Origin of the sequence: Streptomyces sp. NPDC087440 (assembly GCF_044744005.1) — a bacterium.
In the GTDB taxonomy this organism is placed as follows: Bacteria; Actinomycetota; Actinomycetes; order Streptomycetales; family Streptomycetaceae; genus Streptomyces.
Map to the genome: position 1 here is coordinate 408,991 of NZ_JBIUXN010000002.1, position 54,796 is coordinate 463,786.

Sequence of the window (54,796 nt, forward strand, 5' to 3'; positions counted from 1 at the left end):
GAGGTTCTCGGCGGGACCGAAGGCGTGGAGGCGGATGGCGCGCATGACAACTCCCCTGTCTCATAAGGCCGTTGGCACGCGCCTCGGCCTCTTGGAGATCATCCTGGGACCTCAAGCACGGTTGAGGTCAAGGGGGCGGGCGGCGCGGAGGGCGAGGGAGGCGGCCTCCAGGGCGCTGTTGAAGGAGACCTCGGCGAGGAGGCCGGGGGCGGCGACCTGGTCACCGGCGAGGTAGATGCCGTCGCCCCGGTCGACGGCGGGCCGGTCGCGCCAGGTGGTGCCGGGCAGGTCGACGGCTCCGGTGCGCCCGGCGGCCAGCGCCTCGCAGCGGTGGGTGACGCGCTCGCGCCAGCCGGGGAACCCGAGGTCGAGCAGCCGCTCGGCCCTGGCGATGCCGACCGCCCTCGACTCCCCGTCCCCCACCGGGAGTTGAGCCTGCACGAGCTGCTCCCCCCGCGGGCGCCAACGTCGCGTCCTGGGCGGTGAACCGCTCGATCCACCCGGGCGCGTCCAGGTCCGACACGATGAACGCGTCGCCGCGCCGGGTGCGCAGCCCGAGGTCGAGCAGGGCGGTCCGCCCGCTCTCCCAGGTCAGGGAGTCGTCACCGAGGAGAGTGCGGGCGGCGGCCAGCGAGGTGGCGACGACGACGGGCCCGCGCGCGGCGGCCTCCGCGAGGCCGGAGGGACCGACACGGGACGACGTCTCGATACGTACGCCCAACGACCGCGCCCTGCCTTCGAGCCGCTCCACCACCGAACTCCACCCACCCACCGGGTACTTGGCCTCCGGCGGCATCGCCAGCACGCGCCGCAGCCGCTCCTGCACGAAGCGGGCCGAGAGGGCACCGGGGTCGTGGTGGAAGACGGCGACGGCGACCGCGTTGGCGGCGTACCGGGCGTGCTGCTCGCCGACGAGGGCGGCCGCCCAGGAGTGGAAGTCCCGGTCGACGGGGGCCTGTTGGGGGTCGCGGCGCCCGAGGCGCAGCACCGGGAGCGGGGGCATGCGGCGCAGGGCGCCGTCGCGGTGGAAGCGGGTGCGGGCGGCGGCGGCCAGGGGCACGGCCGCGGCGGGCCCGATGAGGTCGCGCTGCTGGAGCCAGGTCCACAGGGGGCCGCGCGAGTAGAGGGCGTGCGGTCCTTCGTTGGTCTTGTACGGGCTCCCCTCGGCGGTACGGGCCCGGCCGCCGGGGCTGCGGTGGGACTCGTGGAGGGTGACGCGGGCCCCGGACTCGGCGGCGGTCACGGCGGTGACGAGCCCGGCGAGACCGCCGCCGACGACGGTGAGGGGGGCGGGGGTGGTCGTAGGCATGGTCGGTGCTCCTGTTCCGCTGGTGTCATCAGGCGTTCGGGAGTGGGACGGACGGGCCCCGCCGGAATGTGACATCGGCGGGGGAAATCCTTCCCCCGGGGCGTTGTCAGTGGCGTGGGGCAGCATGGGTGCCATGGCACGCGAGGCGAAGAAGAACCAGGTCCCGGCGGTACGACGCCCTCAACTGCGGCTTCCGGAGCTGGAGCCCTTCGTGGGCGGGGAGCTGGAGTCGGAGGGGGACTACGACGGCCTGGAGTTCCGCGACCTGGACTTCGCGGGGCAGGAGGGCCGGGGCTCCCGCTTCATGGACTGCGGGCTGTTCGGGGTGGCGCTGGACGAGACGCGGCTCGGGCGGGTCCGGCTGATGGACTGCGTGCTGGAGCAGGTGCGCGGGGTGGGCACGCAGCTCGCGGAGGCGTCACTGCGGGACGTGGAGGTGGTGGACGCGCGGCTGGGCGGGACGCAGCTGCACGGGTCGGTGTGGGAGCGGGTGGTGGTGCGGGGCGGGAAGATCGACTTCGTGAACCTGCGGAAGGCGAAGCTGACGGACGTCGTCTTCGAGGGGTGCGTGCTGGTGGAGCCGGACTTCGGGGAGGCGCGGCTGACCCGGGTGGAGTTCCGGGACTGCGTCCTGAAGGGGGCGGACTTCACGGGGGTGACGATGAAGGACGTGGACCTGCGGACGGTGGCCTCGCTGGAGATCGCCCGGGGTGTGGAGCGGCTGCGGGGAGCGGTGATCAGCACGGGGCAGATGCTGGACCTGGCCCCGGTGTTCGCGGCGGCGATGGGGGTGCGGGTGGAGGGGTAGTGGTTGCGGTGCAGGCCGGGGCGCTGCCCCCGGGCCCCCGGGTTTCGTCCGTGCGCGTGGGTCGTGGCCGATCGCGCCCACGCGGCGGAGCCGCACATCGATACAGCCCCGCGCCCCTGAAGCGGCGCATCTGACGGAGCGGTCAGTCGATGCGGGGGAACTTGGCCTGGAGGGTCCAGAGGGCGGGGTTGTCGGCGAGGCCCTCGTGCATGTCCGTGAGGTCGGCGATCAGGTCGTGGAGGAAGTCGCGCGCCTCCCGCCGCAGCAGCCGGTGGCTGAAGGTCAGTGCGGGCTCCTCGGCCGGCATCCAGTCCGCCTCCACGTCCACCCACCCGAAACGCCGCTCGAAGAGCATGCGGTCGGTCGACTCCGTGAAGTCGAGTTCCGCGTACTGCCGGTGCGCAGACCGGTTCCCCCGGGGGTCCTGGTCGATCTGCTCCACGATGTCGCACAGCGCCCACGCGAAGTCGAGCACCGGAACCCATCCCCAGGCTGTGGACACCTCCCGGTCCGCCTTGACGTCCGCGAGGTACACGTCCCCGCAGAACAGGTCGTGCCGCAGCGCCCGTACGTCCGCACGGCGGTAGTCCGTCTGCGGGGGATCGGGGAAGCGGCGGGAGAGGGAGTAGCCGATGTCGAGCACGTTCCCGATGGTCGCACGGGAGGGGGCAGGGCGAAGAAACGTATCCGCTCACACGTTCGGGTGAACGCGTTCCGGTTCCGGGCCCGGGAACCCGACCTACTCTGGAAGTGTCGCGTTGCGCGAAGGAGGTCCGCCATGGCACTGCCCGCACCGGAGTGGGACACGTTCGAGTTCGAGGACGAGTCCGACGAGTTCCAGGACAAGAACCCGGCCATGACGGTCGAGGAAGCCTTCGACAGGTTCAGCGCCGTCGCCCCGAAGGGCTGGCGCGTGGAATTGATCGAAGGGGACATCCACGTGACACCTCCGGCCAACGGCGAGCACGAAGAAATCATTTCCGAGGTCAGCGGGCAGGTACGCGATCACCACCGGAAGCTGGGACGCTACACAGGGGCTGGGTTGCTGGTCCCCGGCGCTTCCCGGACCGGCAAGGTCGTACCCGACCTCGTGATCGCCCCCAAGGGCAGCTTCGGCGATCAGCTGGATTGGCACGATCCCTCGCCGGTCATCCTCGTCGCCGAGGTCACCTCCTCCTCCACCGCGGGCAACGACCGCGTGAAGAAGCTCCGGGGCTACGCCCGCGCCGGAATCCCCGTCTACCTGCTCATCGACCGCGAGGCGGGCAAGGCCCTCCTGTGCACGGAGCCCGCCGGTGACGGCTACGTCAAGAGGGTTCCGTACGACATGCCGGGCAAGATCCCGCTGCCCGAGCCGCTCGGCTTCGACCTCGACACGAGCGAATTCTGAGAGACCCGCACGGACGTCACGGCAAGTCCCCGCACCGATCTCACGGCAGCAGCCGCTGCTCCTTCGCCACCGCCACCGCGCCCGCCCTCGTGTCCACCCCGAGCTTGGCGTAAATGCGGCCCAGGTGGGTCTTCACCGTCGCCTCGCTGATGAAGAGCGCGCGGGCGATCTCCCGGTTGCCCAGGCCGTGGGCGAGCTGGGCGAGGATGTCGGACTCGCGGTCGGTGAGGGTGGGACGGCCGGTGCCCCGCATCTGCGCCATGACGCGGCTCGCGACCGGCGGCGAGAGGGTCGTACGGCCCTGGGCGGCGGAGCGGATCGCGGCGAAGAGCTCCTCGGGCCGTTCGGCCTTGAGCAGGTAGCCCGTGGCCCCCGCCGCGATGGCCCGGGTGATGTCGGCGTCCGTGTCGTACGTGGTGAGGACGAGGACGTGCGGGCCGGTCCCGGCGATGCGGCGGGTGGCCTCGACGCCGTCGATGCCGTCGCCGAGCTGGAGGTCCATGAGGACGACGTCGGGGGTGAGCTTGGCCGACATCGCGACCGCCTCCTCGCCGTTCCCGGCCTCGCCGACGACCTCGATGTCCGGTTCGCTGGAGAGCAGGGCCAGCAGGCCCGCCCGTACCACCACGTGGTCGTCGCAGAGCAGGACGCGTACGCGTACGGAAGGGGTCGTCATGGCTGGGGCTCCAGGGGGATCGCGGCGGACAGGACCGTGCCCTCGCCGGGGGCGGACTCGACGGCGAGGGTGCCGCCGAGCTGCTGGACGCGGGCGCGGATCGCGGGCAGGCCGTGGCCCCGTACGCCCCGGGGGCCCTGCGGTGTGCGGGGGTCAAAGCCTCGGCCGTCGTCCGCGATGTCGAGGACCACTTGATCATCCAGGTAGGTGAGGGTGAGCGCGGTGGTGGTCGCCTGCGCGTGTTCGCGGACGTTGGCGAGGGCGCCCTGCGCGATCCGGAGCAGGGCGGACTGGACGCGGTCGGGGAGGGGGGTGGCCGGGGCCGTCCCGTCGACGTGGAAGCGCGCGTTCTCGCGGGCGGCGACCGCGCGCAGGGCCTCCTCCAGACCGCCGCCGCGCGCGCCCGCCTCGGCGAGGTCGGCGGGGGCCAGGTCGTGCACGAACCGGCGGGCCTCGGCGAGGTTGCGCTCCGCGATGGAGGTGGCGGTACGGACGTGGCGGCGGGCGGTCGCCGGGTCGGTGTCCCAGGTGCGGTCGGCGGCCTGGAGCAGCATCTGCTGGCTGGACAGGCCCTGCGCGAGGGTGTCGTGGATCTCGTACGAGAGGCGCTGACGCTCCGCGAGGGTGCCCTCGCGCCGCTCGGTGGCGGCGAGTTCGCGGCGAGTGCGGATCAGGTCGTCGATGAGGGCACGCTGACGGGCGGCCTGGCGCTGCATGTAGACGAAGGTCCCGGCGGCGACGGCGGCGACGGCGGGCGGCGCGACGAGCAGGGTCGGGTCGAACTGCCCCTTGGCGAGCTGGAGTTGGGCCGCGACGACAAACGCGGTGAGCAGCCCGACGAGCGCGAGGGCGGTGCGGGTGGGCAGGGTCCGCAGCCCGGTGTAGAAGAGCGGAACGGCGCACCAGGCGAAGCTGGGGGCGAGGACGACAAGGACCACCCAGACGGCGACGACACTGCCGAGGTGGACACGGGGGCGGGCGGGACGGGAGGGGCTGGCCGGGCCGGAGTCGCGGTCCGTGGGGAGCACGTAGAAGAGGACGTGCAGGAGGGCCAGCGCGAGGCTCAGGCCGATGATCCACGGGGTGCGGGTCTCGCCGGGGTGGCGCAGGAGGTAGCGGGCGAGGGAACCGCCGAGGAGCAGAAAGAAGGCGGCGTGCATGAGGAGGGCGAGCGGCCGCGCGTCGGGATCGCCTTCGGGGGAGGCGGAGCGCCCGGGGAGGGGGCTGAGGGGGTCGCTGGGGGGCATGGCTCCGGGTCCTCGTCGGGGTGGGTGGGGGTGATGCGCGGTACGTATGGGGGCGAAGGAGGCCGTCCAGGGGCCCACTCGGGACCGGGGGTCGGTCGGCTGCGGGGCACGCGCTCGGGGCACGGGCCTTGGGCTCGCGCTCGGGGCCACGGGCCTTGGGCTCGCGCTCGGGGCCACGGGCCTTGGGCACGCGCTCGGGGCCACGGGCCTTGGGCACGCGCTCGGGGCCACGGGCCTTGGGCACGCGCTCCGGGCCACGGGTCCTGGGCACGCGCTCCGGGCCACGGGTCCTGGGCACGCGCTCCGGGCCACGGGTCCTGGGCTCGCGCTCGGGGGCACGGGCCTTGGGCACGCGCTCCGGGCCACGGGTCCTCGGCTCGCGCTCGGGGCCACGGGTCCTCGGCTCGCGCTCGGGGCCACGGGCCTTGGGCACGCGCTCGGGGGCACAGGTCCTGGGCGTGCCCGGGGAGCCGCCGCCCGTGGGTGCCTCACCCGGGGCGCCCGTGGGTCGGCGCACCCGGCTCGCTGGTGGGACGCGCATCCCGGTCGTCCGTGGGCCACGGCCACGCAGCGGGCCGGCCCACGGCCGCGTACCGGGGCGGGGCGGACCGCGCCCGACGAGCTGTCGCTCCTCGAAGTACGCGCCCGAGCCGCGCCCGCAACGGCCCGAACCGCGCCTGCGCCGGCCCGGGTCGCTTCGGACCGGGTCGGGCCGCGCAGGACCGGGTTCTTCCCGGCCGCACCGGACCGGCCCCGCATCACGTCGCACCGCCCCGCACGGGCGTCCCGCCGGCCCCGCACGGGCCTCGCGCCGCGTCCTTGTCGCACCCGAGCACCGTACATACCGCTTCTTACCGCCGCACACCGCCCCGTACGCCCCCATCCTCACCCCCCGGGACCACCCCCGCATCAACCGATCGGATGACCCCCGTATCGACCTCCCGGCCCGCCGGGTGCAGCCGGTGCACCGACCGTACGGGGCCGGTTCCGGACCCAGGATTGAGGTCAGAAGGAGCCCGGCACTCCCGCCGCTCCGGCCAGCACCTCCCCCTCCCTCCCCTGGAGTCCACCATGCGCAAGCTGTCCGTCCGTGCCCGTGTCCTGACCGCCTCCGCCGTTCTCGCCGCCGTCGGCGCGGGCACCTTCGGCGCGGTGAGCGCCAACGCCTCCGCCCCGGCCGCCGAGGCCAAGGCCGCCGTCACCGCCGACGCCTCGAACCGCAACCTCCAGCAGTCCACGCACCTGACCGTCGCCGCCGCGACCAAGGCCGCCGAGGCCGTGCTCGACGCCGCGAAGAAGGACAACCAGCGCGTGTCCGTCGCCGTGGTGGACCGCAACGGCAACACGATCGTCTCCCTGCGCGGCGACGGCGCGGGCCCGCAGTCCCCCGAGTCGGCCGTGAAGAAGGGCTACACCGCCGTCTCCTGGAACGCCCCCACCTCCGAGCTGGCCAAGCGTCTCGCCCAGGCCCCGAACCTGAAGGACATCCCCGGCACGCTCTTCCTCGCGGGTGGTGCGCCGGTCCAGGCGAAGGGTGCCCCGATCGCGGGCATCGGCGTGGCGGGTGCCCCGAGCGGCGACCTGGACGAGAAGTTCGCCCAGGCGGGCGTGGCCTCCCTCTCCCGCTGAGCCCGGCACGAACGGGGCAGGCCCACCCCGGGCCCGCCCCGCCCCCTTCGGTCTCCGCCCTAACCCCTTGGGCTCCGCCCCCCGTAGCCACCTTGGGCGCCGGGGCCGCCTTCCCCCGCTTCCCCAGCCCCCTTGGGCGACGGGGCGCCCTCCCCCTCTTCCCCTAGCCGCCTTGGGCGGCGGGGCCGCCCCCCGGGGGCGGGACGGGCGGGCAAGGGGGCGGCCCCTCCCGCTCCGGGCCCACCCGGGTGCCGCCCCTGGCTCCGCCCCGACACCGGACGCGCGTCCAAAGGGGCCCCGGCCCACCCCCGTACCGGACACGTCAGCCCCGTCCGGCTCAGGCAGAGAGGCCCCGGACCCGCCCCTTTCCCTAAAGCGCTCGCCGCGCGGCCGCCTAAGGTTCCCGTGCGGATGAGTGGGTGGCTGGTCGCGCAGTTCCCCGCGCCCCTGAAGGGGCGCCCAGCGCGGCGGGGACGCAGATCGAGTACAGTCCCGCGCCCCTGCCGGGGCGGAGCCGCACGTGCAGCACAGCACCGCGCCCCCTGCCGGCGCACCCAGCCGCGAGCCCCGCCCCCCGAAAGGCCCCCATGCCCCCCATGCCCCCCACCCCCGACCTCCGCCTCCTCGCCGCCGCCCAGGCCGGTGACGCCGACGGTGTCCTGGCCGCCCTCCGGGACGGTGCGCGGGTCAGCGCCCGGGACACCGAGCTCCGCACCCCCCTCCTCCTCGCCTCCCTCGGCAACCACCTCGACGCCGCCCGCGCCCTGGTCGCCGCCGGGGCCGACCCCAACGCGCAGGACCTCCGCGAGGACAGCGCCTGGCTGGTCACCGGCGTCACCGGCAGCGTCGCCATGATGCGCGTACTGCTGCCCGCCGGCCCCGACCTGACGCTGCGCAACCGCTTCGGCGGGATCTCCGTCATCCCGGCCAGCGAACGCGGTCACGTCGACTACGTACGCGCCGTGCTCGCGGAGACCGACACCGACGTCGACCACGTCAACAGGCTCGGCTGGACCGCCCTGTTGGAGGCCGTCATCCTCGGCGACGGCGGCCGCGCGCACCAGGAGGTGGTGGAGGTCCTGCTCGCGGCGGGCGCCACCCCCGACCTCCCGGACGGCGACGGCGTCACCCCCCTCGCCCACGCCGAACGCCGCGGCTTCGACACCCTCGCCCGGCTGCTCCGGGAAGCGGAGTCCCGCACGCCGGACGGCACCCGCTCCCACCCCCACCCCGGGACCCCCGCATGAAGCCCCGCCTCGCCCTGTGGGCCCTCCTCGTCACGGTCGCCCTCAGCCTCCTCACCGCATGCGCGGGCATGGGCGCGGGTTCCGCAGAGAGCGCCCCCGAACGGCCCCGCCCCGCGACCGTCACCCCGACCGCGCCCACGCCGAAGGCCGCCGCCACCCCCGCCGGCACCCTCCTCGTCGCCGACTTCGACTCCGACACCGTCACCTTCGTCGACCCCGCCCCCGGCAGGGGCCCGATCGGCTCGGTGCGGGTCGGCACCGCCCCATACGGGCTCGCCGTCGGCAAGGACGGCCGCGCCTGGGTGGCCACCGCCGAGGGCGTCGCCGTCGTCGACACCCGCACCCGTACGAGCCTCGGCCGCATTCCGTACGCGACGAAGGCCGACGGCCCCGCCACGATGGGCGAATACCGGGCGGGCGGCATGGGCATCGCCCTGTCCCCGGACGGCCGGCACGCCTACGTGGGCGTCAACGTCCCCGACGCACGCGGGGTGCTGGAGGTCGTCGACACCGCCTCCCGCACGGTCACCGGCACCGTCCCGGTCGGCCGCCGCCCCTTCGACGTGGACGTCTCCACCGACGGCCGCGAGGTCTACGCCACCGGCCACGACTCCTACGACGTGACCGCCGTCCGCACGGACACCCTGAAGGCCCGCCGCCTCGAAGTCGCTCCGTACGGTACGGAAGGGGGGCTCGGCTCCTGGCTCAAGCCGCACTACGCGGCCGTGCGCCCCGGCGACGGCAAACTCCTCCTCCCCTTCGAGGGCGAACGCCTCGCCGTCCTGGACCCGCGCACCGGCAAGGTCACCGTCGAACCGATGACCGCCAACACCCACCAGCACGGCACGGCCATCACCCCCGACGGCACCCTCCTCGTCGTCGGCACGGGCCCGATCGGCGGCGACGACGAGGACCCCTCCCTGACGATCCGCCGCCCCGACGGCACGGAACGCGTGATCGCGCTGGACGGCGCCCACGAGGACGTCGCCGTCACCCCCGACGGCCGCACGGCCTACGTCACCGGGGGCTTCACCCGCGACGGCTCCTGGGACGGGATCACGGTGGTCGACCTCCCGACCGGCGACACCCGCCGCCTCCCGGCAGGAGTCCGCCCCCTGGGCATCGCCGTCCTGCCCTGAGCCCCCGCCCCCGCCTCCCGCCCCGGCCCCCGCTACCCTTCCCCGCCCAGCCGCGCCAGCGCCCCGTCCGTCAGGCGGTACACGTCCCACTCCCCCTGCGGCCGCGCCCCCAGCGCCTCGTAGAAGTCGATCGTCGGCCGGTTCCACTTCAGCACCGACCACTCCAGCCGCTCGTACCCCCGCTCGACGCACGTCCGCGCCAGCGCGGCCAGCAGCGCCTTCCCGTGCCCGCCGCCCCGCGCCGTGGGCCGTACGTACAGGTCCTCCAGGTAGATGCCGTGCACCCCGCGCCACGTCGAGAAGTTCAGGAACCACAGCGCGAACCCGACGGTCTCGCCGCCCTCGTCCTGCGCCACATGGGCGAAGGCGGCCGGGCTCTCCCCGAAGAGCGCCTCCCGCAACTGCTCCTCGCTCGCCCTGACCTCCTCCAACGCCTTCTCGTACTCGGCGAGTTCCCGCACCATCGCGTGAATCTCCGGAACGTCCTCGACCACCGCTCTGCGAATCATGACCGCACCCTAAGCAGGGTCCGGGCGACGGCCACGTGAATATCCGGAATGCGGACCTCCCCGTCCGCCAGCTCCCACAGACAGTCCTGGAGCACCCGCCCGAGCGTCCACGCTGCCGCCCGCTCCCGGTCCAGCCCCATCACCTCCACCATCAGGTCGAACCGGCGCACCACCTCCGCCGCCTCGAACCGGTTGCGGATCGCGGGGAACAGCTCGAACCCCGGGTCCCCGGCGAGGGGCTTCGGGTCGATCACCACCCAGGTCTCGCCGCGTGCCGCCCGCCGCGAATCCGCCCTCGGCGCCAGCACGTTGCCCCCGTGCAGGTCCCAGTGCAGCAGCCGGTCCCCGGCCTCCCCCGCCACCTCCCGGACCGCCCCCGCACACCGCTCCAGCAACCGCCGCTCCCCCGCGTCCGCCAGCTCGGGAAGCAGCTTCGGCACGTCGGCGAGCAGGGCCGCTGCGACGTCCGCCAGCCGCCGCATCCCCGCCGGAGCGGCCACCGCGTTCAGCCGGGCCAGCGACTCGGCGATCACCCGTACGCCGTCCACCGCGTCCGGCACCCCGCCCAGCGACCTGCCCTCGTCGAGCCGCTCCAGCAGCAGCGCCCCCCGCACCTCGTCCGCCGCCAGCACCTCCACCGCCCCGAGCCCCGCCCAGGCCCGCAGCGCCGCGGCCTCGCCCGCGTTCTCCTCGTCCCGGAGCTGGAGCTTGAGCACGGCCGGCCGCCCGTCCGCCTCCCGCACCACGGGCAGCACCAGCGCCGCGGCCCCGTGCATCGACCGGCCGTCCGGCCGCAGCCCCCACTGCGCCAGGCACTCCCGCACCTGCCCCGGCAGCCCCGTCACCCAGGCCCGCCCCGCCTCCCCGTTCCACCGCAGCTGCGGCTCCACCAGGCCCGCCGGGACCTCCACCTCGTACCGCACACCCGCCCGCACACCCACCCGCTCCCCCGTCCGCCCGCCCCGCCGCTCACTCATCCACATCCCCCTCCGCTTCACCCATCCACGCGCCTCCTCAATCGCCGTGCGAGACCAGAATGACCGATCGAATCGCCCCATACCGCCACAATCGGACCATGCCCCGCCCCCTCCGCACCCTCCCCCGCTACCTCCGCTCCGCCCCCGGGACCCACCTCTGGCTCCTCGCCCTGCTCGTCACCACCGTCGCCATGCGCCGCATGGACCCCACCTTCGCCGACGAGTTCCTCCGGCAGCGCTCCACCAACATCCACCACCTCTCCCAGAACCCCAGCCGGGTCCTGATCTCCTCCGCGTTCTGGATCGACGGCGGCGGCTGGCTGCTGTACGCCGTCCTGTACTCCCTCTTCCACGCCCCCGTCGAACGCTGGCTCGGCACCCTGCGCTGGCTCGGGGTCGTCCTCGCCACACACGTCGGCGCGACGTATCTCAGCGAGGGCGTCCTCGGCTGGGCGATCAAGCACGGCATCGCCCCGCCCCAGTCGGTCAACACCCTGGATGTGGGGGTGAGTTACGCCCTCGCGGGCGTCGCCGCCGTCCTCGCCTACCGCATCCCCGCACCCGGGCGGTACCTCTACCTCTTCGCCGTCCTGACCTTCTACGCCCTCCCTCTCGTCAACGGCCGCACCTTCACCGACATCGGCCACTTCGCCGCCGTCCTCATCGGCCTCGCCTGCTACCCCCTCACACGGAATCCAACGGGTCCGAGCCGACCAGGGAATCCAGCGCCGCGGCGTCCCCGGCGGCCCCGTACTCCTCCATCAACTCCGCCCAGAAGCCCAGCTCCCTGACCTCCGCATGCCGCAGCCGCCTTCCGCCCGCCGTCGGCCGCAGCGCCTCGTACACATCCCGCAGCCCCTCCGCCACCCCCACCGTCAGCAACTCCAGCCGCTCCCGCACCAACAGGTCCCAGTCCACCGCGCCGGGCCCCCGCCCCTCCCGGTGCAGCTCCACCAGCGGCAACTGCCGCCCCACCGCCCACACCGCCAACTGCGGGACGTCCCGCCACAGATGGGCGTGCCCGTATCGCTTCCCGCGCCCCATCCGCGACACCACACCGCGCACGCACCGGGCGATCTCCACCGCCCGCAGCACCCCCACCGCCTCGGTGTTCTCGTTGAACATCGTCCGGTACGACTCGCCGCCCCGATCCGCCCACAACCGCTCCCTTCCCGCCGCGCCGTCCGCCGCGTGCGCCACCTCCAGCCGGGCCCCCGGTGCCAAACACGCCAGCGCCGACGTCGCCTCCTCAACCGTCATACACCGCTCGCCCGCATACGGTTCCCGCACCTCTCCCCTGCGCACCGCGAACCGCACCCCGTCCGCCCGGAACTGCCGCATCAGCCGGAGCACGTTGGCGTCCCGCACCAGCTCGTCCTGCGCCGTGGCCGGATTGCGGCGACGGTCCTCCGCGTCCAATTCGCCCCGTACGGTTTCCACAGTCGGCCCCGTCACCAGCTCGACCCGCAGCAGTGCCCGCTTCAGCCACTCCATGGGAATCTGGTCCGCAACCGCCCGCTGGAGCACACCCAATCGCTGGATGCCATCGAGGACTTCAGGCTGCTCGACCTGGACCGTGCCCGACCCGCGCAGCACACCGGGCAGAACCCGAACCTCGCGAGCAGCAAGCACCACCGACCCCACCACTCCAAAGTCGTAGGGCCGCTGCCACAGCAACTCCGTCAGCTCCACGTTCGCCGCGCTGTCCCCCAGGAACCCGCGCCGGCCGCCCTCCCACTCCCACTCCACCAGCTGATCGGCGCCCACCCACACCGACCAGCGGTGATCCCCGATCCGCTCCACCCTCTCCGACTTCAGGACCAGCCCATCGAACGACGAGGGCACGGACGACGACACCAACTGCGGCGGCAGAAACAGAACCTCACTCATGCCCCGTCCAACGCCCCCACCACCCCCAAGGTCGCGCCCGTACATCCGCGCCCCGGCATCCCACCGGCCGCACCCCCGCACACCCCCGACACACCGTCGAGCCGCGCCCCCCGACCGCGCCCCCGACGCCCATTGCGCCCCCCACCCCCGCCCGTTAGCGTCCCGGCACCACCGCCGAACAGGACGAAGGCCACCATGAGCAGCACCCCCACCCCCCGCACCACCAACGGAGGCATCTCCTTCTGGTACGCCGACCACGGCATACCCACCCCCCGCGAGCCCCTCCCCGGCGACACGACCGCGGACGTCTGCATCGTCGGCGGCGGCTACACGGGCCTGTGGACGGCGTACTACCTCAAGAAGGCGGTGCCCTCCCTCACCATCACCGTCCTCGAAGCCAAGTTCTGCGGCTACGGAGCCTCCGGCCGCAACGGCGGCTGGCTCTACAACGGCATCGCGGGCCGCGACCGGTACGCCGAGCTGCACGGCCACGAGGCCGCCGCCCGCCTCCAGCACGCCATGAACGACACGGTCGCCGAGGTCGTCGGCACGGCCGCCGCCGAGGGCATCGACGCCGACATCCACCAGGGCGGCGTCCTCGAAGTCGCCTACACCCCGGCCCAGTTCGCCCGCCTGAAGTCCTTCCACGCCACCGAGGTCGCCTTCGGCGAGAAGGACCGCGTCCTGCTCGGCGCCCGCGACACCGCCGCCCGCATCAAGGTCGCCGGGGCCGTCGGCTCCACCTGGACCCCGCACGGCGCCCGCCTGCACCCCGCGAAGCTCGCCCAGGGCCTGGCCGACACGGTCGAGGCCCTGGGCGTGACGATCCACGAGTCGACCCCCGTCACCGCCATCGAGCCCCGGCACGCCCGCACCCCCTACGGCACGGTCCGCGCCCCCTACGTCCTGCGCTGCACCGAGGGCTTCACCCCGAACCTCAAGGGCCAGAAGCGCGACTGGCTCCCCATGAACAGCTCCATGATCGTCACCGACCCCGTCCCCGCCGCCCTGTGGGAGACCATCGGCTGGGACGGCCGCGAGAACCTCGGCGACATGGCCCACGCCTACATGTACGCCCAGCGCACCGCCGACGACCGCATCGCCCTCGGCGGCCGCGGCGTCCCGTACCGCTTCGGCTCGAAGACCGACAACGACGGCCGCACCCAGGCCGCGACCGTCACCGCCCTGCGCGAGATCCTGGTCCGCTTCTTCCCCACCCTCGCGGGCACCGGCATCGCCCACGCCTGGTCCGGCGTCCTCGGCGTCCCCCGCGACTGGTGCTCCACGGTCACCCTGGACCGCTCCACCGGGCTCGGCTGGGCGGGCGGCTACGTCGGCTCGGGCGTCGCCACCACCAACCTCGCCGCCCGCACCCTGCGCGACCTCTTCCTCCAGGACTCCGGCCAGGGCGGCGCCACCGACCTCACCACGCTCCCCTGGGTCAACCACAAGGTCCGCAAGTGGGAGCCGGAACCCTTCCGCTGGCTCGGCGTCCAGGGCATGTACGCCGCCTACCGCGAGGCCGACCGCCGCGAGCTCACGGGCCGCACGGCCACCACCCACCCCATCGCCCGCTGGGCCGACCGCATCGCAGGCCGCTGACCGCCACCCGCCACCCGTCACCCGTCACCCGTCACCCGTCACCCGTCACCCGTCACCCGTCACCCGTCACCCGTCACGATGACGCCCGACAGCCGGACGGCGGAACGCACGTGGGGCCCGGACCTGTCCCCCAGGCCCGGGCCCCCCGCTCACCACCCGTCCGCTAGAACAGGGCGTTGAAGGCGTTCCAGCCGCCCCCGACCCGCACCCTGGCCTTGTACGGGGCCGCGGGCTTGCCCGTCCCCTCGTAGTACCAGAGCAATCCGGCCGTGTCCCGGCCGACCAGGTCCGCCCGGCCGTCGTCGTTCAGGTCACCCGTGCCGACGAGGGCGGAGAACATGTTCCAGCCCTTGCCGACCAGCACACGGGGCTTGAACGGGGCGGCGGCCCGGCCCGTCCCCTCGTAGAAGTAGAGCTCGCCGGCGGCGGTGCGCGCGACCAGGTCGCCCCTGCCGTCGCCCGTGGCGTCCCCGAGGCCGGTCAGCGCGTTGTACTGCTGCCAGCCGTTCCCGATCAGCGTGCGCGCCTTGAAGGGGGCGCCCTGATTGCCGGTCCCCTCGTAGAAGTAGAGCGCCCCGGCCGCGTTCCGCGCCACCAGGTCGTACTTCTTGTCGCCGTTCGCGTCGCCGATGCCGGTCAGCGCGTTGTACTCGTTCCAGCCGCCGCCGACCCTCTTCGGGTCCCCCACGTCGTCCCGGACGATGCCCGTCCCGTACGACCACAGCACCCCGGAGGAGTCACGGGCGACGATGCCGTTGTACTGGTCCCGGCTGCCGAGCGGTCCCAGCTTGGCCAGCGCGGTGTAACCCTTCCAGCCGCCGACCTCCAGCTGCGGCGGCTGGAACACCTGCGGCGCCCTGCCCGAGCCCTGGTAGACCCGCAGGGTCCCGTCGGGCTTGCGGGCCAGCAGGTGGAACCGGTCCCGCACGGGACGGTCGCTCTGCACGGCGAACCGCCCGGTCGCCTCCGGGTTGCCCGTGCCCCAGTTGTAGATGTCGTACGAGGCGCGGGCCTCCAGCTTCCAGGCCGCCAGGCCCTTCGGCGCCTTCAGTGCGTACGTGACCGTGTAGTCGCCGGGCTTCTCGATCTCACAGGTGACACCGCCGCCGAAGACGATCGGCGAGAGGCTGTGGTCGCACGTCGCCCCCTCCCCGACGGAGACGGAGGTGATCTCGGGCATCGGCTCGTCCCACTCCGGCGGCCGCTGTTCCCCGGCGTCGTCGAACTGGACGGTCAGCGGCCCCTTGTCCACGGCGTGCACCGCGAGCGTGTGCGTGACGGTGCCGCCCGCCGGAACATCCGGTGCGGTGAACTTCAGCGTGTTCTGCGCGACGTGCGCCGCCGACTTCACCGTCACGGTGCGCGCAGCATGCGTGCCGGAGGCCGGTGCGGTCGCCGCGACCTGGGCCTCCTTCACGCCGTCCGCGACGCTCTTGCCCCGGGGCACGTACACCAGGCCGTAGTAGAGCTTCGTGTCGTGGGCCGCGCTCGCATCGGCGCGGACTCTCGGCGTGGCGTACGGATGAGCGTCCGTGATGTCGCAGAGGTACACCCCCTTGACGGTTGCCGACGCCTTGCACTCCTGGTCGTCGAGATCGACCGTGAGCCCCGCGGGCAGCCCGCCACCGGCCCAGGTCGGGTCGTCGAGCGGCTTGCTGCTCAGCGCGAAGGCGTACGTACCGTCGGGTGCCGTTCCGCTGAACCCCCCGATCCCGATCTCCACCACGCCCTCGCCCGGCTGGAGGTTGATCTCCGGGCGGTGGAAGGAGAAGGCGAAGGCGTCGTCCGCCGTCGCCGGTCCCGCCAGTGTGATCCCCGCGGTGGCCAGCAACGCCACCGCTCCCCCGACTGCGATGAGTCTTCGCATGCACCATTCCTGATGATGAAGGGCGGCACAGTGCGGCCGCAGACAACGCCAGGTGCCCCCCATGGCGTGAGGCGGAAGGTACAGCACAACGCCCCGCCTGTTCGACAGACGGGGCGTTGTGGCTGGTGGAGCCCCCTATCGGATTCGAACCGATGACCTACGCATTACAAGTGCGTTGCTCTGGCCAGCTGAGCTAAGGAGGCGTCGGGCAGAAGTCTAACCGGACCGCCCACCCCCGTGGACAGCAGATTTCACAGCCCCGGACTACTGACAGATCCCCGGCGCCCGGGTAGCGTCACACCCGGTCCGCGAATTGGACCAGACCACTTCACTCCCTTACTCGGATCGTCCGGCACGTTCCTGCCGGTGAAGGAGACGCATCACCATGGCAACAGTCACGTTCGACAAGGCCACCCGCATCTACCCGGGCTCCACCAAGCCCGCCGTGGACCAGCTGGAGATCGCGATCGAGGACGGCGAGTTCCTCGTCCTCGTCGGCCCGTCCGGCTGCGGAAAGTCGACCTCCCTGCGCATGCTCGCGGGTCTGGAGGACGTCAACGGCGGTGCCATCCGCATCGGCGACCGCGACGTCACGCACCTGCCGCCGAAGGACCGGGACATCGCCATGGTGTTCCAGAACTACGCGCTCTACCCGCACATGTCCGTCGCGGACAACATGGGCTTCGCCCTGAAGATCGCGGGCGTCAACAAGGCCGAGATCCGCAAGAAGGTCGAAGAGGCCGCGAAGATCCTCGACCTCACCGAGTACCTCGACCGCAAGCCGAAGGCGCTCTCCGGCGGTCAGCGCCAGCGTGTCGCCATGGGCCGCGCCATCGTGCGTGAGCCGCAGGTCTTCCTCATGGACGAGCCGCTGTCGAACCTCGACGCCAAGCTCCGCGTCTCGACCCGTACGCAGATCGCGAGCCTCCAGCGCCGCCTGGGCATCACGACCGTGTACGTCACGCACGACCAGGTCGAGGCCATGACCATGGGTGACCGCGTGGCGGTCCTCAAGGACGGTCTGCTCCAGCAGGTCGACTCGCCGCGCAACATGTACGACCGCCCGGCCAACCTCTTCGTCGCCGGCTTCATCGGCTCCCCGGCCATGAACCTGGTCGAGGTCCCGATCACCGACGGCGGCGTGAAGTTCGGCAACAGCGTCGTCCCGGTCTCCCGCGAGGCCCTGTCCGCCGCCGCCGACAAGGGCGACACCACGGTCACCGTGGGCGTGCGCCCCGAGCACTTCGACATCGTCGAGCACGGCGGCGAGGCCGCGAAGACCCTGTCCAAGGACACCAGCGACGCCCCGGCGGGCCTCGCCGTCTCCGTCAACGTCGTGGAGGAGCTCGGCGCCGACGGTTATGTGTACGGCTCCGCCGAGGTCGGCGGCGAGCACAAGGACCTCGTCGTCCGCGTCAACGGCCGCGCCGTCCCGGACAAGGGCACCGAGCTGCACGTCGTCCCGCGCCCGGGCGAGCTGCACGTCTTCTCCACCAAGACCGGCGAGCGCCTGAGCGACTGATCACCGTACAACCATACGAAGCGGCCAATCACCGCAAGCAGCGGCTGATCACCGGCAAGTACCGTGAAGGGCCCCGCACTTCGGTGCGGGGCCCTTCCGCGTTCCGCGCTTGACCAAGCACGCACCAGCCGGCGTTTACGCACGACGGCCCACAAATACCCCGGCACACTGGGCATTTCGAGCCCTGTACGTCAACACCCCATTCGAAAAGGGATCTCGAACCATCCCCCATGAGGGTGACGGAATGTCGCCAAATCGTCACCGGCCGCTACGCTCACTCGCGTGACCCACTCAGCCCGCCGCATCGGCCGAACTCTCGCCCTCGTCCTGCCCGTCGTCCTGGTGCTCTCCGGGACCCTCGCCGTCACCCGCGTCCCGTGGGTCGCCGGCACTCCCGAGTCCCAGATGCTCACCGCATCCGCCGAGGACGTCTCCACCCAGGCCAAGTCCCGTGCCCCGCAGGATATTCTGCGCGACCGGCTCCTGGTGGAGCTTCAGGAGAAGGACCCCGGAACGGCTCTCACGCACCTCCAGCGCGAGGTCGAGCGCCGCCCGTCCCTCGCCAAGCACTGCATGAACATCGCCCGCGCCCTGGGCCGCGCCGCCGTCACGCACTACGGCCCCACCCGCGCCCAGTCGTACTCGCGCCCCGTCTGCGACACCTCCTTCGCCTCCGGCGTCGCGAACCACCGCCCCTGATCGGCCGAAACGGACCACCGGTAGACACCCCACAGAGCTGACGGCCCTGCCCCTCAACGGCGGCGCCCCCCGCGCCGCATATCGTCCCCTGCATGACCATCCCCGACACAACGGCGTCCGCCGCACCCACACAGGCCGTCGTCCTGGCCGGTGGCCAGGGCTCGCGACTGCGCCCGTACACCGACGACCGCCCCAAGCCGATGGTCGAGATTCCCGGCACCGGAACCCCGATCATCGGCCATCAGCTCGCCTGGCTCGCCGCCGAGGGCGTCACTGACGCCGTCGTCTCCTGCGGCCACCTCGCCGAGGTCCTCCAGGACTGGCTGACCGAGCAGGCCGCCCAACTCCCCTTGCACGTCACGACGGTTGTCGAGACGGAGCCCCTGGGTCGAGGCGGCGGCCTGAAGCACGCGGCCGCACACCTGCCGCACCCCGAGCAGCCCTGGTACGCCACCAACGGCGACATCTGGACCCGATTCTCCCTGCGCGACATGGCCGCCTTCCACGCCGAGCGCGACGCCACCGCCACCCTGGCCCTGGCCCGCCCCCGCATCCCGTGGGGCGCCGTCGAGACGGACACCTTCGGCAACGTCACCGACTTCATCGAGTCGCCGCCCTCGCCGTACCTCATCAACGCGGGCGTGTACGTCTTCTCCGCCGCCTTCACCGCCCTCCTCCCGGACCTCGGCGACCACGAGCGCACCACCTTCCCGCGCCTCGCCCGCTCCCGCAGCCTGGCCGGTTACCCGATCCCGCAGGGCGCCTACTGGCGTGCCATCGACACCGCCAAGGACCTCACCGAGGCCGCCAAGGAGCTTGCCGCCCAGGGCCGTTGAGATCCCGTACGTACGACAACCCGTACGTACGACAGAGGGGCCCGGCACCATCCCCGGTGCCGGGCCCCTCTGTCGTACCCGTACGTGTACGTGTACGTGTCCTGCCCTACCCGAGCAGTCCGCCGATCACCTTGTCCCCGCCGGACCCTCCGCCGGAGTTCCCGCCCTGGGAGCCGCCGCCGGAGGAGGAGCCGCCCGAGCCGGACCCGCCGGAGCTCGAACCGCCGTTGCCGCCGTCGCCGTTACCCCCGCTGGAGGAGGGTCCCGCCGTGGCCGTGGGGCCCGCGGAGGTCGCCGCCGGGGGGTTGTTCCGGGTGGGCGTACGGCCCGTGGAGCCCCGCGTCTGGCTCGGGCCCGCGGTCGCGCCCGCGGTGGCCGTGGCCCGCGGCCCGGCCGTGCTGCTGGGCTTCGCCGAGGGCGAGACCGAGGCGGAGGCCGAGGGCTTGGGCGCCTTGCGCTGCGGGCCCTGCGAGGTGCGCTGGGCACCCGGCTCCTTGGGGAGCGGGCGGCCCGGCAGGTGGTTGGCCGGGTCGTCGTCCGGCCCCGGCACGACGACCTCCGCCGAGCGGACCGCCCCGCCCAGCACCGAGCCGACCAGCAGGGTCAGGCCCACGACCAGCGTCACCATCAGGAAGCCGCGCCGCAGCACGCGCCGCCGCAGCTCCCACACCTCGCTGCGCGGACCCAGCGTGCGCCAGGCCTCGCCCGCGAGCCGCGAGTCCATCGAGTAGACGGGCGCACCCGCGATGATCAGCGGCGACCAGGCGGCGAGGTAGATGATGTCCGGCGCGTCGTACGCGGGGACGCTCTTCCAGCTCACGGTGAGCAGCAGCGCCGCCGACAGCAGCGTCCCGATGACCGCCGCGACCCGCTGCCACAGCCCGAGCACCGTGAGCACACCCACGATGACCTGGAGGAACGCCACGCTGAGCCCGGCGCCGACCGGGTGCTGGAGCCCGAGTTCCCGCAGCGGCTCGGCGAGCGGCCACGGGTGCAGCGAGGTGAGCCACTTGACCATGGAGCCGCGCTCGCCGCCGTCGAAGAAGACGGGGTCGCAGAGCTTGCCCATGCCCGCGTAGATGGAGATGAAGCCGAGGAAGACGCGCAGCGGCAGCAGCACCACGCCGAGGTTCATCCGCCGGTCGGGGTAGAAGGAGTGCCGCGAGCGCCCGTCACCGCGCTCGTCCGACTCGTCCCCCTCGTACGGGAGTTGCTCGCCGGTGTCGTACGGCGTGTCGTACGCGCCCTCCGCCTGCCGCATCCGGGGCAGCATCCGGGTGGGCTCGCCGCCGGGGCCCGCGGACCCCACGGGCCCCCCGACGGCCGGGGTCTGCATGGTGTCGTCCGAGGCGCGCCCGGGCGGCCCGATGCGCGGGATGAGCTGGGTCGCTCCGGTGTCGAGGTCGTCCGCGGGGCGGGTCGCCGTCGAGTCGCGCACGGCCTGGAGGAGCCCACCCGCGCCGGGGTCGCCCGGCTCGGACCTGCCCGTCCACACGACGGGCGCCCGGCGGCGTCCGGCCGCCGCGCCCGCCGCGGCCCCGACGGCCGCTCCGGCCCCGCTGAGCGCGGGGAACTTCGCCGTCCGGTCGTCCAGAGCACCCCGCACCACGGTGGGGCGCGCGCTCTGGCTCGGGGCGAGCTGCACGCGGAAGCTGGCGTGGTTGACGATGACCTGCGCCGGGTCGCAGGGCACCTTGACCATGCTCAGTGCGGGCTGATCGTCGAACCCGGGTGTTCTGGTGTCCACACTCATCTAACCGAGTGATGTGTGTTTAGGACACTGCCTTGACGCCCTCGATCTGTCCGAGACCCGTCAAATCCACACCTTCTCGCAGACACCGCAGGTCAACGCAGGTGGACGAAAAGGGCCCCGGACGGAATCCGGGGCCCTCTAGCGCAAACGGACGTACTACTTCCGACGACGCGCCGTCTCGTACAGGACGATCCCCGCCGCGACACCGGCGTTCAGCGACTCGGCGCCGCCGGGCATCGAGATGCGCACCCGGTAGTCGCAGGTCTCGCCGACGAGGCGGCCGAGGCCCTTGCCCTCGCCGCCGATGACGATGCAGACCGGACCGGCGAGCTGCTCCAGGTCCTCGACCTTGTGCTCGCCGTCGGCGGCGAGGCCGACGACCGTGACACCGGCCTTCTTGTACTCCTCCAGCGCGCGGGTCAGGTTGGTGACGCGCGAGACGGGGGTGCGGGCGGCCGTACCGGCGGAGGACTTCCACGCACCGGCGGTCATGCCGGCCGCGCGCCGCTCGGGCACGACGACGCCGTGGCCGCCGAAGGCGTTGGTGGAGCGGATGATGGCGCCGAGGTTGCGCGGGTCGGTCACGCCGTCCAGCGCGACGATCAGCGGCTCCTCGTGGTTCTCGTACGCGCCGTCCAGCAGGTCCTGCGGGTGGGCGTACTCGTACGGCGGGACCTGGAGGACGACGCCCTGGTGGTTGAGGCCGTTGGTCATCCGGTCCAGCTCGACGCGGGGCGCCTCCATGAGGTGGATCTTGCCGCGCTCACCGGCGAGCTGGAGGATCTCGCGGACCCGCTCGTCGTTGTCGATGTACTGCTGGACGTACAGCGTGATGGCGGGGACGCCGTCGCGCAGGGCCTCGTAGACCGGGTTGCGGCCGACGACCATCTCCGAGGTGCCCTTGACGCCGCCGCGGCGCGGGGCGGGGCGGCGCGCCTGGGCGTGCTTGGCCTTGGCGGTGGCGAGACGGTTCGCCTTGTGCTTCTTGCGGTCCTCCGCCTTCGGGGTCGGGCCCTTGCCCTCGAGCCCCTTGCGACGCTGGCCGCCGCTGCCGACCTGCATGCCCTTCTTGTTGGTCGTGCGTCGGTTCCTGCGCTGGCTGTTGCCGGCCATGACTACCTGTTTCCTGTGGATCCGGCGATCCACATGGTGATGCAGATCGTCAATGCGTACGTAAATGAAGTGTGCCGCCCGGGGCTCCGGGCGGCACATCGGAAGGCCCCTTCCCGGGCCCTGCTCGCCAAAGCCCCTAGCGGGGCCCGAGCGTCCACCTCGGTCCGGTCGGGCTGTCCTCGATGACCAGGCCCGACTGCTGGAGCTGGTCGCGGATGGCGTCGGCCGCCGCCCAGTCCTTGCGCTCGCGCGCGGACTGACGCTGGTCGAGGACGAGGCGTACGAGAGTGTCGACGACGCCGTGGAGGTCCTCGCCGCGGTCGGACTCACCGGCCCAGTGCGGGTCGAGCGGGTCCAGGCCCAGGACGCCGAGCATGGCGCGCACCTCGGCGAGGCGGGCGACGGCGGCTTCCTTGTCGTCGGCGGCGAGGGCGGAGTTCCCCTGCCGCACGGTGGTGTGGATGATCGCGAGGGCCTGCGGGACGCCGAGGTCGTCGTCCATGGCCTCCGCGAACGCCGGGGGCACCTCGGCGGCGGGCTCGACCGGCCCCGCCTTCTCCACCACGCGCTGCACGAAGCCCTCGATGCGGGCGAAGGCGGACTCCGCCTCGCGCAGGGCCTCCTCGCTGTACTCGATGGCGGAGCGGTAGTGCGGGGTGCCGAGGTAGTAGCGAAGGACGATCGGGCGCCAGGCCTTGACCATCTCGCTGACCAGGACCGAGTTGCCGAGGGACTTCGACATCTTCTCGTTGGCCATGGTGACCCAGTGGTTGTGCACCCAGAAGTTGGCGAAGTCGTCGCCGAAGGCCTTGGCCTGGGCGATCTCGTTCTCGTGGTGCGGGAAGATCAGGTCGATCCCGCCGCCGTGGATGTCGAAGGCCCTGCCGAGGTACTTGTGCGCCATGGCCGAGCACTCCAGGTGCCAGCCGGGACGGCCGCGGCCCCAGGGGGTCTCCCAGGAGGGCTCGCCGGGCTTGGCGGCCTTCCACATGGCGAAGTCGCGCTTGTCGCGCTTGCCGGTCTCGTCGGGTGCGGACGGCTGGAGGAGGTTGTCGAGCTCCTGGTTGGACAGCTCCAGGTAGCCGTCGTACGACCGGACGTCGAAGTAGACGTTGCCGTCGGCCTCGTACGCGTGGCCGCGCTCGATCAGGCCGCGCATCATCTCGATCATCTCGGTGATGTGGCCGGTGGCGCGGGGCTCGTAGGTGGGCGGGAGGCAACCGAGCACGTCGTAACCGGAGTTGAAGGCGCGCTCGTTCTCGTACCCGATGGACCACCACGGGCGGTTCTGGTCCGCCGACTTCGCGATGATCTTGTCGTCGATGTCGGTGACGTTGCGGATGAAGGTCACGTCGTAGCCGCGGTAGGAGAACCACCGCTGCATGATGTCGAAGTTGAGTCCCGACCTGATGTGCCCGATGTGCGGGGCCGCCTGCACGGTGGCGCCACACAGGTAGATCGAGACACAGCCCGGGACGAGCGGGGTGAAGTCACGCGTCTGCCGGGCGCTGGTGTCGTACAGGCGAATAGTCACCTCTCCAGGGTATCGAGTGTTTCACGTGAAACAGCCCCGTACCCCGTGCCGGAACCGGGCGGGATACGGGGCCGGGTGCCTCAGATGTTGCCGACGACCTTGCGGGCGTGGACCCGGACGACGACGCGGGGGGCGTCGTCCACCGAGGACGGGTTGAACTCGGCGTACTTCTTGCCGATGTACTTCATGGCGAGCTCGTCGATGAGCTCCTGGCCGCCCTCCTCCGTCATCTCGACGCTGCCGCGGATCTCCGCGTACGTGTAGGGGGCGTCGGCGGGCTGGACGAGGACGGTGACGCGGGGGTCGCGGCGCAGGTTCTTCTCCTTCTGTCGCCCCAGCGTGGTGGAGAACAGCACGTCGTTCCCGTCGCGCTTGACCCAGACCGGCGAGACCTGGGGGCTGCCGTCGGGCTGGATGGTGGCCACGGTGATGAAGACGGGGCCGTCGAGGAGTTCCTTGAGCTGGGGGCTGAGGTCGGCGCTCACGGGGGTCGTGTCCTTCCGGGGTTACGGGTACGAGCTGACCCTCCTACCTCTACCCCGCCACCCGCTCCCCATGGCGGAGGCACCGCGCGAGGAGTGCCCCGGCGAGGGGCACGGCGGCGAGCACGGCCCACAGGACGACGCCCCCGCGCGCGAGGAGCGTGCCGGTCGCGGAGCTTCCCACCAGCACCACCAGCCCCGAGACGGACGACAGCGCGCCCATGGCGAGCCCGAGGTGCCGGTCGTCGACCAGGTCGGGTACGAGGGCGCGGGCGGCCGGGACCAGCAGCATCTGCCCGAGGGTGATCGCGACGACGAGGAACGCGCCGGGCAGCAGCCCGGCGGGCCCGGTGAGGTGCAGGGGTACGGAGGCGGCGACCCCGAGGAACCCGGCGCTCACCACCCCGAGCCCTCCCACCAGCGCGGTGCGCAGCCCGAGCCGCTTCCCGGCCCACCGGGTGACGGGCAGCTGCACAAAGACGACCAGCAGCGAGGACAGCGCGAACAGCCACCCGAGCGCGGCCTGCGACCCGGTCGCCCGCTCGACCTCGGCGGGCAGGGACAGGTACAGCTGGTTGTAGGCCACCAGGTAGCAGCTGTACGCCAGGCACACGACGACGAACCCGGGGCTGGTCGCCAGCGCCCGCACCCCGCCCCGCCGGTGCTCGCGCTCGTGCGCCCCGTCCCGGGCGGGCATGAGCAGCCAGTGCCCGGCCAGCACCGCCACGAACACCACGGCCCCCGCCAGGCAGACGGCCCGGAAGCCCACCCCCAGCAGCAAGGACCCCAGCAGGGGCCCGACGAACGCTCCCGCCTGCCCGGCGGCCGAGAACACGGCCAGCACCTGCGCCCGGGGCGTCCCGGTCTCCGCCTCGAAGCGCACGGCCTCCCGGGCGGTCTCCGACTCCACGGCGGGCGAGAAGAGCGCCGCCGCGAACCCGATCAGCAGCACGGCCCCGACGACGGTGGCCGTACTCCCCGCGAACGCCAGCCACACGAACCCGGCGATCCGCAGCACACACCCCACCAGCACCACGGGCCTCGGCCCGTACCGGTCGGTGAGCGCCCCGCCCACAACGAACAGCCCCTGCTGGCTGAACGTCCGCAGCCCGAGCACAAACCCCACCACCCACCCGGCCATCCCGAGCGCCCCACCCAGGTACTGCGCCAGATACGGCAGCACCGCAAAGAACCCCACGTTGAACGCCAGCTGCGTCCCCACCAGCAGCCGCAGATACGGAGGCAACCCCCGCACCTCACGCAGCCCCCGCCACCTCCCCCACCGACCCCGATCGGGCGACGAAGCCGCAGCCCCCTTGGGCAGCGGGGCCGCCCTCCCCCCGCTTCCCCCAGCCCCCTTGGGCAGCGGGGCCGCCCTCCCCCCGCTTCCCCCAGCCCCCTTGGGCAGCGGGGCCGCCCCCCGGGGGCGGGACGGGTGGGCAAGGGGGCGGCCCCTCCCGCTCCCGGCCCAGCCCGGGAGCCCCCGCCCCGCCCCCGCGCCGGACGCCCCTTCGTCGGGGCCGCCCCTCATGCCCGTACCTCCGCGAAACCCTCATCCACAGCTGTGGACAACCGCACGCGCCGCGACGCAGCCCCCGCCACCGCCGCCCACAGCACCGCCCCCACCCCCAGCACCACCAGCGCCCCCGCCGGCGCCAGCACCGCCCACGGCGCCCGTTCCGCATACGGCACGTTCTCGGCCAGCATCCGCCCCCACTCCGGCGCAGGAGGCGCCGCCCCCAACCCGAGGAAGCTCAGCGAGGCCAGCGCCAGGGCAAGCGCCGGAATCCGCAGCACCGCGTGCCGCACGACCCCCGGCAGCACCCCGGGGAGAACGTGCCGGCGCACCACCCACCCCCGCCCCGCCCCCAGCGCCCGCGCCGCCGCGACGTGCGGAGCCGCCCGCTCCTGCTCGTACAGCGCCCGCGTGTGCGCCGCCAGCGGCGCCCACGCCACCACCGCCACCGCGACCGCCGCCGCCACCGCGCCCGGCCCGGCGACGCCCGCCACCACCAGCCCCGCGACGATCGCGGGCAGCGCGTTCACCATCTCGGTGAAGCCTCCGGACCCGGGCAGGAGCCCCACCAGCACCCCGGCCACCAGGGTCACCACGGAGACCGCCAGCGCCGCCAGCACCGTCCGTCCCGCCCCGTGCCCGAGCCGGGCCAGTGTGTCGCGGCCGAGGGAGTCCGTGCCGAGGGGGTGCCCGGAGCCCGGTCCCGCCAGCCGGGCCGTCACGTCGATGGCGTACGGGTCCCGCAGCAGCCCCGCCACCACGACCCCCAGGAACACCACCGTCACCAGCACCGCCCCCCAGCGCACCGCCCGTCCCGCCTCCAGCCGGGGCCTGACCAGCGTCGGAAGCGCCCCGTCCCGCAGTGCGGGCCCCAGCAGCAGCAGCCCGAGCCCCCGCACCGCGAGCCCCGCCACCACCCCCAGCAACAGCAGCACCAGCACGGACGCCTGAAGCACCGGCAGGTCCTGCGCGAGGGCGGCGGACAGCGCCGTACCCCCGAGGCCCGGAATCGCGAAGAGGGTCTCGACCGCGACCGCCCCGCCCGTCAGCCCGACCACCACGAACCCGAACTGCGGCAGCACCCCGGGCAGCGTCCGGCGCAGCGCGTGCAGCGCCACCCGTGCCCCGGGAATCCCACCGGCCGCAGCCGCCCGCGCCCAGGGCTCGGCGAAGGCCCCCGGCAGCGCGTCGTCCAGCAACCGCCCGAGCAGCGCGCCCGCCGGGATGCCCATGGCGACGGCAGGCAGGACGGCCGAGGGGAAGGTCCCCCAGCCCACCGCCGGGAACCACCCCAGCTGAACAGCGAAAACAGTCGCCAGCACCGCCGCGATCAGGAACTCCGGCAGCGCGGCCGGCACCGCCCCGACCACGCCCGCCCGCGCCCGTACGAGCTGTCGCTGCGCTCCGAGCCGCAGTGTCCGCAGGCACAGCAGCCCCGCCAGCACCACGGCCACCAGCAGCGAGCAGCCCATCAGCGACAGGGAGACCCCGAGGGCGGCCGTCACGTCCGGGCCGACGGGCGCGCCCGACACCCACGACATCCCGAAGTCCCCGCGCACGACCCCGCCGAGCCAGCCGCCCAGTACGTGCAGCGGGCCGCCGTCGAGGCCGGTCTCGGCGCGGATCGCGGCGAGCGTCTCGGGCGTCGGCGGCCGGTCGGCGTACCGCGCGTGCAGGATGGTGAGAGCCGGATCGTTCCTGGTCAGCCAGGGCAGCAGCCCGACGGCCAGCACCACGCCGACAAGGGCGAGTGCCCTCCCCGCGAACCCCCTCAGCCTCATCCGATACGGGTGTCGGCGGTGACCAGCGTCCGCTCCATCGGGTCGAGCGAGACGCCCTCGACGCCCTTGCCGACCCCCTGCACGAACCGCTCGTGCACCAGCGGAACCACCGCGTCCGTGCCCAGCACGGCCGCCTCGGCCTTCATCTCGGCGGCCTGCCGCGCCGGGGTGTCCACGGCCGAGACGGTCTTGGCGACGGCCTCGTCGACCTGCTTGTCGCAGAGCTGGGAGATGTTGAAGGACCCGGCGCAGGTGAAGTCGCTGGCCAGGTACGAGGACGGGTCCCCGGTGTCGAGCAGCGTGTTGCGCGGCAGGATGAACGCGTCGAACGTGCCCGCGAGTGCGTCCGCCTCCATCTGCGCGTAGTCCCGGACCACCTGGCGGACCTGGAACCCCGCCTTCTCCAGCTGCTGCTGCACGGCCGTGGCGACCTCGGGCAGCTCGGGCCGGTTGGTGTAGGTGGCCAGGACGATCTCCCCGGCGGCCGCGACCTTGTCCTTGGGCGCGGGCGTGGCCCGGCCCTCGACCGGCACGCGCTGCTTGGCCGCCCAGGCGACGCCCGGCCCGAAGAGGCCCTGTGCGGTGTCGGCCCGGCCCTCGTACACGCCCTCGACCAGGGCCTTGCTGTCGATGGCGGTACGGGCTGCGGCCCGCAGCGCGGCGTCCGCGAAGGGGCCCTTCTTGGTGTTGAGGTACAGGCTGTTGGTGCGTGCGGTCGGCACCTCGCGGACCTGGCTCTCCTCCAGCAGGGAGGCCTGCGAGACGGGCACGTACTCGGCGATGTCGGTCTGCCCGGCGCGCAGCGCGTTCGCCCGCGCCTTGCCGTCGGCGACGAACGCCACGTCGACGCCGATCGCCTTGGCCTTCGTACCCCAGTAGGTGTCGTTCCTGGTCAGCGTGGCGCTGACGGCGCCGTTGAGCTTGCTGAGGGTGTACGGACCGGTCGCGTGCCCGGCGGGGTTCACCTTGCCGCCGCTGTACGCGCCTGCCGAGAGGATCGCCAACGACGGATTCGCGAGCCGCTGCGGGAAGAGCGGATCGGCGGTCTTCGTCGTGATGCGCACCAGCTGCGCACTCTCGGCCTTGGCGTCCAGGTCGGTGTCACTGAGCACGCGTGGCTTGGGCGAGGCCTTCTCGGCGGCGGTCAGGGACCGTACGACCGCCTCGGCGTCGACCGGTTTGCCGTCCTGGAAGACGGCCTTGCGGAGGGTGAAGGTCCAGGCCTTGTCGCCGTCCGGCTTCCACTCGGTGGCCAGCGCGGGCAGCGCCTCGCCGTTCTTGCCGAGCGCGGTGAGCCCCTCGACGACCGCGAGGCGGCTGAGGGTCACGGCGTCGTCGCCGTACGGGGACATGGCCTGTGCGGGCGGGAACGCGAGCGAGACGCGCAGCCGGCCGTCACCGCCGCCCGAGCCCGCCGCACTGCCGGAACCACCGCCTCCGCAGGCCGTGACGGTCAGGGCGAGCGTGGCGGCCGTCGCTGCGAGGGGCAGCGCGGCACGACGGCGTATCGAGGACATGTCACGACCCTACCTGAAAACGGTTGTCACCTAGCGGGCGGGCTGACCGCTCTCCCGGGCACCCATCGGCAGCTCGAAGTGGACGATGCCCTGCCCCCCACCAGGCAGCTTCCGCTCGTCGCAGACCTCGGTCGCCAGCGAGCGCCAGAACGGCTCGGCGCCCGGAACGGCGGGGTCGGTGTGCAGATAGACCGCCTCGTACCCACCGACCTTCACGACAAAGTCGCACAATTCACGCACGAGCGCGCGGGCAAGTCCGTGCCGCCGGTGCTCCGGGCGGACGTAGATGCGGCAGAGCTGGGCGGTCGTCCCGGACGGGAAGCGCTCGGCGACCCACTCCGGATTGGGCGGCGCCTCGGGCCCCTGGTCGCGCACGGCCCCGGTGGCGACGATCTCGCCGTCCTTCTCGACCACCAGGAGGGTGCGCCGCTCGGGGCGCAGATACGTTCCGTCGAGGTCGATGATGTCCGCGTGCCAGCGCGGTACGTAGCCGGACTTCAGGTCGCGGTAGACGGTGTCCAGCATGACGGCGCGGGCCCCGCCGACGTCCTCGGCGGTCGCGGGCCGCAGCACGTATCCCGTGGACACGCCGGTCCGGACCTCGGTCGTCACCGTCACCGCTTGCCTCCACTCGTGCCACATGCCTTGCCGTACCAGCGTACGTGCAAGGCATGCGCAAAAGCGGAACGGGGGATTCAGCCCACCGGAGGCAGGCCCTCAGGCCCGGTAGACCAGCGCGGTGGCGATCGCCGCCAGCCCCTCCGCCCGCCCGGTGAGCCCGAGCCCGTCACTCGTCGTCCCCGACACCGACACCGGCGCGCCGACCGCCGCGCTCAGCACCTTCTGGGCCTCCTCGCGCCGCTTGCCGACCTTGGGCCGTACGCCCACGACCTGCACCGCGACGTTCCCGATCCGGAAGCCCTCGGCCCGTACGATCCGGGCCGCCTCGGTGAGCAGCGTGACCCCGGACGCACCGGCCCACTCGGGCCGCCCCGTCCCGAAGTGCGCCCCGAGGTCACCGACCCCTGCCGCCGAGAACAGCGCGTCGCACGCGGCGTGGGCGACGACGTCCGCGTCCGAGTGCCCGGCGAGACCGAACTCCTCGTCCGGCCAGTGCAGCCCGGCGCACCACAGTTCGCGGCCGCGCTCGAAGGCGTGGATGTCGGTCCCGATGCCGACCAGCGGAATGACCGGGCCCCCTTCAGCGGGGTTGTTCTCAGAAGCCATCGTTGGCCCTCCTCCGTGCGAGTACCGCCTCGGCCAGCACCAGGTCCAGCGGCCGGGTCACCTTGAACGCCTCTTCGTGCCCGGGCACCACCACGACCGGCTGCCCGAGCCGCTCGACCATACCGGCGCAGTCCGTGGCCCCTTCCCCGGTGCCGGGGACGGTCTCGTGGGCGTGCACCAGGACGGCGCGGTCGAAGCCCTGCGGCGTCTGCACGGCCCGCAGCAGCGCCCGCTCGGGCGTCGCGACGACGGGCTCGGGGGTGCCGTCCGCTCTCGGCTCGACCTGCTTGACGGTGTCCGCGAGCGGCAGTGCGGGCACCACGGCGGGCGCCCCGGACCGTACCGCTTCGACGACCGCGTCCACGGTGTCCACCGGAACGAGCGGACGTGCCGCGTCGTGCACCAGTACGGCGGTGATGTCCTCGGGCAGCGCGTCCAGGCCCAGCTTCACGGACTCCTGGCGGGTGTCTCCGCCGGGGACGACCAGGAACTCGGTGCGCTCGGGCAGGGCGTGCTCGTACTCGTCCAGGAGGCTCTTGACCTCGGTCTCGCCGTCGGCGGGGGCGACCACGACGACCAGCGAGACATGCCGGGAGGCGGCCATCGCGCGCACGGCGTGGACCAGCATCGGGGTGCCGTTGAGGGTACGGAGCGCCTTGGGGGCGCCGGGGCCCAGGCGCACACCGCGACCGGCGGCCGGGATGACGGCGGCGGTGCGGGAGGGGCTCGTGGGGCTCCCCGTGGGAGCTGCGGCGGGGCTCGCGGGGCTCACGGCGGGGCTTTCGGAGGGCGCAGAGGGGCGTTCGACTGTCATGGACTACTCCGGAGGTTTGTGTCCTCGTCCCCCATGGGTATGGCCACAGCGAGCCGGGCGCGACGCCCTGACCGGACCCCTTCCGTGACAGTCGGACGGGGCGGCGCATCGGCACCGCGAAAAACCGCATGCGGGATCAGGCGCAGGGAACGTAGAAAGAAGAATGCCGCGGTGTCCAACGGCCGACTGCGGACACAGTCGGTCGCCGGGCACCACGGCATCACTCACACCATCAACGCACGCGCCCGGGTGCAGCCGAGCACGTGAACAACGGTTACGACGCGAGAACCTCGTCCAGCAGGGCCTCGGCCTTGTCCTCATTGGTGTTCTCCGCGAGCGCCAGCTCGCTCACCAGGATCTGGCGCGCCTTCGCGAGCATGCGCTTCTCGCCGGCGGAGAGACCGCGCTCGCGCTCACGACGCCACAGGTCGCGGACTACCTCGGCGACCTTGATGACGTCGCCAGAAGCGAGCTTCTCCAGATTTGCCTTGTAGCGACGAGACCAGTTCGTGGGCTCTTCCGCGTACGGTGCGCGCAGCACCTCGAAGACCCGGTCCAGCCCGTCCTGGCCGACCACATCGCGTACACCGACGAACTCCGCATTGTCCGCAGGCACACGAACCGTCAAGTCGCCCTGGGCGACCTTGAGCACCAAGTAGGTCTTGTCCACGCCTTTGATCTGGCGAGTCTCAATGGCCTCGATCAGCGCGGCCCCGTGATGGGGATAGACCACGGTGTCGCCAACCTTGAACGTCATGTGACAGGTACCCCTTCCGTGGCTATCCAGAGTAACACGGAAACTGCTTGTTCTGAATGGCGTTTCCGCAGGTCAGGGCATATCTCGGGGCTTGACAACTGCAACAGGAACGTGCTGCGGAGGCCTTCCGGAAGACGGTATTCGCAGGTGGGAGCGGCTGTGCGGGCGAAGAGAAACGTGTACGTTACGCGCACCACAGAGCCCGGAAGAGGGCCCGAAAGTCCCGGTTTGCCGGGTTCCGCGAGGTGAACTTCGTCTACTCCGTTCGGAGATCGATCACCCGTCCGGCCGCAATCTCCGGCAATCCGCGCCAATCCCGAATTGATCACGGTCCCCTTGATCAATTCCGCGGGCAATATCCCGCCATTGAACGCTGTACGAATTCCGCCATGCCACGGACCGGTCCGCCGCCTCCTGCACTGGGCGGGCGTCGCGTACTCCAGGGGGCGGGTCGGGTGCGGGCCCAGGTCGGCGAGTCGATAACCTAAGCCCGCAGTCACGTCCGACCGCTGTACATCGGGCCGCTTGCCAAGTCCCCCCGTCCGTAACGTCCAAGGAGTTGCCGCCGCCGTGAGCCGCAGCCTTCGACGCGGCACTCTCGCCGCCACCGCCCTCGCGTTCTCGATCGTCACGCTCGCCGCATGTGGCGCCGGCAACGACGCACAGACCCTGGCCATCAAGCCGGACAACGCCGCGACCTCCGTCGCCGACGGCCAGATCAAGATCCAGAACGCGCTGGTCATCACCCAGCCCCTGGACGAGAAGACCAAGACGGCGGGCAAGGGCGATGCCGTGGTCGCCGTCACCGTCTTCAACAACGGCAAGCAGCCGCAGACGCTGGACGCCATCAAGCTCGGCGACTCCACCGCCCAGGTGAAGCTCACCTCCGGCAAGGCGCAGGGTGCCAAGCCCGGGCCGCTCACCGTCCCGGCCGGCGGTTCCGTGATCATCGGCGGCAAGGACAACGCCTCCGCCGTCATCGCGAACGGCAGCGAGGCCGAAGGCCCGCAGCTCGGCAAGGCGCAGCCGGTCACCTTCTCCTTCAGCGAGACCGGCGACGTGACGCTGAAGGCGTTCGTCGTCCCGTCCGTCGGCCACTTCGAGGGCTTCGGCCCGGACAAGCTCCCGGCCACCCCGCCGGCCACCACCGCGCCGACCGGCGCCCCCACGGGCACCCCGGCCTCCGGCGCCCCGGGCGGCACGCCGTCGGGCTCGGCCACGGGCACGCCGGACAAGAAGGACCCGAAGAAGGACCCGAAGGACCCGAAGAACCAGCCGTCGGGTTCGGCGACGACCGGCGCGGCCAACTGACGTCGCCGTCGTACGTACGCGAGGGGCCCCGCCGGAATCGGATTCCGGCGGGGCCCCTTCGTCGTGCGTACGCGTATGCACGCCTACGACTGCGGTTTACGGCTCGAACTTGTAGCCCAGGCCGCGGACCGTGACCAGGTAGCGCGGGGCGCCCGGGTCCGGCTCGATCTTGGCGCGCAGGCGCTTGACGTGGACGTCGAGGGTCTTGGTGTCGCCGACGTAGTCCGCGCCCCAGACCCGGTCGATGAGCTGCATACGGGTCAGCACGCGGCCCGCGTTGCGCAGCAGCATCTCCAGCAGGTCGAACTCCTTGAGCGGGAGGTCGATCTTGGCCCCGGCGACGGTGACCACGTGCCGGTCGACGTCCATCCGTACCGGACCGGCCTCCAGGGCGGCCGGAGTGACCTCCTCCGGTTCGCCCCGGCGGCGCAGGACGGCGCGGATGCGGGCGATCAGCTCGCGGGAGGAGAAGGGCTTGGTGACGTAGTCGTCGGCTCCTATCTCCAGGCCGACGACCTTGTCGATCTCGCTGTCCTTGGCGGTCACCATGATCACCGGGACGTTGGAGCGCACGCGCAGCTGGCGGCAGACCTCGGTGCCGGGCAGGCCGGGCAGCATCAGGTCCAGCAGGACGAGGTCGGCGCCGTTGCGCTCGAACTCGTCCAGGCCGTCGGGGCCGGTCGCGGCGATCGCGACCTCGAAGCCCTCCTTGCGGAGCATGTAGGACAGGGCGTCGCTGAAGGATTCCTCGTCCTCGACGACGAGCACTCGGGTCACGGAAGGACCTCCGGGGCAGGGGTGTTCTCACGGATGGGGGTCTTGTGCGTGCGGTCGGCGGCAGCCGGGGTGGCGGCTGCGGCCGGAGCTTCGGCGGTGACCAGGGCTTCGCCGGTGGCCGGGGCTTCTTCGTCGAAGCCCTCGACCGCGTCGACGTCGTCGGGGCCGACGAGGGGGCGGCCGGGGGTGTGTTCCACCCTGGCCTCCCGGACGGAGCCCGCTTCGGGCAGCCGCAGGGTGAAGGTGGAGCCCTGTCCCTCGGAGCTCCACACGGTGACCTCGCCGCCGTGCGAGGCGGCGACGTGCTTGACGATGGCCAGGCCCAGACCGGTGCCTCCGGTGGCGCGGGAGCGGGCCGGGTCGACGCGGTAGAACCGCTCGAAGACCCGGTCGCGGTCGCGCTCGGAGATGCCGATGCCCTGGTCGGTGACGGCTATCTCTATGAGGTCGCCGCCGGGTGCGGGAACCCGGCGGGCGGCGATGCCGACCTTGGTGCGGGCGGGGCTGTAGTTGACGGCGTTCTCCACCAGGTTGCCGAGGGCGGCGGCGAGCTGGCCGCGGTTGCCCCAGACGTGCAGGCCGGAGGTGCCGCCCGCCTGCATGGTGATCTGCTTGGTGGAGGCCGTGTGGCGGCTGCGGTCGATGGCCTCGGCGACCAGTTCGTCCACCCGTACCGGCTCGGAGTCCTCCAGCGGGTCGTCGTTCTGCACCCGGGAGAGGTCGATCAGCTCCTGGACCAGGGAGGTCAGGCGGGTCGCCTCGATCTGCATGCGTCCGGCGAAGCGGGTCACCGCCTCCGGGTCGTCACAGGCGTCCATGACGGCCTCGGAGAGCAGGGAGAGGGCGCCCACCGGCGTCTTCAGCTCGTGGCTCACGTTGGCGACGAAGTCGCGCCGTACCGCTTCGATACGACGGGCCTCCGTCAGGTCCTCCACCAGGAGCAGGACCAGGCGCGAGCCGAGCGGTGCCACCCGGGCGGACACCGCGAGGGCCTCGCCCCGGCCGGTGCCCCGGCGCGGCAGGTCCAGCTCGACCTGCCGTATCTCCCCGTCCCGCCTGGTGTCCCGGGCCATGTGCATCATCGGCTCGACAGCCAGCTTTCCGCCTCGGACCAGCCCCAGGGCGTACGCCGCCGAGCTGGCCTTCACCACGTTGTCGCTCTCGTCGAGCACCACCGCGGAGGAGCGGAGCACGGAGAGGACGGTGTCCACTCCCGGCGGCAGCGTGGCGTTCACCTCGGGGCGCACGGCGGCCCTGGTGGGGCGCTTCTGGTCGCGTTCGCTCCAGCGGAACGCCAGCATGGCGATGATGCCGGTGCACAGACCGGCGATCGCTGCTGCTGCGGCCACTGCCGCGTTCACGTCCATGTGCACAAGGTTATGCCTGGTCACTGACACTGCCCCAAGCGAATGGGTGGCAGCTCGAACGTTCGTCGCCCAGAGTTCACCAAGGGGATGGGGGCGGTTCACTTCGGCGGTCGGAACCGGACGCGTACCGCGCGGATGGTGGGAGTGTGGGGACCGGAGCCCCGCCAGACCCCGGAATTCACGGCTGCGCTGTGCCGCAGTCGGCCGTACTGACGAAAGCAGGAACCCCCATGCGGGACGCGTACCACGAGGAACTGGACTCGATCGGCGAGGACCTGGTCGAGATGGCCCGTCTGGTCGGCTCTGCGATAGGTCGCGCCACGACCGCCATGCTGGACGCCGATCTGAAGCTCGCGGAGAGCGTCATCGCCGCCGACCAGAGGGTCGACGACCTCCAGCACGACCTGGAGGCGCGCGCCATCGCCCTGCTGGCCCGCCAGCAGCCGGTCGCCACCGACCTCCGTATCGTCGTCACGTCCCTCCGTATGAGCGCGGATTTGGAGCGCTCGGGCGACCTCGCCCAGCACGTGGCGAAGCTGGCCCGGCTGCGCTTCCCGGCCACCGCCGTGCCGCACGACCTGCACGCGACCATCCTGGAGATGGGCCAGCTCGCCCAGCGCCTGATGGCGAAGGCGGCGGAGGTCATCATCACCAAGGACGTCGACCTGGCCCTCCAGCTGGAGCAGGACGACGACGAGATGGACCTGCTGCACCGCACGCTCTTCACCCACCTGATGGACGACCGCTGGAAGCACGGCATCGAGACCGCCGTCGACGTCACCCTCCTCGGCCGCTACTACGAGCGCTTCGCCGACCACGCGGTCTCGGTCGCCAAGCGCGTCGTGTACCTGGTGACGGGCGAGCACGCGGACGACGTCCAGGCGGCGCAGGACAGCTCCGTACAGGCGTAGCCCCGGACGTACCGGCACAGACGCACGTCCGGTGCGGGCGCAGCCGTACGAGCCGTGTGCACGGCGCATCAACTCTCGTGCTTCCGCGCGCTGTTGATGCGCCCGCGATTCGGGCATGCAATGGGTGGGGGGAGACCGTCCGTCTCTCCTGCCGTGCCTTCGGGCATCGAGCCGGCGATCCATCGAGCACCCGAGGAGATCCCATGGCCGACACCCCCACCACGACCGACACCCCGCCCGAGACCGTCGAAGTGACCCACCTGCCGCTGCTCGGCGCCTGCGGCTGCGGCTCGGGCTGCGGCTGCGGCTGCCAGTCCGGCGCACCGTGCCAGTGCGGCGGCTGCTGCGGCTGATTCCGTCGCGGTACGACGCGGGGCCCGCCTGCATCGGGCGGGCCCCGCGTCGTACGTACGGCGGAGGACGCCCTACTTCACCGTGACCTTGACGGTCGGGGAGACGGTGTCGTCGTCGCCCTTCACCCGGAGCTGTTCCTTGCCCTTGGTGAGGAGCTTGGCGTCGAGGGTGTAGCCGCTGCCGTTCTTGACCGTGGTGCTCGCCTTGAGCGTGGTCCACTTGGTGCCGTTCTTGTGCTGGAGCAGCAGCTTGCTGCCGACCTTGAGGCCCTTGGTGCGGCCGGTGAAGGTCACCGTCCCGCCCTGGTCGACCTCGTTGGCACTGGCCTTGACGGTGATGGCGGCGGCGGCCACGGAGGCGCTCGGGGACGGCTTGGGCGAGGGTGCCGCGGAGGCGGCGGTACCGGCGGAGAGCAGGGCGGCGGTCAGGACGCCCGCCGTGAGGGCGTGGGCGCAGCGGGTGCGCAGAGAGGCGTTCATACCGGACAAATTACCCCGAACGGGTGAGGTGCGCCCGGCGACGGGGCGTACGGAGAAGGCCCTCGGCCGCGGGGATTCCGCGGCCGAGGGCCTTCTCGTACAGGAAGAACGGACTACTTCTTCTTGCCCTGGTTCTTGACCGCCTCGATGGCCGCGGCGGCCGCGTCCGGGTCGAGGTAGGTGCCGCCCTTGGTGACGGGCTGGAAGTCGGCGTCGAGCTCGTAGTAGAGCGGGATGCCGGTGGGGATGTTCAGGCCGGAGATGTCCTCGTCGGAGATGCCGTCGAGGTGCTTGACCAGGCCGCGCAGGCTGTTGCCGTGGGCGGCGACCAGGACGGTCTTGCCGTCGAGGAGGTCCGGGACGATGCCGTCGTACCAGTACGGCAGCATGCGCTCCACGACGTCCTTGAGGCACTCGGTGCGCGGGCGCAGCTCCGAGGGGATCGTGGCGTAGCGGGGGTCGGCCGACTGGGAGAACTCGGTGCCGTCTTCCAGGACCGGCGGCGGGGTGTCGTACGAGCGACGCCACAGCATGAACTGCTCCTCGCCGAACTCGGCGAGCGTCTGGGCCTTGTCCTTGCCCTGGAGGGCGCCGTAGTGGCGCTCGTTCAGGCGCCAGCTGCGGTGCACCGGGATCCAGTGGCGGTCCGCGGACTCCAGCGCGAGCTGGGCGGTGCGGATGGCGCGCTTCTGGAGCGAGGTGTGCAGCACGTCCGGGAGGAGACCGGCGGCGGTGAGCAGCTCGCCGCCGCGCACTGCCTCCTTCTCGCCCTTCTCGGTGAGGTTGACGTCCACCCAGCCGGTGAACAGGTTCTTCGCGTTCCATTCGCTCTCGCCGTGGCGGAGGAGGATCAGCTTGTACGGTGCGTCGGCCATGCGTACGAGCGTAATCGACATTTCGGCCCTCCCGCGCGGGACGAGGGACCGTAGCGGCGGGACCTTCGTCGATTGCGGACCTGCGTCAATTGAGTGGCGGATGCATGGGGTGCGTACGTAAGTTCCGGGTGTTCAGGGAGCCACTTACACACTCGGGGGATGTCCATGTCCGCAGCAGGTCTGAGGCGCGCCGTGCGCGAGAGCGTCTCGGGGCTTCCCCGGGAGTTCTGGTGGCTCTGGACGAGCACGCTGGTCAACCGGATGGGGGCGTTCGTCGCCACCTTCATGGCGCTGTACCTGACGCTGGACCGGGGCTACTCGGCCACGTACGCCGGGCTGGTCGCCGCCCTGCACGGGCTCGGCGGGGTGGTGTCCTCGCTGGTCGCGGGCGTGATGGCGGACCGGCTCGGGCGGCGGCCGACGATGCTGGTCGCGCAGACGTCGACGGCGTTCTCGGTGGCGCTGCTGGGGTTCATGGAGCACCCGATCGCGATTGCCGGGGTCGCGTTCCTGGTGGGCATGGCGTCCAACGCCTCGCGGCCGGCGGTGCAGGCGATGATGGCCGACATCGTGAAGCCCGAGGACCGGGTGCGGGCGTTCTCGCTCAACTACTGGGCGATCAACCTGGGGTTCGCGATCTCGTCGACGGGCGCCGGGTTCCTCGCCGAGTACAGCTACCGGGCCGGGTTCCTCATCGAGGCGGGCATGACGCTGGTGTGCGCGGTCGTCGTCTTCGTGAAGCTGCCGGAGTCGCGGCCGGAGCGGACCGTCGCCCAGAAGGCGGCCGAGCCGTCGGTGGGGCTCGGGACGGTGCTGCGGGACGGGCGCTTCATGAGCGTGGTGGGGCTGTCGTTCCTGGTGGCACTGATCTTCCAGCAGGGGTACGTGGCGCTGCCGGTCGCAATGGGCACGGACGGGTTCAGCAGCTCCGACTTCGGGGCGGCGATCGCGGTCAACGGTGTGCTGATCGTGGCGCTCCAGATTCCGGTGACGCGCTTCATCGAGCACCGGGACCCGCGGCGGCTGCTGGTCGTCTCGTCGCTGCTCGCGGGGTACGGGTTCGGGCTCACCGCCTTCGCGGGGTCGCTCGGGGTGTACGTGCTGACCGTGTGCGTGTGGACGCTGGCCGAGATCATCAACTCGCCCATTCAGACGGGGCTCGTGGTGCGGCTGTCGCCGGTGCACGGGCGGGGGCGCTACCAGGGGATGTACACGATGTCCTGGGCGGTCGCGGCGCTGACCGCTCCGCTGATGGGCGGTTACGTCATCGACCGGTTCGGGGCTGCGTGGCTGTGGGGGGCGTGCGCGGGGATCGGGATGGTGGCCGCGGGCGGGTACTGGGTGCTGATGCGGAACATGCCGGAGGAGGAGTCGGCCGTGGTCGAGAAGATCGCCGTGCCGGACAAGGGCGCGGTGGCGAAGGCGGGGGAGGTCACGCCGGCCGCGTAGGTCCTCGTACGCGGGGAAAAGGCACGTCCGGGAGTTCCGGGCGGGCCTCGGCGCGTCAGGACCTGGGCTGCGTCAGATGCGCGAAGGCGTCCAGGTTGCGGGTGGATTCGCCGCGGGAGACGCGCCACGCGTATTCCTTGCGGATGGCCGAGGCGAAGCCCAGCTCCAGGAGGGTGTTGAAGGAGCCGTCGGCGGCTTCCAGGACCGAGCCCAGGAGGCGGTCGATCTCGTCGGGGGTGACGGCCGCGAGGGGGAGCTTCCCGGCGAGGTAGACGTCGCCGAGCGGGTCGATGGCGTAACTCACGCCGTACAGGCGGAGGTTGCGCTCCAGGAGCCAGCGGTGGACGGCCTCGTGGTTCTCGTCGGGGTGGCGGATCACGAAGGCGTTCAGGGAGAGGGAGTGGCGGCCGATGATCAGGGAGACCGTGGTGGAGAGCTTGCGGGTGCCGGGGAGCTTGACGACGTAGGAGCCGGGAGAGGGGGATTCCCACTCCAGGTCGGCGTCCCCCAGGGTCGCCTCGAGTGTGTCCCGCGCCGCTTTGTCAGCTGTCTCAGCCATGGTGCGAGCGTACGTGACGGCGGTGTTCGTGCATGGCCGCGGTGTAGACGTCCGCGGTGGCCGACGCGGCGGTGTCCCAGCCGAAGGCCTGGGCGTGGCGGGCGGCGGCGGTGCCCATGGTGTCGACGAGTTCGGGGTGGTCGATGAAGCGGCGCAGGGCGCGGGCGTACGCGGCCGGGTCGTGGCCCTCTATGAGGAAGCCGGTGCGTTCGTCCCGTACGGCGACGGGGAGGCCGCCGACCGCTGCCGCGACGACCGGGGTGCCGGTGGCCTCGGCCTCGATGGCGACCAGGCCGAAGGACTCGCTGTAGGACGGCATGACGAGGGTGGAGGCGGCGCGGAACCAGTCGGCGAGGCGGTCCTGGCCGACCGGCGGGCGGAAGCGGACGACGTCGGCGATGCCCAGGCGCGCGGCCAGCTTCTGGAGCTTCTCGGGCTTGGCCATGCCGCTGCCGCTGGGGCCGCCGACGACGGGGACGACCAGTTTGGTGCGGAGGGTCGGGTCTTCGGCGAGGAGGACGGCGACCGCGCGGAGCAGGATGTCGGGGGCCTTCAGGGGCTGGATGCGGCCCGCGAAGAGGGGGATGAAGGCGTCCTGCGGCAGGCCCAGGCGGGCGCGGGCGGCGGCGCGGCCGTCGCCGGGGCGGAAGCGTTCGAGGTTCACGCCGGGGTGCACGACGGCGACGCGGCCGGGGTCGGCCTCGTAGAAGCGGACCAGTTCGTCGGCCTCCTCTGCGGTGTTCGCGATGAGGCGGTCGGCGGCGCGCACGATCTGGGTCTCGCCGATGACGCGGGCGGCGGGCTCGGGGGTGTCGCCCTCGGCGAGCGCGGCGTTCTTGACCTTGGCCATGGTGTGCATGGCGTGGACCAGGGGGACGCCCCAGCGTTCGGCGGCGAGCCAGCCGACGTGGCCGGAGAGCCAGTAGTGGGAGTGGACCAGGTCGTAGTAGCCGGGGCGCTGACCGGCCCAGGCCTGCATGACGCCGTGGGTGAAGGCGCAGAGCTGGGCGGGCAGCTCCTCCTTGGCGAGGCCCTCGTACGGTCCGGCGTCGACGTGGCGTACGAGCACGCCCGGCGCCAGCTCCACGCGCGGGGGCAGACCGCCGGTCGTCGCCCGGGTGAAGATCTCGACCTCGATGTTGATCGCGGCCAGGCGCTTGGCGAGCTCGACGATGTAGACGTTCATGCCGCCCGCGTCGCCGGTGCCGGGCTGGTGCAGGGGTGAGGTGTGCACGCTGAGCATCGCGATGCGGCGCGGCTTGCGCGGGGTGCCGGGCAGGCGCAGGCGCGGCGGGGTGGCCGCGGCCAGTGTGCCGGTGAGTCGGGAGACGTACTGGCTCACGTCGACGGTCCTCTCGACTGACTGCGCGGGCATGCCAAGGGAGGGCGGTGCCGCCCTTCCGAAGGGGGAGAACAGCGGAATTCCGCGGTCCATTTCCACTTTGCCAAATCATTGCCAGGCGGGTCGGCGCGTCGGCGGCGTCCGGTCGGTGTGTGCTGCGCGCTTTAGGATTTTGTCCATGGCCTCCCGCACCGCTTCCTCGCGCCCCGTCGGCGCCGTCACCCGCGGGACCACCAACCCGAACCGGCTGCGGCGCATGGACCGCTGGATCGCCGCCGTGCACGGGCCCGCCCTGCGGCGTACGGAAGGGGCGGTGGCCGTCGACCTGGGGTACGGGGCCGCGCCCTGGACGGCGGTGGAGCTGCTGGGCCGGCTGCGGACGGCCGCGCCGCGCGTCGAGGTGACCGGTATTGAGATCGAGCCCGCGCGGGTGGCGGGGGCCAAGCCGTACGAGCGGGAGGGGCTGACCTTCCGGCACGGGGGCTTCGAGGTGCCGCTCGACGGCGGGCGGCGGCCGATGCTGATCCGTGCCGCCAATGTCCTTCGACAGTACGACGAGGAGCAGGTGGCCGCCGTCTGGGAGCGGCTGCGCGCCCGGCTGGCCCCGGGCGGGCTGCTGGTCGAGGGGACCTGCGACGAGATCGGGCGGCGGCATGTGTGGGTGGCGCTGGGGGCGGAGGGGCCCCGGACGGTGACGTTCGCGGCGCGGCTGGCGTCGCTGGAGAAGCCCTCGGACCTGGCGGAGCGGCTGCCGAAGGCGCTGATCCACCGCAATGTGCCGGGCGAGCCGGTGCACGCCTTCCTGCGGGACTTCGACCGGGCCTGGGCGGCGGCGGCGCCGTTCGCGTCGCTGGGGGTGCGGCAGCGGTGGGTGCGGGCGGTGCGGGACCTGTCGGCGGACTGGCCGGTGCGCGGACCGCACACGGCGGACGGCCACGCTCCGGCGGACGGGGAGCGGCGGTGGCGGCAGGGGGAGGTCACCGTGCGGTGGGGGGCGTTGGCGCCGGTGGGGTGGGGGTAGGCAGGACCCCGGGGCCCGGAGTGCCACCTTCCGGTGAATAATGAGGGACTTTTTGCCTGCGGGGCACTGTGAGGGAACGGGAATTCGATCTCGTTCGTCGGACGGGTGTGCAGGGAAGGGCCGGAAGGTTCTTGGGGGTTGTGAGGGGATGCTGTTTCGGGCCCTGTCGCTTTTGCGGCGGGCGTGGCAGCATCTCGGCAGGGTCGCCAAGTTACTGACGGTAAATCAGATTCCATGCCGGGTCACAGGGGCCCGGCACAGGACTTGTTCCGGGGGGAGCTCGTGAACCGACGCCGTAGAAGCAGCCGTGCCGAGGACAGTCGGGTCGGGGGTCGCGCGGTCGGCGGTCGCCGGATCAGCGGTCGCCGGGTCACGACCGCCGTGGCGGTGGTCTGCGCGCTGAGTGCGCTGGTGCTGCCGGGGCAGGCGTACGCCGCTCCGGAGCCGCCGCCCGCCGGGGGCTCGGGGTCGAGTCTCGAAGACGTACGAAGAGAGATCGACGAGCTGTACCGCAAGGCGGCGGTCGCCACCGACGCGTACAACCTCGCCGAGGACCAGGCGCAGGGCCAGTCCGGCGAGATCGTGAAGCTGGCCCGGACGATCGTGGCCGGCGAGCAGAAGATCAACAAGCTGAAGGACCGGCTCGGCGCGCAGGCCCGCGCCCAGTACCGCACGGGCGGCGTGCCGCAGAGCGCGCGGCTGATGCTCAGCGGGAACCCGGACCTCTTCCTGCGCGGCGCGGCCCGCATGCAGCAGGGCGAGTCGGCGGTCAAGAGCATGCTGGAGGAGCTCAAGCGCACCCAGGAGGACCTGCGCACCTACTCCGCGGACGCCAGCACCCAGTGGACCAAGCTGGAGGCGAACCGCAAGAGCAAGGAGAAGGCCCGCAAGGAGATCAAGAAGCAGATCGACGCCGCCGAGAAGATCGAGTCCCGGCTGGCCTCGAAGGACCGGGCCAAGATGCTGGAGCTGGAGCGCGAGGCCCAGGGCCGCGCCCAGTCGGCCTGGATGAGCTCCGGGGCGCTGGGCAGCGGGGGCGGCGCGGGCACCGATCAGGGCAAGCGGGCCGTGGCGTACGCGATGGACCAGATAGGCGACCCGTACGTGTGGGGCGCGGAGGGACCGTACGCCTTCGACTGCTCCGGGCTCACCCAGCAGGCGTGGATATCGGCGGGGCGCGGGATACCGCGGACCTCGCAGGAGCAGTGGCGGCTGCTGCCGAGGGTGCCGGTGTCGCAGATGCGGCCCGGGGACCTGATCATCTACTTCTCCGACGCGAGCCATGTCGCGATGTACATAGGCAACGGCTCGATGGTCCACGCCCCCCGCCCGGGGCGGAACGTGACGGTGGCGGGCGCGGGCTCGATGCCGATCCTGGGGGTCGTGCGGCCGGGCTAGGGCACGGGGAAACCGCTCCCGCGCGGGGTGATCTTTGTCATGGGAACGGGAGCGGCGGAACCGGCCTCGGTCCCCCGGCGGAACCCGGTCATGCCGGGCCGCAAGCGACAAAAACTCCCGGCATATGACCGGGGCGGATTCGTGAACGCCATTCCGTCAGCCCACCGGGTACCGCTAAGGTCCCCGTTTGGCGGGGCGTCGCTCGGCGTCCCACCGCCCTCGGGGGGAGGGAAGGAACCGAACCGATGCCCGTACCCATACCGCGGCAGAGAGCAGTGCCCGCCGTGGAAAGCGACGGACAGGGCGGCTCTTCGCACCCCGCGCACCAGCCCCAGCACCAGCCCCAGCACCCGACCGACCTGACCCTGCTGGTCATCGAGCACGACCCCACCGACGCCGTCGCCGTCCCCGACCTGCTCGACCGGGACTCCGCGAGCGGCGGCCGGGTCCGGGTGCGCACCGCCCGCAACCTCACCGAGGCCGGGCGTCTGCTCACCGACGACGTGCACTGCATCCTGCTGGACCTGGCCCTGCCGGGCTGCGGCCACTGCCCCGAGTGCACGGCGGCCGGTCACTCGCTGGGCGCGCTGCACGACGTCCTGCGGATGGCCCCGCACCACGCGGTGCTCGCGCTCACCCCGTCCGACCGCCCCGAGCACGCCGCCGACGCGGTACGGGCCGGGGCGCAGGACTATCTGTTCCGCGACGAGCTGGACGGGCGGCTGCTGAGCCGGGCCATCCGGTACGCGGTGGAACGCAAGCGGGCCGACACCGCCTCGTACAAACTCGCCGAGTCCCGGCTGCACGCGCAGGAGAACGCCCGTCTGGAGCGCGGCCTGCTGCCCACCCCGCTGCTCGACGGCTCGGACCTGACGTTCGCCGCCCGCTACCGGCCCGGCCGCTCCCGGGCCCTGCTCGGCGGGGACTTCTACGACACCGTCCGCACCCCGGACGGCACCGTCCACGCGATGATCGGCGACGTCTGCGGGCACGGCCCGGACGAGGCGGCACTCGGTGTCGAACTGCGCATCGCCTGGCGGGCGTTGACCTTCGCGGGCCTGTGCGGGGACGAGCTGCTCTCCACCCTCCAGCGGGTCCTGGAGCACGAGCGGGAGAGCGAGGAGATCTTCGCGACGCTCTGTACGGTCGACATCGCGCCCGACGGCCGCCGCGCCGGTCTGTGCCTCGCCGGGCACCCGGCCCCGCTGATCGCCCGCCAGGGGCAGCTCGCGCAGCTGATGCCCTTCGACGGCGGCGGCCCGGCGCTGGGCCTGCTGCCGCACGCCCGCTGGCCGCGCAGCCAGGTCGAACTGGGCGGCGCCTGGAGCCTGTTGATGTACACGGACGGTCTGATCGAGGGCCGGATCGCGGGCCCCGACGGTTCGGGCCGCCCGGGGCGGCTCGGCCAGGACGGCATGGTCGCGATGATCAACCGTCAGCTGGCGGAGGGCCTGCGCGGCGACGCGCTCCTCGAAGCCGCGATGACCCGCGCCCGCGAGCTGAACGGCGGCGAACTCACCGACGACGTCGCGCTCCTGCTGCTGGGCCGGGACCGCGCCACCCTGAACGGCGGGGTTCAGCGCCCGCCGTTGTAGGGCCCGTACGGCCCGTCGCTGCTGCTGCCGCCGCTGCGCCGGCCGCCGCCGGACACCTGCCGGAGTGCGGGACGCACGTCCACCAGGAAGACGATCGAGGCGACCAGTCCCGCGATCTGCAGGAACAGCATCGGTACCACCAGGTTCACCAGCGTCGTGATGCCGAGAATGACCAGCCAGAAGTTCTTGGACTGCTTGTCGGCGGCCCGGTAGGCGTCCGCCCGCGCGGTCGCCGCCATGACGAGCGCGACCACCGCCATGATGAGGAAGACCCAGCCGATCACGAACCACAACATGCCGTCGAATCCCGCACGCAACATCCTGAGCACCGCCTCATCGATTTGACCGCCTGGTGACCGCCCTGCCGCCCAAGGTACCGAAACGACGGACCGGACGCCCTCGTGGCGATCCGGCCCGTCGTTCCCGATCCCTCCGGTCCGTGGACCGGCGGGTTACTTCTCCTCGGCGGCCGGAGCCGTCTTCTTGGCCGCGGCCTTGCGCGGCGCCGGGGCCTTCTTCGCCGGGGCGTCCTCGGCCTGGCCGGCATCGGCCTTGGCAGCATCCGCGGTGTCGGCGTCCGCCTTCGGCTCCTCGGCCACCTTCGGCTCCGGGTCCGGCTCGACCGCGACGGCGATCTCGTTGATCTCCTCGGCGGCCTCGCCGCGCCACTGCTTCACGGCCTGCTCGCCGTGCTCGGCGACCTTCTCGTACGTCTCACGGGCCTTGACCGCGTACTCGGCGGCCACGCCCACGCCGCGCAGGGCGAGGTCCTGGGCGGTCTCGCCCAGCTTCTTCAGGTCGGTGTCGAAGGAGCCGACGACCTCGGAGAACTTGGCCTGAAGGGTGGCCTGCGCCTCCTTGGCCTGCGTGGTCACCTTCTCCTGCACGACCTTGGGGTCGGTCTGGCGCACCTTTTCGAAGCGCTCCGGCGCCTCGTCGGCGAGCTTCTTGGCCTGTCGCGCGGCGAGGTCGGCCGTACCGGCGAAGAAGTAGAGGGGGGTCGGGTCGGTGAGGGTCTTGCGCAGGTCATCGCTGATGGCCATAACTGTGGTCCTCCCGGATCGCATCAGTGTGAGGGTGTCGCTTCACTGCCGACGCCGTCCGCACCCGGGGCGTCCCGGTCCGCGCTCTCCGCCGCGTTCTCCTTGCGGAAGGACTCGTAGATCTGGAGCAGCACCTGCTTCTGCCGCTCGTTGATCAGCGGGTCGGCCAGGATGACGGCGGGCGTCTCCAGCTCTTCCCGGTCCTTCTCGTCAAGAATCCCCGCCTGCACGTACAGCGTCTCGGCGGAGATCCGCAGCGCCTTCGCGAGCTGCTGGAGGATGTCCGCGCTGGGCTTGCGCAGGCCACGTTCGATCTGGCTGAGGTACGGGTTGGACACCCCGGCCGCATCGGCGAGTTGCCGCAACGAGAGCTGCGCGTTGCGGCGCTGCTCCCGCAGGTACTCCCCGAGGTTGCCGACGTTCAGTGAAGCCATGCCCCGATGGTGCACCCTCCCCGCTAACTTTTGCAAGCGCCTGCTTGCAAAAGTGTTCCACGCCACCTCGGCACCGTCGGCCGTCAGCGGCGGGTCTCGATGCGCAGGCCGCCCGTGGTCACGTGGCGCATGTTGTCGCTCGCGAGCAGGTCGTGCGGCTGGCCGAGCCCGATCGCGCTCGCCGCGTCCAGGCGGGCCAGTTGGGCGGTCGTGAACTCGATCTCCAAGGCGCCCAGGTTCTCCTCCAGTTGGGCGGGAGTGCGGGCCCCGATCAGCGTGCTTGCCACGCCCGGGTTGAGCAGGGTCCAGGCCAGCGCGACCTGGGACGGGGTGCGGCCCAGGTCGGCGGCGACGTCCCGGACGACGTCGGCCACGGCCAGGTTGCGTTCGGTGAGCGTGCCCAGGGTGAGGTTGTGGTCCCTGCGGGTGCTCTCGCCGGTGCCGGCGCTCGTCCCGGTCAGGTCGTCGCGGCCGTACTTGCCGCTGAGCACCCCGCCGCCCAGCGGTGAGTACGGGACCACGCCCAGCCCCAGTTCCCGGGCCATCGGGATCAGGTCGCGCTCCGCGGTACGTTCGATCAGGCTGTATTCGAGCTGCAGCGCGACCAGCGGCGACCAGCCGCGCAGGTCGGCGATCGCCTGCATCCGGGACACCTGCCAGGCCGGGGTGTTGGAGATCGCCACGTACAGCACCTTGCCCTGCCGGACCAGGTCGTCCAAGCCGCGCAGGACCTCCTCGACGGGTGTGCGGAAGTCCCAGACGTGCAGGTACAGCAGGTCGATGTAGTCGGTGCCCAGCCGCCGCAGGCTCCCCTCCACCGAGCCGAACAGGGCCTTGCGGTGGCCGCCCCCGGAGTTGGGGTCGCCGGGACGGCGCAGCGTCGCGTACTTGGTCGCCAGCACCAGACGTTCGCGCTGGTCACGGGCGAACTCGCCGAGCAGGCGCTCGGAGCTTCCGTCGGTGTAGGTGTCGGCGGTGTCGAGGAGGTTGCCGCCGAGCTCGACGTAGCGGTCGAACAGCTTGCGGGCCTCGGCCCGCTCGGCGCCCCAGCCCCACTCGGTGCCGAAGGTCGCGGTGCCCAGGGCCAGCGGTGAGACCCGCAGTCCCGAGCGGCCCAGCAGCCGGTAGGTGTCGAGGGTCAGTGCCATCGGGTCCTCCTGTGCTCGTTCGTCTCTTGCATCTCATGCATCTCTTGCCGGGACCGAGTCTGTGACGGCGGCGGCCGGGGGGTAAGGGACGGCACTTCCTGGGAAGAACGGTCCCACCCTGGCGGTTGGACCGGTCATGACGACCCGAACCATGGACCCCGCCCGGGAGTTGGCCGCGTTCCTGCGGAGCAGGCGCGAGGGCCTCGACCCCGACCGGCTGGGCCTGCCGTCGCACCGGCGGCCCCGACGGACGCCGGGACTGCGCCGGGAGGAGGTCGCCGAACTGGCAGGGGTCAGCACCGACTACGTGGTCCGGCTGGAGCAGGGCCGCGGGCTGCGGCCCTCGGCGGAGGTGCTGGCGGCGCTGGCCGGGGCGCTGCGCCTGGATCCGAGCGAACGGGACTACCTGTACGACCTGGCCGGACACCGCCGCCCCGGCACCACCGGTGGGCCGGACGCCGGTGCCGCGCCGTCGTTGGCCCGCCTGGTCGACGACCTCTCACCGCTGCCGGCCATGCTGCTGGACCACCGCTACGACATCCTCGCCCGGACCCCCGAAATGGCCCGGCTGCTACCGGGTTTCGCGGACGTGCCGCCGTCCCGGCTCAACGCGATGCGGCTGTGCCTGCTGCACCCGGCGATGCGCGGCTTCTACGCGGACCGGGAGCAGACGCTGCGGGACGGGATCGCCCACCTGCGCGCGGCCTGGGCCGCACACCCGGAGGACGGCGAACTGGCCGACCTCATCGCGGAGTTCGTCGCACAGGACGAGGACTTCGCCCGCCTGTGGCCGGAGCGGGAGGTCAGCGTCAACGGCCGCGGCCGGAAGGTGCTGCGGCATCCGGTCGCAGGCGCGATCACCGTCGACTTCGACGTCCTGCTGCCGCTCCAGGACCCGGGACTGCGCCTGCTCGTCTACCGCCCCGCGGACGAGGAGAGCCGGATGTCCCTGGACCGGCTGTGCGCGCGGTGACGGGGCCCCGGCTCACGCATGTACGACCGGCCCCCGCACCGACAAGTCAGGCGGCTGCTGCGTGGAAGGGCTCGTCGCGGGAGCGGACGGCCGGTGTCGGTGGTGCGTGCCATGCTGGAATGCGTGGATCTGGAGGACATGAGGCGGCTGCGGCGGGCGCGGGACACGATGGACCGGTGCTACGCGCAGCCCCTGGACGTGCCCGCGCTGGCGAAGGTCGCGCTCATGTCGCCGGGGCACTTCTCGCGCAGTTTCCGCGCCGCGTACGGGGAGACTCCGTACAGCTATCTCATGACCCGCCGGGTCGAGCGCGCGAAGGCGCTGCTGCGGCGCGGGGACCTCAGCGTCACGGAGGTCTGCTTCGCGGTGGGGTGTACGTCGCTGGGGTCCTTCAGCTCGCGGTTCACGGAGCTGGTCGGGGAGTCCCCGAGCGCGTATCGGGGCAGGTCGCACGGGGTGGAGGGGTTCGTTCCGGCGTGTGTGGAGAAGGTCGTCACGCGGCCCGGCGGGCGGCGCGGGAAAGCGGTCAGTTCTGGAGAAGCGCCGGGCGGCACGTCGCCGTAACGTCGAAGCCATGGACATCAACCTCTCCCAGTGCTTCATCGCCGTCGACGACCACGACAAGGCGCTCGCCTTCTACCGCGACGCCCTCGGCCTCGCCGTGCGCAACGACGTCGGCTACGAGGACATGCGGTGGGTGACGCTCGGGTCCCCGACGCCCGGCGGCGTCGAGATCGTGCTCGAACCCCCGCTCGCCGACCCGAACGCCCCGGCCGCCGACCGCCAGGCCATGGCGGAGCTCCTCGCCAAGGGTTTCCTGCGCGGGGTGATCTTCTCGACCCAGGACGTCGACGCCACCTTCGAGAAGGTGCGCGCGGCGGGCGGCGAGGTCATCCAGGAGCCCGTCGACCAGCCGTACGGAGTGCGGGACTGCGCGTTCCGCGACCCGGCGGGGAACATGATCCGCTTCACGCAGGCGAAGCAGTAGGAGGAGAAGGAGTACGGGTCCGGGGCGCGTCCGCACGGGCGCGTCCCGCGAGCAGCACGACCAGGGCCGTCGGGACCAGCAGCAGCGCGAACGCCCCGGCGTAGCCCGGCAGTTCACCCTCGCGCACCAGCACCGCGTTGAAGAGCGCGGAGGCCACGCCCAGCACCGCGATCTGGCCCAGGTTCTGCGTGGTCTGCATCGCCGCGCTCGCATAGCCCTGGCGGTCGGGCGGGGTGTGGTGCAGCGAGAGCAGGGTGAGGGAGGGCGCCAGCAGGCCCATGCCGATCGCGGCCACCACCATGGCGGGGGCCGCCGTCGCGGCGGGTACGGACGGCAACGTTCCGACCAGTGCCAGCACGACCGCCGCGGCGAGCAGCAGCGCGCCCGCGATCACCACCCGGTGCCTCGGGAAGCGCCCCAGCCACCGGCTCTGCACCCAGGCCGCGCCCGCCCAGAACACCGCCGCCCCGGTGAAGGCCAGCCCCGTCACCACCGCGGGCACCTCCCGTACCGTCAGCAGCATCAGCGGCACAAAGGCCTCCAGGGTGAAGAACACCCCCGAGGTCAGCCCCCGCAGCAGTACGGACGCGGGCAGCCCGCGTCCCGCCCGCAGCGTTCCCGGGGGCAGCAGCCGGGGCGCGAACACCCCGAGCACGGCGAGCGCGGCCACCGCGTACAGCAGGTGCGCGAGGTCCCAGCCGGACGCCGCGTACTGTCCGAGCGCCGCGCCGACACTCACCGCGACGGCGACCAGGAGCCCCGGCCGGTGCGCCGACTCCCCTGCGTCGTTGGTCTTTTCGTACGGTACGGAGCCGCCGCGCTCGCGGAGCAGGAGCAGCACCGCCAGTGCCGGGAGGGCGGTCAGCACGGCCAGGCCGAGGAAGACCGTGCGCCAGGACCACGTCTCGGCGACCAGACCGGCCACCGGGGGCCCGACCAGGGACGGCACGATCCAGCAGGTGCTGAGGAGGGACAGGGCGCGGGGGCGCAGCTCGTCGGGGTAGTTCTGGGCGACGGCGGCGTTGACGGCGACGGCGGTCATTCCGGCGGCGAGACCGTCGAGGAAGCGGCCCGCCGCGAGCTGCCAGACGCTGTCGCTCAGGCCGGAGACGACGAGGGTGAGCACCGCGAGGAGGGTTCCGGCGGCCAGCGGGCGGCGGGCTCCGGCCCGGTCGGCCCAGGTGCCGCCGAGGACTCCGCCGAGCAGGCTCGCGGCCACGAAACAGCCCGCGACCAGCGGGAAGAGGGACACCCCTTCGAGTTCGCGGGCGGCCACCGGGAGGGTGGGGACCACGGCGAGGGCGGCGAAGCCGGTCAGGAACATCACCGCGGTGATGCCTGCGGTCAGGCCCGCGTACGGGCGGGAGAACAACCCCGCGGGCTTTGTCCCGGGGGCCGGGGGCCCGGACCGTACGGGCGTCCCAGCAGTCTCTTCCGTCACAGGTGGAGAAGGTAGGCGGGGGGTGTCCGGGGCGCCACCGGATTTCCCCCAACCTGCCGCTACTGGCTGCTACTTGGCCGCTTCCAGCACCGCGCGCCAGGCCGGGCTGTCCACGTAGTGGTTGTCGTAGAGCTCGGAGGAGTTCTTGATCTCGTCGGGGCTCGCCTCGCCGCGCACCACGCGGTTCAGCAGGCGCAGGTAGTCGAAGCGCGGCATGCCCGGCGTGAAGACGAACAGGACGTCGGCGGTGGAGCCGGGCGCGGCGGCGAAGGCGTGCGGGGTGTGCGGGGGGACGAGGAGGAAGTCGCCCTGGTGCAGAGTCTCGACGGTGTCGTCCAGGAGGACCTGGAGGGAGCCGTCGATGACGAAGAACATCTCCGAGGCGCGGGTGTGGAAGTGGGCGGGGGCGCCGACCGCACCGGCGGCGAAGGTTGACCGGTAGCTGGTGATCGGGCTGCCGTCCGTGCCGCAGTCGGCGAGGAGGGTCATCACGCTGCTCGGGTCGCTGGCGGTCTCGGCGGTGGCGGCGCGGGTGAGGAGGGGGCGGGCGGCCCGGGCGGGGGCGGCGGTGTCCACGGCCTGTTCGGCGGCGGTGCGGGCGGCTTCGGTGCGGTTCTCCGTGGTGTTCATGGGGACAACTCTAGGCAGCCAAAAGACCCTGCACAGGGTGCATTCCGGGGGTGATTGGATGGGTCAATTCCATCACTGCGGAGGGCCACCGCGAAAGGCCCCCTCAGGCGTCCGCCTTCGGCCGTACCGCCTCCAGGTACTCCGCGATCGCGTCCCGGTTGCGCTGCATGCACTCCACCCGTGCCTGCATCCGCCCCAGCTCCGTCTCCAGCGTGTGCAGCATCTCCGGGGTCGCGTCCGGGAAGTGGATGGTGCGGGGCTTGTCGAGGCACGGGAGGATCTGGCGGATGATGCGGGTGGGCAGGCCCGCGTCCAGCAGGCCGCGGATCTGGGCGACGCGGTCCACGAAGCGTTCGTCGTACGCGCGGTAGCCGTTGGGCAGGCGCTCGGCGGCGATCAGGCCCTGCTCCTCGTAGTAACGGAGCATTCTGCGGGGGGTGTTGGTGCGCTCGGAGAGTTCGCCGATGCGTATGCGGCCGGGGAGATTCGCCATGTGACCCACCTCACAACTTGTCGCGTTGACCCTCACATCAATGTGAGGGTTCGACCATACCGGCATGGGAACTGCACACGCCACAGCACCAGTTGAGACCACCTCCGCCGCCAACTCCCGCCTCCCCCTCGCCGCCCTCCTCGCCCTCGCCACCGCCGTCTTCATCACCAGCCTCACCGAGACCCTCCCCGCCGGCCTCCTCCCCGCCATGAGCGCCGACCTCGGCGTCAGCGAGTCCGCCACCGGCCAGACGGTGACGGTGTACGCCATCGGCACCGCCCTCACCGCGATCCCGCTGACCGCCGCCACCGCCGCATGGCGGCGCAAGCGCCTGCTGCTGACCTCGATGGCCGGGTTCGCCGCCGCCAACACCGTCACCGCCCTCTCCACCGACTACACCCTCACGATGGCGGCCCGCTTCGTCGCGGGCGTGGCGGCCGGTCTGGCCTGGGCACTGCTCGCCGGGTACGCGCGCCGCATGGCCCCCGTACACCTCCAGGGCAAGGCGATCGCCATCGCCATGGCGGGCATCCCGGTCGCCCTCTCACTGGGCGTCCCGGCGGGCACCTTCCTCGGCAAGGCGCTGAGCTGGCAGGTGGCGTTCCTGGTGATGACGGGGCTGACGGTCGCCCTGCTGGGGTGGATCGCGGCGATCGTGCCGGACTACCCGGGCACGGCCCGCACGCCCAAGGGGGCACAAGCCGCCAAGGCCCCCGGCATGCTGAGCGCCCTCCGCGTCCCCGGCGTGACCCCGGTCCTCTTCGTCACCCTGGTCTTCGTCCTCGCCCACACCATCCTCTACACCTTCATCGCCACCTTCCTCACCGAGCTGGGCATGGGTGACTCCATCGACCTCGTCCTGCTGGTCTTCGGCGCGGCGTCGCTGGTCAGCATCTGGGTGGTCGGCGCGCAGATCAACCGCCGCCTGCGCGCCCTGATGATCGCCAGCACCCTGCTCATCGCGGTCGCGGCCGCCCTCCTCGCGCTCCTCTCCGACAGCACGGCCATGGTGTACGTCGCGGTGACGCTGTGGGGCCTCGGCTGGGGCGGCGCGCCGACCCTGCTCCAGACCGCCGCGGGCGACGCGGGCGGCGAGCACGCCGACGCGGCGCAGGCCATGCTGGTCACCCTCTGGAACGCGGCGATGGCGGGCGGCGGAGTCGTCGGCGGCATCCTGCTCGGACTGCTCGGCTCGACGTCCTTCCCGTGGAGCGTGCTGGTCCTGCTGGTCCCCGTACTGCTGGCCGTCCTGGCCGCGCGGGTGCACGGCTTCCCCAAGCACCGTACGGACAGCACGAGTTGAGCCCCGGGCGACCGGCCGGGACCACGAACCCGCCCCCCGCGCACAAAGCGCGGAGGGCGGGCAGCCGCTGTGCATACCCGCCGACCTGCGCCCCCTCCCCCACGGGCAGCGCCAAGCCCCCCCCCTCACTACCCTCCTCCCATGACCGGGAACAGCACCAGCAGCACCACCCCCACCGCGCCCCGCTACCTCTACCTGGCCCGCCACGCCGAGGCCACCCCCGACGAGTCCGGCCTCACCGAAGCCGGGCGGCGTCAGGCCGCACTCCTCGGGGAGCGGCTGCGCGACGTGCCGCTCGACGCGATCCACCACGGTCCGCTCCCCCGCGCCGCCGAGACCGCGCGACTGGTCGCGGAACGGGCGGGGCAGGTCGTACGCCCCCAACTCAGCGAGGCCGCCGGGGACTTCGTCCCGTACGAGCCGGTACGGGAGGACTTCCCGGAGGGCGTCAACGCCGACCGGTATCTCGCCTTCGTCGCACAGTTCACGGAGCAGGAGCGCAAGCAGGGTCCCGAACTGGCGGCACAGGCAGTGGAGTTGTTCACAGGTCCCGCCGAAGGGGATACGGTCCGCCGCGAGTTGGTCGTCACGCACAACTTCCTCGCCGCGTGGTTCGTGCGCGAGGCGCTCGACGCCCCCGCGTCCCGCTGGCTGGGCCTCAACCTCGCCAACGCCGCGCTGACCGTGATCCGTTACGCCCCCGGCAGGCCCGCCACCGTACTCGTACTGAACGACCAGACCCACCTGCCCGCCGAGCTGCGCTGGACCGGCTTCCCGCAGGACGAGCACATCTGAGGCGAGGGGCCGGACCCCGCCCGGATCCGGCCCCTCGCCCACGCTCCCTCCCGCCCGTCGCTCAGGCGCGCACCGGCTCCCGAGCCCGCACCGTCTCGGCCGCCGCTGCGGCGGGCTTCGACGCCCGCACCCCGATCCACGCCGCCAGTGCCGACCCCACCGACAGCAGCACGGCGAACACGATCATCACCGGCTGCCGGCCGAACTGCGTCGCCGCGATGCTGAACAGCACCGACGGCACCCCCATCCCGACGTACGCGATCACGAAG

55 protein-coding genes, 1 tRNA gene and 1 pseudogene (2 of these 57 running past the window's edge) are annotated in these 54,796 nt (G+C 72.4%); 22 read left to right on the forward strand and 35 right to left on the reverse strand.

The genetic code is table 11. The annotated features are described in order from the left end of the window. Positions 1–45, reverse strand: the 5' end (the start) of a protein-coding gene (locus tag ACIO3O_RS06565) for a zinc-binding dehydrogenase (RefSeq protein ID WP_401742708.1). Its footprint begins 972 nt before the window's first position; the window shows 45 of its 1,017 coding nt (coding positions 1–45); it begins with the start codon at positions 43–45; its stop codon lies beyond the left edge, outside the window. Between the two features lie 66 nt (positions 46–111). Continuing rightward, positions 112–1,309 (reverse strand): annotated as a pseudogene (locus ACIO3O_RS06570) (NAD(P)-binding protein). Positions 1,310–1,442: 133 nt separating this feature from the next. Here ACIO3O_RS06570 and ACIO3O_RS06575 point away from each other — a divergent pair. Next, positions 1,443–2,117, forward strand: a complete 675-nt coding sequence (locus ACIO3O_RS06575) for a pentapeptide repeat-containing protein (protein ID WP_401742710.1) — start codon at positions 1,443–1,445, stop codon at positions 2,115–2,117. A 142-nt stretch (positions 2,118–2,259) separates the two neighbouring features. Here the strand turns inward: ACIO3O_RS06575 and ACIO3O_RS06580 are convergent, their stop codons facing one another. Then, on the reverse strand, positions 2,260–2,760 hold the full coding sequence (locus ACIO3O_RS06580) for a hypothetical protein (RefSeq protein ID WP_189822732.1): 501 nt from the start codon (positions 2,758–2,760) through the stop codon (positions 2,260–2,262). Between the two features lie 135 nt (positions 2,761–2,895). Here ACIO3O_RS06580 and ACIO3O_RS06585 point away from each other — a divergent pair, with 135 nt between their 5' ends. Beyond that, the gene (locus tag ACIO3O_RS06585) at positions 2,896–3,507 is read left to right on the forward strand and encodes a Uma2 family endonuclease (RefSeq protein WP_401742712.1); all 612 of its coding nucleotides are present in this window, start codon (positions 2,896–2,898) and stop codon (positions 3,505–3,507) included. Between the two features lie 40 nt (positions 3,508–3,547). Here the strand turns inward: ACIO3O_RS06585 and ACIO3O_RS06590 are convergent, their stop codons facing one another. Then, on the reverse strand, positions 3,548–4,183 hold the full coding sequence (locus ACIO3O_RS06590; protein ID WP_401742715.1) for a response regulator: 636 nt from the start codon (positions 4,181–4,183) through the stop codon (positions 3,548–3,550). Next, positions 4,180–5,430, reverse strand: coding sequence for a sensor histidine kinase (locus ACIO3O_RS06595; RefSeq protein WP_401742716.1), 1,251 nt, complete (start codon positions 5,428–5,430; stop codon positions 4,180–4,182). The genes ACIO3O_RS06590 and ACIO3O_RS06595 overlap by 4 nt, the downstream gene beginning before the upstream one ends. 1,071 nt (positions 5,431–6,501) lie before the next feature. Between ACIO3O_RS06595 and ACIO3O_RS06600 the strand changes: the two genes are divergently transcribed. The 3 genes from ACIO3O_RS06600 (at position 6,502) to ACIO3O_RS06610 (ending at position 9,445) form a co-directional block, all read left to right on the forward strand. Further along, positions 6,502–7,059 (forward strand): heme-binding protein, encoded by a 558-nt coding sequence (locus tag ACIO3O_RS06600; RefSeq protein ID WP_401742718.1) that lies wholly within the window; start codon positions 6,502–6,504, stop codon positions 7,057–7,059. Positions 7,060–7,646: 587 nt separating this feature from the next. Continuing rightward, positions 7,647–8,306: an ankyrin repeat domain-containing protein gene (locus tag ACIO3O_RS06605; RefSeq protein ID WP_401742721.1), complete on the forward strand. Its 660-nt coding sequence runs from the start codon at positions 7,647–7,649 to the stop codon at positions 8,304–8,306. Beyond that, complete coding sequence (locus ACIO3O_RS06610; RefSeq protein ID WP_401742723.1) at positions 8,303–9,445, forward strand: YncE family protein; 1,143 nt, start codon at positions 8,303–8,305, stop codon at positions 9,443–9,445. The genes ACIO3O_RS06605 and ACIO3O_RS06610 overlap by 4 nt, the downstream gene beginning before the upstream one ends. 32 nt (positions 9,446–9,477) lie before the next feature. On the opposite strand, the gene ACIO3O_RS06615 is transcribed toward ACIO3O_RS06610, so the two are convergent. Further along, on the reverse strand, positions 9,478–9,954 hold the full coding sequence (locus ACIO3O_RS06615) for a GNAT family N-acetyltransferase (protein ID WP_401742726.1): 477 nt from the start codon (positions 9,952–9,954) through the stop codon (positions 9,478–9,480). Next, positions 9,951–10,931 (reverse strand): aminoglycoside phosphotransferase family protein, encoded by a 981-nt coding sequence (locus tag ACIO3O_RS06620; protein WP_401742729.1) that lies wholly within the window; start codon positions 10,929–10,931, stop codon positions 9,951–9,953. Before ACIO3O_RS06620 ends, ACIO3O_RS06615 begins: the two co-directional genes overlap by 4 nt. 98 nt (positions 10,932–11,029) lie before the next feature. On the opposite strand from ACIO3O_RS06620, the gene ACIO3O_RS06625 reads away from it, so the two are divergent. Beyond that, on the forward strand, positions 11,030–11,722 hold the full coding sequence (locus ACIO3O_RS06625) for a rhomboid-like protein (RefSeq protein WP_401742732.1): 693 nt from the start codon (positions 11,030–11,032) through the stop codon (positions 11,720–11,722). Here ACIO3O_RS06625 and ACIO3O_RS06630 read toward each other — a convergent pair. Beyond that, the gene (locus ACIO3O_RS06630; RefSeq protein WP_401742735.1) at positions 11,616–12,821 is read right to left on the reverse strand and encodes a hypothetical protein; all 1,206 of its coding nucleotides are present in this window, start codon (positions 12,819–12,821) and stop codon (positions 11,616–11,618) included. The genes ACIO3O_RS06625 and ACIO3O_RS06630 overlap by 107 nt on opposite strands. 195 nt (positions 12,822–13,016) lie before the next feature. Here ACIO3O_RS06630 and ACIO3O_RS06635 point away from each other — a divergent pair, with 195 nt between their 5' ends. Then, a complete protein-coding gene (locus ACIO3O_RS06635; protein WP_401742738.1) occupies positions 13,017–14,423 on the forward strand; it encodes an NAD(P)/FAD-dependent oxidoreductase in 1,407 nt (468 codons plus the stop codon). 163 nt (positions 14,424–14,586) lie between these two features. Here the strand turns inward: ACIO3O_RS06635 and ACIO3O_RS06640 are convergent, their stop codons facing one another. Both ACIO3O_RS06640 and ACIO3O_RS06645 read right to left on the reverse strand, forming a co-directional pair. Continuing rightward, positions 14,587–16,290: an FG-GAP-like repeat-containing protein gene (locus ACIO3O_RS06640; protein WP_401742740.1), complete on the reverse strand. Its 1,704-nt coding sequence runs from the start codon at positions 16,288–16,290 to the stop codon at positions 14,587–14,589. Between the two features lie 126 nt (positions 16,291–16,416). Continuing rightward, a tRNA-Thr gene (locus ACIO3O_RS06645) sits at positions 16,417–16,493 on the reverse strand. 182 nt (positions 16,494–16,675) lie between these two features. Between ACIO3O_RS06645 and ACIO3O_RS06650 the strand changes: the two genes are divergently transcribed. The 3 genes from ACIO3O_RS06650 (at position 16,676) to ACIO3O_RS06660 (ending at position 19,347) form a co-directional block, all read left to right on the forward strand. Beyond that, positions 16,676–17,812, forward strand: coding sequence for an ABC transporter ATP-binding protein (locus ACIO3O_RS06650; RefSeq protein ID WP_189822170.1), 1,137 nt, complete (start codon positions 16,676–16,678; stop codon positions 17,810–17,812). Between the two features lie 282 nt (positions 17,813–18,094). Then, positions 18,095–18,511: a hypothetical protein gene (locus tag ACIO3O_RS06655; RefSeq protein WP_401742743.1), complete on the forward strand. Its 417-nt coding sequence runs from the start codon at positions 18,095–18,097 to the stop codon at positions 18,509–18,511. Positions 18,512–18,603: 92 nt separating this feature from the next. After that, positions 18,604–19,347: an NDP-sugar synthase gene (locus ACIO3O_RS06660; RefSeq protein WP_401742745.1), complete on the forward strand. Its 744-nt coding sequence runs from the start codon at positions 18,604–18,606 to the stop codon at positions 19,345–19,347. 106 nt (positions 19,348–19,453) lie between these two features. Here ACIO3O_RS06660 and ACIO3O_RS06665 read toward each other — a convergent pair whose 3' ends face one another. The 11 genes from ACIO3O_RS06665 to ACIO3O_RS06715 form a co-directional block, all read right to left on the reverse strand. Then, positions 19,454–21,100: a DoxX family protein gene (locus ACIO3O_RS06665; RefSeq protein WP_401742747.1), complete on the reverse strand. Its 1,647-nt coding sequence runs from the start codon at positions 21,098–21,100 to the stop codon at positions 19,454–19,456. A gap of 156 nt (positions 21,101–21,256) precedes the next feature. After that, on the reverse strand, positions 21,257–22,213 hold the full coding sequence (rlmB, locus tag ACIO3O_RS06670) for a 23S rRNA (guanosine(2251)-2'-O)-methyltransferase RlmB (protein WP_401742749.1): 957 nt from the start codon (positions 22,211–22,213) through the stop codon (positions 21,257–21,259). A 136-nt stretch (positions 22,214–22,349) separates the two neighbouring features. Next, positions 22,350–23,747: a cysteine--tRNA ligase gene (gene cysS, locus ACIO3O_RS06675; protein WP_401742752.1), complete on the reverse strand. Its 1,398-nt coding sequence runs from the start codon at positions 23,745–23,747 to the stop codon at positions 22,350–22,352. Positions 23,748–23,827: 80 nt separating this feature from the next. Next, positions 23,828–24,232, reverse strand: coding sequence for a PPOX class F420-dependent oxidoreductase (locus tag ACIO3O_RS06680; RefSeq protein ID WP_401742754.1), 405 nt, complete (start codon positions 24,230–24,232; stop codon positions 23,828–23,830). A 49-nt stretch (positions 24,233–24,281) separates the two neighbouring features. Beyond that, a complete protein-coding gene (locus ACIO3O_RS06685; RefSeq protein ID WP_401743403.1) occupies positions 24,282–25,493 on the reverse strand; it encodes an MFS transporter in 1,212 nt (403 codons plus the stop codon). Between the two features lie 263 nt (positions 25,494–25,756). Beyond that, complete coding sequence (locus ACIO3O_RS06690; protein ID WP_401743406.1) at positions 25,757–27,520, reverse strand: ABC transporter permease subunit; 1,764 nt, start codon at positions 27,518–27,520, stop codon at positions 25,757–25,759. A 2-nt stretch (positions 27,521–27,522) separates the two neighbouring features. Beyond that, complete coding sequence (locus tag ACIO3O_RS06695) at positions 27,523–29,043, reverse strand: ABC transporter substrate-binding protein (RefSeq protein ID WP_401742757.1); 1,521 nt, start codon at positions 29,041–29,043, stop codon at positions 27,523–27,525. Between the two features lie 30 nt (positions 29,044–29,073). Continuing rightward, positions 29,074–29,661 carry a GNAT family N-acetyltransferase gene (locus ACIO3O_RS06700; protein WP_401742759.1) on the reverse strand — a complete coding sequence of 196 codons (588 nt, stop codon included), beginning with the start codon at positions 29,659–29,661 and terminating at the stop codon, positions 29,074–29,076. A 99-nt stretch (positions 29,662–29,760) separates the two neighbouring features. Then, complete coding sequence (ispF, locus tag ACIO3O_RS06705; protein WP_401742761.1) at positions 29,761–30,270, reverse strand: 2-C-methyl-D-erythritol 2,4-cyclodiphosphate synthase; 510 nt, start codon at positions 30,268–30,270, stop codon at positions 29,761–29,763. After that, the gene (gene ispD, locus ACIO3O_RS06710) at positions 30,260–31,084 is read right to left on the reverse strand and encodes a 2-C-methyl-D-erythritol 4-phosphate cytidylyltransferase (RefSeq protein WP_401742763.1); all 825 of its coding nucleotides are present in this window, start codon (positions 31,082–31,084) and stop codon (positions 30,260–30,262) included. The genes ispF and ispD overlap by 11 nt, the downstream gene beginning before the upstream one ends. 274 nt (positions 31,085–31,358) lie before the next feature. Continuing rightward, positions 31,359–31,841, reverse strand: a complete 483-nt coding sequence (locus ACIO3O_RS06715) for a CarD family transcriptional regulator (protein ID WP_003953493.1) — start codon at positions 31,839–31,841, stop codon at positions 31,359–31,361. A 570-nt stretch (positions 31,842–32,411) separates the two neighbouring features. On the opposite strand from ACIO3O_RS06715, the gene ACIO3O_RS06720 reads away from it, so the two are divergent. Continuing rightward, on the forward strand, positions 32,412–33,152 hold the full coding sequence (locus ACIO3O_RS06720) for a DUF461 domain-containing protein (RefSeq protein ID WP_401742765.1): 741 nt from the start codon (positions 32,412–32,414) through the stop codon (positions 33,150–33,152). Between the two features lie 96 nt (positions 33,153–33,248). On the opposite strand, the gene ACIO3O_RS06725 is transcribed toward ACIO3O_RS06720, so the two are convergent. After that, positions 33,249–33,929 carry a response regulator transcription factor gene (locus tag ACIO3O_RS06725; protein ID WP_189822183.1) on the reverse strand — a complete coding sequence of 227 codons (681 nt, stop codon included), beginning with the start codon at positions 33,927–33,929 and terminating at the stop codon, positions 33,249–33,251. Next, positions 33,926–35,296, reverse strand: coding sequence for a sensor histidine kinase (locus ACIO3O_RS06730; protein WP_401742769.1), 1,371 nt, complete (start codon positions 35,294–35,296; stop codon positions 33,926–33,928). The genes ACIO3O_RS06725 and ACIO3O_RS06730 overlap by 4 nt, the downstream gene beginning before the upstream one ends. Positions 35,297–35,526: 230 nt before the next feature. On the opposite strand from ACIO3O_RS06730, the gene phoU reads away from it, so the two are divergent. Further along, complete coding sequence (gene phoU, locus ACIO3O_RS06735) at positions 35,527–36,207, forward strand: phosphate signaling complex protein PhoU (protein ID WP_401742771.1); 681 nt, start codon at positions 35,527–35,529, stop codon at positions 36,205–36,207. Between the two features lie 203 nt (positions 36,208–36,410). Then, positions 36,411–36,560, forward strand: coding sequence for a hypothetical protein (locus tag ACIO3O_RS06740; protein ID WP_401742774.1), 150 nt, complete (start codon positions 36,411–36,413; stop codon positions 36,558–36,560). Between the two features lie 72 nt (positions 36,561–36,632). Here the strand turns inward: ACIO3O_RS06740 and ACIO3O_RS06745 are convergent, their stop codons facing one another. Further along, a complete protein-coding gene (locus tag ACIO3O_RS06745) occupies positions 36,633–37,040 on the reverse strand; it encodes a hypothetical protein (RefSeq protein ID WP_401742776.1) in 408 nt (135 codons plus the stop codon). A 113-nt stretch (positions 37,041–37,153) separates the two neighbouring features. Beyond that, complete coding sequence (locus tag ACIO3O_RS06750) at positions 37,154–37,915, reverse strand: phosphoglyceromutase (protein WP_401742777.1); 762 nt, start codon at positions 37,913–37,915, stop codon at positions 37,154–37,156. A 165-nt stretch (positions 37,916–38,080) separates the two neighbouring features. On the opposite strand from ACIO3O_RS06750, the gene ACIO3O_RS06755 reads away from it, so the two are divergent. Continuing rightward, a complete protein-coding gene (locus ACIO3O_RS06755; protein WP_401743408.1) occupies positions 38,081–39,364 on the forward strand; it encodes an MDR family MFS transporter in 1,284 nt (427 codons plus the stop codon). 55 nt (positions 39,365–39,419) lie between these two features. Here ACIO3O_RS06755 and ACIO3O_RS06760 read toward each other — a convergent pair whose 3' ends face one another. Together ACIO3O_RS06760 and mshA are read right to left on the reverse strand one after the other, a co-directional pair. Then, positions 39,420–39,923, reverse strand: coding sequence for a YbjN domain-containing protein (locus tag ACIO3O_RS06760; protein ID WP_401742780.1), 504 nt, complete (start codon positions 39,921–39,923; stop codon positions 39,420–39,422). Next, on the reverse strand, positions 39,916–41,265 hold the full coding sequence (gene mshA / locus ACIO3O_RS06765; protein ID WP_401743411.1) for a D-inositol-3-phosphate glycosyltransferase: 1,350 nt from the start codon (positions 41,263–41,265) through the stop codon (positions 39,916–39,918). Before mshA ends, ACIO3O_RS06760 begins: the two co-directional genes overlap by 8 nt. Before the next feature lie 178 nt (positions 41,266–41,443). Between mshA and ACIO3O_RS06770 the strand changes: the two genes are divergently transcribed. The 3 genes from ACIO3O_RS06770 (at position 41,444) to ACIO3O_RS06780 (ending at position 45,279) form a co-directional block, all read left to right on the forward strand. Next, positions 41,444–42,286, forward strand: a complete 843-nt coding sequence (locus ACIO3O_RS06770; RefSeq protein WP_401742782.1) for a class I SAM-dependent methyltransferase — start codon at positions 41,444–41,446, stop codon at positions 42,284–42,286. A 354-nt stretch (positions 42,287–42,640) separates the two neighbouring features. After that, positions 42,641–43,684, forward strand: a complete 1,044-nt coding sequence (locus ACIO3O_RS06775) for an NlpC/P60 family protein (RefSeq protein ID WP_401743414.1) — start codon at positions 42,641–42,643, stop codon at positions 43,682–43,684. A 245-nt stretch (positions 43,685–43,929) separates the two neighbouring features. Continuing rightward, positions 43,930–45,279 carry a PP2C family protein-serine/threonine phosphatase gene (locus ACIO3O_RS06780; RefSeq protein WP_401742784.1) on the forward strand — a complete coding sequence of 450 codons (1,350 nt, stop codon included), beginning with the start codon at positions 43,930–43,932 and terminating at the stop codon, positions 45,277–45,279. Here ACIO3O_RS06780 and ACIO3O_RS06785 read toward each other — a convergent pair. The 4 genes from ACIO3O_RS06785 to ACIO3O_RS06800 form a co-directional block, all read right to left on the reverse strand. Further along, a complete protein-coding gene (locus tag ACIO3O_RS06785) occupies positions 45,261–45,599 on the reverse strand; it encodes a DUF2516 family protein (RefSeq protein WP_401742786.1) in 339 nt (112 codons plus the stop codon). The two genes, ACIO3O_RS06780 and ACIO3O_RS06785, sit on opposite strands and share 19 nt — an antisense overlap. Before the next feature lie 132 nt (positions 45,600–45,731). Then, positions 45,732–46,322 carry a hypothetical protein gene (locus ACIO3O_RS06790; protein ID WP_401742787.1) on the reverse strand — a complete coding sequence of 197 codons (591 nt, stop codon included), beginning with the start codon at positions 46,320–46,322 and terminating at the stop codon, positions 45,732–45,734. Between the two features lie 23 nt (positions 46,323–46,345). Continuing rightward, positions 46,346–46,756, reverse strand: a complete 411-nt coding sequence (locus ACIO3O_RS06795) for a helix-turn-helix domain-containing protein (RefSeq protein ID WP_401742788.1) — start codon at positions 46,754–46,756, stop codon at positions 46,346–46,348. An 83-nt stretch (positions 46,757–46,839) separates the two neighbouring features. After that, positions 46,840–47,904, reverse strand: a complete 1,065-nt coding sequence (locus ACIO3O_RS06800) for an aldo/keto reductase (RefSeq protein WP_401742791.1) — start codon at positions 47,902–47,904, stop codon at positions 46,840–46,842. A 136-nt stretch (positions 47,905–48,040) separates the two neighbouring features. Between ACIO3O_RS06800 and ACIO3O_RS06805 the strand changes: the two genes are divergently transcribed. The 3 genes from ACIO3O_RS06805 to ACIO3O_RS06815 all read left to right on the forward strand — a co-directional run bounded on the left by ACIO3O_RS06805 (position 48,041) and on the right by ACIO3O_RS06815 (position 49,865). Then, positions 48,041–48,877: a helix-turn-helix domain-containing protein gene (locus ACIO3O_RS06805; RefSeq protein ID WP_401742793.1), complete on the forward strand. Its 837-nt coding sequence runs from the start codon at positions 48,041–48,043 to the stop codon at positions 48,875–48,877. Positions 48,878–48,988: 111 nt separating this feature from the next. Further along, the gene (locus ACIO3O_RS06810) at positions 48,989–49,441 is read left to right on the forward strand and encodes a helix-turn-helix transcriptional regulator (RefSeq protein ID WP_401743416.1); all 453 of its coding nucleotides are present in this window, start codon (positions 48,989–48,991) and stop codon (positions 49,439–49,441) included. Positions 49,442–49,451: 10 nt separating this feature from the next. Beyond that, positions 49,452–49,865, forward strand: coding sequence for a VOC family protein (locus ACIO3O_RS06815; protein WP_401742795.1), 414 nt, complete (start codon positions 49,452–49,454; stop codon positions 49,863–49,865). Here the strand turns inward: ACIO3O_RS06815 and ACIO3O_RS06820 are convergent. The 3 genes from ACIO3O_RS06820 to ACIO3O_RS06830 all read right to left on the reverse strand — a co-directional run bounded on the left by ACIO3O_RS06820 (position 49,846) and on the right by ACIO3O_RS06830 (position 52,408). Then, positions 49,846–51,306 carry an MFS transporter gene (locus tag ACIO3O_RS06820; RefSeq protein ID WP_401742797.1) on the reverse strand — a complete coding sequence of 487 codons (1,461 nt, stop codon included), beginning with the start codon at positions 51,304–51,306 and terminating at the stop codon, positions 49,846–49,848. The genes ACIO3O_RS06815 and ACIO3O_RS06820 overlap by 20 nt on opposite strands. Before the next feature lie 69 nt (positions 51,307–51,375). Further along, the gene (locus ACIO3O_RS06825; RefSeq protein ID WP_401742800.1) at positions 51,376–51,936 is read right to left on the reverse strand and encodes a cupin domain-containing protein; all 561 of its coding nucleotides are present in this window, start codon (positions 51,934–51,936) and stop codon (positions 51,376–51,378) included. A 103-nt stretch (positions 51,937–52,039) separates the two neighbouring features. Beyond that, on the reverse strand, positions 52,040–52,408 hold the full coding sequence (locus ACIO3O_RS06830; RefSeq protein ID WP_401743419.1) for a MerR family transcriptional regulator: 369 nt from the start codon (positions 52,406–52,408) through the stop codon (positions 52,040–52,042). A gap of 85 nt (positions 52,409–52,493) precedes the next feature. Between ACIO3O_RS06830 and ACIO3O_RS06835 the strand changes: the two genes are divergently transcribed. Then, positions 52,494–53,732: an MFS transporter gene (locus ACIO3O_RS06835; protein ID WP_401742803.1), complete on the forward strand. Its 1,239-nt coding sequence runs from the start codon at positions 52,494–52,496 to the stop codon at positions 53,730–53,732. 141 nt (positions 53,733–53,873) lie between these two features. After that, the gene (locus ACIO3O_RS06840) at positions 53,874–54,527 is read left to right on the forward strand and encodes a histidine phosphatase family protein (protein WP_401742805.1); all 654 of its coding nucleotides are present in this window, start codon (positions 53,874–53,876) and stop codon (positions 54,525–54,527) included. Between the two features lie 61 nt (positions 54,528–54,588). Here ACIO3O_RS06840 and ACIO3O_RS06845 read toward each other — a convergent pair whose 3' ends face one another. Continuing rightward, positions 54,589–54,796 carry the end of an MFS transporter gene (locus ACIO3O_RS06845; RefSeq protein WP_401742807.1) on the reverse strand. Its footprint extends 1,058 nt past the window's final position, so 208 of the gene's 1,266 nt are visible here — the last part of the coding sequence; its start codon lies beyond the right edge, outside the window — the gene reads right to left on this strand; the stop codon is at positions 54,589–54,591.

Coding starts and splice junctions, on each gene's coding strand:
- ACIO3O_RS06575 (WP_401742710.1), top strand. CDS start 1,443: ATGGCACGCGAGGCGAAGAAGAACCAGGTCCCGGCGGTACGACGCCCT.
- ACIO3O_RS06585 (WP_401742712.1), top strand. CDS start 2,896: ATGGCACTGCCCGCACCGGAGTGGGACACGTTCGAGTTCGAGGACGAG.
- ACIO3O_RS06590 (WP_401742715.1), bottom strand. CDS start 4,183: ATGACGACCCCTTCCGTACGCGTACGCGTCCTGCTCTGCGACGACCAC.
- ACIO3O_RS06595 (WP_401742716.1), bottom strand. CDS start 5,430: ATGCCCCCCAGCGACCCCCTCAGCCCCCTCCCCGGGCGCTCCGCCTCC.
- ACIO3O_RS06600 (WP_401742718.1), top strand. CDS start 6,502: ATGCGCAAGCTGTCCGTCCGTGCCCGTGTCCTGACCGCCTCCGCCGTT.
- ACIO3O_RS06605 (WP_401742721.1), top strand. CDS start 7,647: ATGCCCCCCATGCCCCCCACCCCCGACCTCCGCCTCCTCGCCGCCGCC.
- ACIO3O_RS06610 (WP_401742723.1), top strand. CDS start 8,303: ATGAAGCCCCGCCTCGCCCTGTGGGCCCTCCTCGTCACGGTCGCCCTC.
- ACIO3O_RS06615 (WP_401742726.1), bottom strand. CDS start 9,954: ATGATTCGCAGAGCGGTGGTCGAGGACGTTCCGGAGATTCACGCGATG.
- ACIO3O_RS06620 (WP_401742729.1), bottom strand. CDS start 10,931: ATGAGTGAGCGGCGGGGCGGGCGGACGGGGGAGCGGGTGGGTGTGCGG.
- ACIO3O_RS06625 (WP_401742732.1), top strand. CDS start 11,030: ATGCCCCGCCCCCTCCGCACCCTCCCCCGCTACCTCCGCTCCGCCCCC.
- ACIO3O_RS06630 (WP_401742735.1), bottom strand. CDS start 12,821: ATGAGTGAGGTTCTGTTTCTGCCGCCGCAGTTGGTGTCGTCGTCCGTG.
- ACIO3O_RS06635 (WP_401742738.1), top strand. CDS start 13,017: ATGAGCAGCACCCCCACCCCCCGCACCACCAACGGAGGCATCTCCTTC.
- ACIO3O_RS06640 (WP_401742740.1), bottom strand. CDS start 16,290: ATGCGAAGACTCATCGCAGTCGGGGGAGCGGTGGCGTTGCTGGCCACC.
- ACIO3O_RS06650 (WP_189822170.1), top strand. CDS start 16,676: ATGGCAACAGTCACGTTCGACAAGGCCACCCGCATCTACCCGGGCTCC.
- ACIO3O_RS06660 (WP_401742745.1), top strand. CDS start 18,604: ATGACCATCCCCGACACAACGGCGTCCGCCGCACCCACACAGGCCGTC.
- ACIO3O_RS06665 (WP_401742747.1), bottom strand. CDS start 21,100: ATGAGTGTGGACACCAGAACACCCGGGTTCGACGATCAGCCCGCACTG.
- rlmB (WP_401742749.1), bottom strand. CDS start 22,213: ATGGCCGGCAACAGCCAGCGCAGGAACCGACGCACGACCAACAAGAAG.
- ACIO3O_RS06695 (WP_401742757.1), bottom strand. CDS start 29,043: ATGTCCTCGATACGCCGTCGTGCCGCGCTGCCCCTCGCAGCGACGGCC.
- ispF (WP_401742761.1), bottom strand. CDS start 30,270: ATGGCTTCTGAGAACAACCCCGCTGAAGGGGGCCCGGTCATTCCGCTG.
- ispD (WP_401742763.1), bottom strand. CDS start 31,084: ATGACAGTCGAACGCCCCTCTGCGCCCTCCGAAAGCCCCGCCGTGAGC.
- ACIO3O_RS06715 (WP_003953493.1), bottom strand. CDS start 31,841: ATGACGTTCAAGGTTGGCGACACCGTGGTCTATCCCCATCACGGGGCC.
- ACIO3O_RS06730 (WP_401742769.1), bottom strand. CDS start 35,296: ATGGACGTGAACGCGGCAGTGGCCGCAGCAGCAGCGATCGCCGGTCTG.
- phoU (WP_401742771.1), top strand. CDS start 35,527: ATGCGGGACGCGTACCACGAGGAACTGGACTCGATCGGCGAGGACCTG.
- ACIO3O_RS06740 (WP_401742774.1), top strand. CDS start 36,411: ATGGCCGACACCCCCACCACGACCGACACCCCGCCCGAGACCGTCGAA.
- ACIO3O_RS06745 (WP_401742776.1), bottom strand. CDS start 37,040: ATGAACGCCTCTCTGCGCACCCGCTGCGCCCACGCCCTCACGGCGGGC.
- ACIO3O_RS06750 (WP_401742777.1), bottom strand. CDS start 37,915: ATGGCCGACGCACCGTACAAGCTGATCCTCCTCCGCCACGGCGAGAGC.
- ACIO3O_RS06755 (WP_401743408.1), top strand. CDS start 38,081: ATGTCCGCAGCAGGTCTGAGGCGCGCCGTGCGCGAGAGCGTCTCGGGG.
- ACIO3O_RS06760 (WP_401742780.1), bottom strand. CDS start 39,923: ATGGCTGAGACAGCTGACAAAGCGGCGCGGGACACACTCGAGGCGACC.
- ACIO3O_RS06770 (WP_401742782.1), top strand. CDS start 41,444: ATGGCCTCCCGCACCGCTTCCTCGCGCCCCGTCGGCGCCGTCACCCGC.
- ACIO3O_RS06780 (WP_401742784.1), top strand. CDS start 43,930: ATGCCCGTACCCATACCGCGGCAGAGAGCAGTGCCCGCCGTGGAAAGC.
- ACIO3O_RS06785 (WP_401742786.1), bottom strand. CDS start 45,599: ATGTTGCGTGCGGGATTCGACGGCATGTTGTGGTTCGTGATCGGCTGG.
- ACIO3O_RS06790 (WP_401742787.1), bottom strand. CDS start 46,322: ATGGCCATCAGCGATGACCTGCGCAAGACCCTCACCGACCCGACCCCC.
- ACIO3O_RS06795 (WP_401742788.1), bottom strand. CDS start 46,756: ATGGCTTCACTGAACGTCGGCAACCTCGGGGAGTACCTGCGGGAGCAG.
- ACIO3O_RS06800 (WP_401742791.1), bottom strand. CDS start 47,904: ATGGCACTGACCCTCGACACCTACCGGCTGCTGGGCCGCTCGGGACTG.
- ACIO3O_RS06805 (WP_401742793.1), top strand. CDS start 48,041: ATGACGACCCGAACCATGGACCCCGCCCGGGAGTTGGCCGCGTTCCTG.
- ACIO3O_RS06810 (WP_401743416.1), top strand. CDS start 48,989: ATGCTGGAATGCGTGGATCTGGAGGACATGAGGCGGCTGCGGCGGGCG.
- ACIO3O_RS06815 (WP_401742795.1), top strand. CDS start 49,452: ATGGACATCAACCTCTCCCAGTGCTTCATCGCCGTCGACGACCACGAC.
- ACIO3O_RS06825 (WP_401742800.1), bottom strand. CDS start 51,936: ATGAACACCACGGAGAACCGCACCGAAGCCGCCCGCACCGCCGCCGAA.
- ACIO3O_RS06835 (WP_401742803.1), top strand. CDS start 52,494: ATGGGAACTGCACACGCCACAGCACCAGTTGAGACCACCTCCGCCGCC.
- ACIO3O_RS06840 (WP_401742805.1), top strand. CDS start 53,874: ATGACCGGGAACAGCACCAGCAGCACCACCCCCACCGCGCCCCGCTAC.